The following is a 56,846-nucleotide window of genomic DNA, read 5'->3' on the forward strand; positions in this document are numbered from 1 at the left end:
AGCCGACCGCGAAGGTCACGACCGCCCCCGACACGAGCAGCGCCGGTACGACGAGCAGCGCCGGTACGACGAACGGCGACGGTACGACGAACGGCGACGGTACGACGAACGGCGACGACGAGCCGACGGTCGTCGACGGCCCGCCGGTGGCTCCGGAGCAGCGCAAGCCGACCACGCCGACGTCGCTTATGCCGCCGGTGGGTCCGTCCGGTCGCGCGCCGGTGCCGCCCTCGGATGGCACGAAGCCGAACAACACCCGACGCAACCTGCTGATCGGGGCCGTAGTCGCCCTGCTGCTGATCGGCCTCGTGGTGGTCGTGCCGATGCTCACCAAGGGCGACGACAAGACCTCGCAGGCCGACCCGACCGGTGCTGCCACGACCTCGGCACCGGCGCCGACCTCCGCTGCGGCGGTGCCCCCGCCCACCACGGGCGCCCCGAGTCCGACCCCGTCGGCCACGCCCTCGGTCGACCCGAACGCGCTGCCGGCGGGCTGGAAGCTGCACAAGGACCCGGCCGGCTTCGCCCTGCCGATCCCCGATGGTTGGGTGCGCAGCCAACCCGACGGCAGCACTGTCGTCTTCGACCAGTCCAACGGGCCGGGTGAGTTGCTGGTGCAGTGGACCCCCACGCCGGCGAAGGACGCGGTCAAGGACTGGCAGCAGCAGGAGCCGAACCGTAAGGACTTCGTCAAGAACTATCAGTACCTCAGCATCAAGCCATGTGACTTCTGGAAGACCTGCGGGGACTGGGAGTGGCTGGAAACCCGGGACGGGCAGCGGATCCACGTTCGTAACCGTGGGTTCGTGACGGCCAAGAACCGTGGGTACGCCCTGCGGTGGGAGATCGCCGAGAAGGACTGGCAGGCCAACAAGGCGAACTTCGACCGGATCGCCGCCGGTTTCGTGCCCGACCGCACGGACTGAAACTTCCTCGCATGACCTTCCGTCGTCCTGGGTAATTGACCTCCGACGACGGAAGGAGGCACGACATGGGTTACCGACGGAGGGACACTCGACCCCGGCTGGCACTGTGGATGCTCGTCGCGCTCGGCGACGCGATCCTGCTGCTGGTCAGCGCGGGAGTTTCGGTACTCGTCGCACTGCTCGGCGTCGTGATCGTTGCCGGTCTTGGCGTGGCTGCCTGGCGGCTGCCACGTAGGGGCGCTCTGGCTCGTGAGGGCGCTGTGGTGCCGGGCCTGGGCCGGCGGCGGGCTTGACCCGTACCCGGTGGTGTGGCGGCAGCCGGACCGATTGTCGACCGTGATGGTGACCGTCGATCCCGCTGCCGCCAACGGCCTGGTCAGGTGTTGTTGGCCAGCGCGATCAGGCGACTGCGGTCGCCGTTCCAGTAGTTGCGGTCCACGTTGCCGCTGATCCCGGAGACAGCGCCGGTGCTGGTGTACTGCCAGAAGCTCCACACCGACGCCCCGGCCGGCAGGGCGCCCGGCGTGCTCGACCAGCGGGCCAGCCAGAGCGGGTGGTTCGCCCACGGGCCGGTCCAGCTGCCGGTGCACTGGTTCCACCAGCTCGTGGTGGTGTAGATGACCGCGTACCGGCCGGTGCGGGAGCGGTAGGTGTTCAGGAAGTCCTGCACCCAGTTGCGCATGCCTGTCGTGCTGAGCCCGTAGCAGTATCCGCCGCTGTAGGGGTTGGCCTCGATGTCCAGCGCCGCCGGCAGGGTGCGGCTGTCCGCCGACCAGGCGCCACCGTTGGAGGCCAGGTAGTTGGCCTGGGTGGAGCCGGCGGAGATGTTCGGCCGCGCGAAGTGGTACGCCCCGCGGATCACTCCGGCGTTGTACGCGTTGACGTAGTTCGCGTTGAAGTTCGGGTCCTTGTAGCTGGTGCCCTCGGTCGCCTTGATGAAGGCGAACTGGACGCCGGCGTTGCGGACGCTGGTCCAGTTGATGGTGCCCTGGTAGCGGGAGACGTCGACGCCGGGTGTGGTGGCCGCAGCCGCCGGTCCGGCGGTCGCGACCAGGGCCGCCGCCGCGGTGGCGAGGACGGTGAGGCCGGCCGCGAGCGCGCGGCGCAGCGATGACGGGGTACGGGCCATGAGTGCCTCCAAGGACGTCGCTCTATCGACATTCATCTTTGGAGGTAAGTGCCCTAGATCACAAGGGTGACTGAGAAAAGCTTCATCGACAGGGCGTGAAAGCCTGCTGGTCGGGGCTGGACGGATCAGCGCAGGGCGGCCGGGTCGAGCTGCCAGCGGAAGGGCTCGACGACGGTCAGCGTCTCGCCGGGCTTGGCCACCTGGTCCTCGACGTAGTGCTCGCCGTCCAGCCGGAACAGTCGCAACGAGTGAGCGTCCCCGTCCTGCTCGACCAGGAGATACCACGGGATTCGGGCAATGGCGTAGAGCTGTATCTTGAGCAGGCGATCGGCGGCTGCGTTGCCGGGCGAGACGACCTCGCCGACGAGCACCACCTCGGCGGCCTCCACCGCGGTGCCCTCGTCGTCGGTGTCCGCGACAACCACGTCGGGGATGACGATCCGATCCACCCCGAGCCGAACGTTGACCGCTCCGAAGACCGCGAGGTCGCCTGCCGAGCGCTCGACATGGTCGGCCAGCCGACGCGAGACCAATTGGTGGCGCTTGCTCGGGACCGGGCTCAGAAGCAGGCTCCCGTCGAGCAGTTCGATCCGGTCCGGGGTCTCACCCAGGGCGAAGTAGTCGGCCTCGGTCCAGGGCCCCACGTGGTGTTCCAACGGCAACGACCTCATCTGCAATCACCTCTGCCTTCATGGCCCACCCGATCCGTCTCGGGCACCACGAGCCGGTGCCTCGGGAGCGACACGGAACGCCGCCGGTAGGCTCGCGCCCCATGATGTCGATGGACGGGCTGAGCGACCTGTGGGACACGCTGTTCGGCGCGCAGCCGGACCCGCCCGCGCTGCTGGTGCTGATCACCGCTGCCGTCGCGCTGGTGGTGGTCTCCACCCGGCTGCCGTGGCGGATCGCCCGTAACGCCATCACCATCGCGCACGAGGGTGGGCACGCCCTGGTCGCCCTGCTGACCGGCCGCAAGCTGCACGGCATCCGGCTGCACTCGGACACGTCCGGGCTGACGCTCTCCGCCGGTCGCCCCACCGGGCCGGGAATGATCCTCACCCTGCTCGCCGGCTATGTCGCGCCGCCGCTGGTCGGGCTGGCCGGCGCCTGGCTGCTCGGTGGCAACCGGATCACCCTGCTGCTCTGGGTGGCGGTGGCGCTGCTGCTGGCCATGCTCGTCATGATCCGCAACGCCTTCGGCGTGGTGTCGTTGCTGGTCACCGGGGCGCTGGTGTTCGCCGTCTCGTGGTACGCGACGCCGCAGGTCCAGGCCGCGTTCGCGTACACCGGGGTGTGGTTCCTGCTGCTCGGCGGGGTGCGGCCGGTGGTCGAGCTGCAACGGCTGCGCTCGCGGGGCCGGATGCCCGCCTCCGACGCCGACCAACTCGCCGGGCTTACCCCGTTCCCGGCATTCTTCTGGGTGACGGTCTTCGCCCTGGTCAACCTGGTCGCCCTGATCACGGGCGCCCTGCTGCTGGCGGGCCCCATCCTCACCGACGCGGGCCTGACGCTCTGACCCCACCGGGGCAGAATGAGGCCATGCGATACGTGATCGTTGGGGCGGGTGCGGTCGGCGGGACCATCGGCGTACGGCTGGCTCAGGCTGGCCGGGACGTGACCCTGGTGGCCCGGGGTGCTCATCTGGACGCGATCCGCGCGCGGGGTCTGACCCTGCGGCAGCCCGACGGCGAGATCACCGCCCGGCTCGCCGCGGTGGACGGGCCCGGTGAGCGGCCGCTGCCGGCGGACACCGTGCTGATCCTCACCGTGAAGTCGCAGGACACCGCCGCCGCGTTGGCCGCCTGGGTGGACGCGCCGGTGGTCGGTGGCGGCACGGCGGGCGAACGTCTGCCGCTGGTGACGGCGCAGAACGGGGTGGCCAACGAGCGGGCCGCGCTGCGGCTCTTCGCCGACGTGCACCCGGTCTGCGTCTGGCTACCGGCCACCTACCTGGACCCGGGCGTGGTGGTCGCCAACGGGCACCCGCATCCCGGGATGCTCCACATCGGGCGGTATCCCGGGGGTGCCGACGACACCGACCGGGCGATCGCCGCCGACCTGAACGCCGCTGGCTTCGTCGCCCCGGTCCGCGCGGACGTGCTGCGCTGGAAGTACGGCAAGCTGCTCAGCAACCTCGGTAACGGCCTGCAGGCGCTGTTCGGCCGGGACATCCCGGACGCGCTGGTCGAGCGGGTACGCGCCGAGGGTGTCGCCGCGCTTGCCGCCGCCGGCATCGCGCACACCTCGCTTACGGAGGAGAAGGCCGAACGCGGCGACCTGGTCGGGCAGCGCCCGGTCGACGGCGAGGCCCGTTTCGGGGGCTCCACCTGGCAGAGCCTGGCCCGGGGCACCGGCTCGACCGAGGTCGACCACCTCAACGGGGAGATCGCGCTGCTCGGCCGGCTACACGACGTACCGACGCCGGCCAATGTCGCCGTGCAACAGGCCGTCCGCCGGGCGGTCCGGGAGCGGATCGCGGCCGGCACGTTCCCGCTCACCGAGTTGGAGAAGATGATCGCCTGACCGGGGCAACCGGCGACCCCGCCCGGTGCGTGTTCCCAGCGACCGACACGGGGAGGTAGCGGGTGCCGGACGTTGACGGGTTCGACGAGTTCTACCGGGGGAGTCGGCAACGGCTGCTCGGGTTCGTCTACGCCCTGACCGGCGATCGTGGCGAGGCGCAGGACGCCGTGCAGGAGGCGTACGTCCGGGCGTGGCAGCGCTGGTCGACGATCAGCGGGTACGACGACCCGGAGGCGTGGGTGCGGGTGGTGGCCAGCCGGATCGCGGTCAGCCGGTGGCGCAGCCTGCGTAGCCGGGCCCGCGCGTACCTGCGGCACGGGGCCACCGAGACCGTTCCCGGGCCGGGCACCGACACTGTCGCGGTGGTCGCCGCCCTGCGCCGGCTGCCCGAGGAGCAGCGCGTCGCCATCGCCCTGTACTACCTGGTCGGAATGCCGGTCGCCGACGTGGCGCGGGAGACCGCAGCCCCGGTGGGCACCGTCAAGGCCCGTCTCTCCCGGGGGCGCACTGCGCTTGCCGGCCTGCTCGCCGTCTCTGACCTGGAGGAGGCTACCGATGCGTGACGACCTGACGTTCGTCGAACGGATCCAGCGGGAGCTGCGGGACGTGCGCTGGCTCGACCCGGAGGAGATTCGCTCCCGGGCACGCCGCCGCAGCCAGCGCAGAGTCGTGGTGGCTGCCGTCGTGCTGGCGCTTGCCGGGGTCTCCGCCGTGGCGGTCGCCGCGCCGAGGACGCCCCCGCCACCGGTTCAGCCGGCCGCCTCCGCCGGGCCCACCCGACACGAGATCACCACCGACGCCCTGTTGCAGCCGGCCGACCTGCCGCAGCAGGTCGATGTGCAGCTCAGCCAGTCGGGGCTGGGTGAGCCGGTCCTGCTGGATCACCTGCTCGGCGCTTGTCGGACGAGCCAGGGGCGCCCGGACGGCTGGCAGTACTCGATCCTGTCCCGTTCGCAGACCCTGGTGCCGAAGCGCGCTGGGGCGATCCTCGCCGAGTCGGATGGTCTGGTCACGCAGGGTCTCTTCCGGCTGACTCCGGACGCGGCCATCGAGCTTCTCGCCACCCTGGACGACCTGGTGGCCCCGTGCGCCGAGTGGAACAGCGTCGGAGACTACAAGGTGGGGGCCGCCACGGGCACCGGGGCGGCGCTGCACCGCTGGGCGGTGGTCCAGCGGGGCTTCGCCGGCGACGGGGCTGCGCTGCTGCGGCACACCGGTGCGCAGCCCGTCGACCAGAAGACGGGCGAGCCCGTCGGTGCGGCGCCCCGGCCGAGCAGCACGGCCGTAGTCCGGGTGGGCGATCTGATCACCGTGCTCAGTCTGGGGCAGGCCGGCACCGAGCTGGAACTGCGCAGCCTGGCGCAGGCCGCCGCCCGCCGGATGTGCGCCGCCGCCAACCCGGCCTGCTGACCGCTCAGAGCGGGATGTTGCCGTGCTTCTTGGGCGGCAGGGTTTCCCTCTTGGTGCGCAGGACGCGCAGCGCCCGGACGATCTGGGTGCGCGTCTCGTGCGGCGGGATCACCGAGTCGATGTACCCGCGTTCGGCCGCCACGTACGGGTTGGCCAGGGTGTCCTCGTACTCGGCGATCTTCTCGGCCCGGACCGCCGCCGGGTCCTCGGCGCCGGCCAGCTCGGAGCGGTAGAGGATGTTCACCGCGCCTTGGGCGCCCATCACGGCGATCTGCGCGGTCGGCCACGCGAAGTTCAGGTCCGCGCCGAGGTGCTTGGAGCCCATCACGTCGTACGCCCCGCCGTACGCCTTGCGGGTGATCACGGTGACCTTGGGGACGGTCGCCTCGGCGTACGCGTAGATGAGCTTGGCGCCCCGGCGGATGATCCCGTCCCACTCCTGACCGGTGCCGGGCAGGAAACCGGGAACGTCCACGAAGGTCAGCACCGGGATGTTGAACGCGTCGCAGGTGCGGACGAACCGGGCGGCCTTCTCCGAGGCGGCGATGTCCAGGGTGCCGGCGAAGTGCATCGGCTGGTTGGCCACCACGCCGACCGGGCGTCCCTCGACCCGGCCGTAGCCGACCACGATGTTCTGCGCGTAAAGCGGCTGGACCTCCAGGAACTCCCCGTCGTCGAGGACGTGCTCGATGACCCGGTGGATGTCGTACGGCTGGTTGGCCGAGTCCGGGATCAGGGTGTCCAGTTCCCGGTCCTCGTCGCTGATCGCCAGGTCGGCGGGGGCCTCGAAGACAACCGGCTCGTCGAGGTTGTTCGACGGCAGGTACGACAGCAGCGCCTTGACGTAGTCGACCGCGTCCTCCTCGTCGCTGGCGAGGTAGTGCGCGTTGCCGCTGCGGGAGTTGTGCGTACGCGCGCCGCCCAGCTCCTCCATGCCGACGTCCTCGCCGGTCACCGTCTTGATCACGTCGGGGCCGGTGATGAACATGTGCGAGGTCTGGTCGACCATCACGGTGAAGTCGGTGACCGCCGGGGAGTAGACCGCGCCGCCGGCGCAGGGCCCCATCACCAGCGAGATCTGCGGGATGACGCCGGAGGCCCGCACGTTGCGGAAGAAGATCTCGCCGTAGAGGCCGAGCGAGACGACGCCCTCCTGGATGCGCGCGCCGCCGGAGTCGTTGATGCCGACCACCGGGCAGCCGATCTTCATGGCCAGGTCCATCACCTTGACGATCTTCTCGCCGAAGACCTCGCCGAGCGAGCCACCGAAGACCGTGAAGTCCTGCGCGAAGACACACACCTGTCGGCCGTCGACAGTGCCGTAGCCGGTGACCACGCCGTCGCCGTACGGGCGGTTGCGCTCCAGCCCGAAGGCCGTGGACCGGTGCCGGGCCAGCTCGTCGAGCTCGACGAAGGAGCCCTCGTCGAGCAGCATTTCGATCCGCTCGCGGGCGGTCTTCTTGCCGCGCGCGTGCTGCTTCTCGACCGCGCGGGCCGACCCGGCGTGCACCGCCTCGTCGACCCGGCGCTCCAGGTCCGCCAGCTTGCCCGCAGTGCTGTGGATGTTGGTCCCGGCATCGGTAGTCACCCAGGGAATATAACGATGGTTCAGGTGGGTGCCGCTGTGCAGTACGCCTCAGTGTCGACCGGAGCACCGCCGTAGGCTGGCGGAATGTCGGGCTCCCCGTACACCGATCTGGACCGGCCGCCACTGTCGGCGGCCCGGCTGCGCCGCGCGTTGATCGCGCCGACCGGGCCGTGGGCCCGGCTGGAGCTGCGTGCCGAGACTGGCTCCACCAACGCCGACGTGGCCGAGGCCGCGCGGGCCGGTGAACCCGAGGGCCTGGTCGTGGTCGCCGAGCGGCAAACCGCGGGGCGTGGCCGGCGCGGTCGGATCTGGCAGTCGCCGCCGCGGGCCGGCATCGCGACGAGCGTGCTGCTGCGGCCCGGCGACGCCGTGCCGGACCGCGGCTGGCTGCCGGCGACACCCACGGGGTACGGGTGGCTGCCGTTGCTGGCCGGCGTGGCGCTGGTCGAGGCGGTGGCCCGGCTGGCCGAGCTGGAGGCCACCCTGAAGTGGCCGAACGACCTGCTGATCGGCGACGCGAAATGCGCGGGCGTGCTGGCCGAGGCGGTGCCCGGGCGCTCGCCGGACCAACCGCCGGCCATCGTGCTGGGCATCGGGCTCAACGTGACGTTGCGCGCCGACGAGCTGCCGGTGAATCCGACCGGGCTGCCGGCCACTTCGCTTCAGCTGGCCGGCGCGGTGGCCACCGATCGGGATCCGCTGCTGCGGGCGCTGCTGCGGGCGGTCGCCGACTGGTACGACAGGTGGCGCGACGCGGGCGGCGACGCGGTGGCCAGCGGCCTGCGCGACGCCTACCTGGCGGCCTGCGCGACGGTCGGGCGTGAGGTGCGCGTCCTGCTGCCAAACGGCGAGTCCCTGACCGGCACGGCCACCGGCGTGGACCCGGACGGCCAACTGATTGTCGCTACCCCGACAGGCGATCGGACCTTGGCCGCCGGCGACGTCCTGCACCTGCGCTGACCTGCTCTTTCGCGGTCTTGCCGTTGGCGTGTCGGACGGAACGGGCGAAGGACGGGGCCCGGCCGGCGAGTTGCAAGATCAAGAAGAGTCGGGTGGGGCCGCGTGGCGGATGTTGTGGTGGAGGTTGGGGGGTTTACCGTCTGCGCGTCGAGAAAATGGCGTTGGAGGTTCCTGTGGCGTTTCCTGAAGACGTGCTCACCGAGGACGAGCACGTCGTGCTGCACCTACACCCGCACTGGAAGGCGTTGATCCAGCCGATCGCGGTGCTGGTGCTGGCCGTCGCCGCGGTGGTGGTCGGCGTGCTCCTGCTGCCCGAGAGTGGCGGCGGTTCGATCGCGCTGGCCGTGATCGGGGCGATCGCCCTGGTCGCAGTGTTCTGGCTCGGTCTGTGGCCGTTCCTGGTCTGGCGCACCACGCATTACCTGTTCACCAACGAGCGAGTGCTGCTCCAGCAGGGTGTCTTCTCCCGGGACCGGCGGGATCTCCCGCTCTCCCGGGTCAACGACCACTCGATGAATCAGCACTTCATCGAGCGCATGCTCGGCTGTGGGACGCTCACCATCGAGTCGGCCGGCGAGCGCGGCCAGTCGGTGCTCAAGGACGTGCCGGACGTCGGAAAGGTGCAGACCACCCTGTACGAGCTGGTCGAGGCACAGCACGACAAGCACTCGCTGGGCGATGGGGAGATGCGCGACATGCTCGCCGACATGCAGGACGGCAAGCCGCTGCGCGACACCACTGCCTGATCCGGACCGATCGTGACCCGCCCCTGCCGCTGTGTCGGGGCGGGTCAGTCGTTTTGTTGGGCCCCGGGTGGGCCGCTGATCTCCACCGGGCCGCCGTCGGACGCCTCGGCCGGGCCGCCTTCGGGTTGGTCCGCGTCGGCCGGAGCGGCTTCGGCCGGTCGTACGGCGAACCAGCCCCGGAAGCGGGTCCGCAGCACCTCCTGCTCGGGCCGGTCGTCCGGGCCGAGGCGCAGCATGGTGCCGGTGAGGCTGACGGTGCCGAGCCCGGGGCGGGCGGTCGACGGTCGGGCGCCCATGACGTCGACCCGGACCGCGAGTCGGTCGCCGGCCCGAACCGGGGCGAGCCAGCGCAGCTCCTCCAAGCCAGGGGAGGCGTCCGCGGCAGCCCGGGACAGCAGATGGTCGACGTACGCGCGCATGAACAGGCTGACGGTGTAGAAGCCGCTGGCGATCAAGCCGCCATGCCGGCTCGCCCCGGCCAGGTCGGGGTCGACGTGGTACCACTGCGGGTCGAAGCGGCGGGCGAAGGCGACCATCTCGTCGCCATCCACGGTGACCACGCCGAGGTCAACGGTGAGCCCCGGAACGAGATCCTCGAAGAACAGCTCGGCCGGGCGCCCCGTGCCGGAGCGGGCCTCGGGTGCCGTCACCGGCGGGGTGCGCGACGGGTGCTGAGGTGCAGCTCCGCGGCGAGTTCCGCGTCCAGGTCGGCGGCGGGGCTGACGCTCAGTCGCGGGGGCCGCCCCTGAGTGGGTGTGCCGGGCGGGGAGTCGACGCGTTGTGCGGACTCCGCCTCCTCCAGCTCGGACACGGATTCCGCCAACTCGGCGACCGGGTCCAACTCCGCCACGTTGTCCCACTCGTCGCGGGGAATGCTGTGCCAGGTGGATTCGGTCTTCGCGGCCTCGTCGTCCTCGACCGGTACGACGGGTTGGAAGACGAAGGTTCGGTACGACCAGAACCGGAACAGCGTGGCCAGCATGACGCCGACGGTCTTGGCCAGGTTCAGTGCCAGCAGGCCGTGGACGCCGAGACCGTATTTGGCCGCCGCCACGGCACCCAGCTCAATGATCAGGCCAGCGCCGTTGAACAGGAAAAACAGGATGTATTCCCGGCGGAGTGCCGACTTCGGGCGATCGCGGTACGTCCAGTGCCGGTTCATCAGGTACGACGTGATCGTGGCGACGATGGTCGCGATCACGGTCGCCTTCAACTGACCGTTGACGAAAACGGTCAGTGCAAGGGCATTGAACACCGCGTAATTGATGACGGTGTTGATGCCGCCGACGATGCCGAACTTGAGCGCCTCGTGGATGAACTTCTGCCAGCGCTCAGGCAGCAGGCGGACAAGACGCATGCGAAACACCTTAGGGCAGTGGGTACGGCCGGACATCACCGGCCGAACGAGATGGGCGGCAGGTCACGCCCCCTGATCAGGGTCGCGCCCCGGGGTCAGGGTCAGGCTTCACCTGCGGAAGGGTCGGGTTTCCCGCTTCGACGAAGACGAACCGCCGGTAGGACCAGAATCGGAACAGCGTGCCGAGGCCCGTGCCCACGATGTAGCTGGCGAGGTTGTCCGCCAGGCGGGTCTGGAACACAGCCGGCCAGATGCTGCCAAGCCCGTAGCGGCTGAGCGCGAGGCAGGCCACCGCGATGCCGAGCCCGACCGCGTTGAAGAAGAAGAAGAGCGCGTACTCGCGGGCCGGGTTGCTGCGCTGGCGGTGCCGCCAGGTCCAGAACCGGTTGCCCACGAAGGCGATGGAGGCAGCGATCACGGTGGAGATCGTCTTCGCCGTCAACTCTTCGACGCCGCGACTGCTCGTCAGGTAGTTGAAGAGCGCGAAGTCGATGAGGAAGGCGATCCCGCCCACGGTGGCGAACTTGCTCAACTCGCGGACGAGGTGACCGAATCGGTCCAGCAGTGTGCCGACGAGACCCTGTCGGGTCTGCCGGGGACCCGGTTCCCCGGTCATCGTGGCGGCCACGGGGCGAGCCTACCGGCTGCAAACCAGTCACAGGGGTAGCAACGGCGAGCGGGCGTGGTCTCCCGGAGGAGCCCAGCACCCTGTGCGTCACCACTGCACCCACCGTAGTCAATTGGGAGGACTGAGGCGCTCCGGAACGGGAATCCCCGCATCGGTCGGCGGGGCAGGTCCACGGCCCGACCGCAACAAGCGTCCGCCGGGGTGCACAACAAGATTTGCGTGAAACTGCGCGAGAAAGCGGGTATCAGCTCGTGATGCCGCAGCGAGGCCGTAGCTTGTGCAGTTCTTCACAACCTGTCCCACTGACTCGGAAGGCTGCCCGGTTTACGCTGAGGCCAATCCCAGGTTTCCACGAAGGCGACGCTTCGCGCCGCTGAGTCTCGTGCATCCCATAGATCGGTCAGCGTCGACCACAAGGAGATGTGTCATGGTTGCTCCGGCTGTTGTGCGGGGTATCGATCAGGCCCCGACGTCCCATCCGAAACTGCTCGCCTGGGTCCGTGAGATCGCGGAACTGACCACCCCCGACCGTGTCGTCTGGGTAGACGGGTCCGACGAGGAGTGGCGCCGGCTCACCGATGAGCTGGTCGAGGCCGGCACCCTGGTCCGGCTCAACCCGGAGAGGAAGCCCAACTCGTTCTACGCGCGCACCGACCCGACGGACGTCGCCCGGGTCGAGGAGCGCACCTACATCTGTTCCGTCGACGAGGCGGACGCCGGCCCCACCAACAACTGGATGGCGCCGGCCGAGATGAAGCGGACGATGACGGAGCTGTACCGGGGCTCGATGCGCGGTCGCACCATGTACGTCATCCCGTTCGTCATGGGCCCGGTCGAGGCCGAATCCCCGATGTTCGGTGTCGAGATCACCGACAGCCCGTACGTGGTCGCCTCGATGCGCATCATGACGCGGATGGGCACCCGGGTCCTTGAGGCCATGGGCGACGACGCGGACTTCGTGCACGCCCTGCACTCGATCGGCGCCCCGCTCGCCGCCGGCCAGCAGGATGTCGCCTGGCCCTGCAACGAGACCAAGTACATCTCGCACTTCCCGGAGACCCGGGAGATCTGGTCGTACGGCTCCGGTTACGGCGGTAACTCGCTGCTCGGCAAGAAGTGCTATTCGCTGCGGATCGCCAGCGTGATGGGCCGGGACGAGGGCTGGCTCGCCGAGCACATGTTGATCCTCAAGATCACCTCGCCGGAGGGTCGGGTCTACCACATCGCCGGCGCGTTCCCGTCGGCCTGCGGCAAGACCAACCTCGCCATGGTGGAGCCGACGATTCCCGGCTGGACGGTCGAGACCATCGGCGACGACATCGCGTGGATGCGGTTCGGCCCGGACGGTCGCCTCTACGCGGTCAACCCCGAGTACGGCCTGTTCGGCGTCGCACCCGGCACCGACTGGAAGACCAACGCCAACGCCATGCGCACCCTGGACCGGGGCAACTCCATCTTCACCAACGTCGGTCTCACCGACGACGGCGACGTCTGGTGGGAGGGCATGGGCGAGCCGCCGGCGCACCTGATCGACTGGAAAGGCAACGACTGGACGCCGGAGAGCGACGGCCTCTCCTCCCACGCGAACAGCCGGTTCTGCACCCCGATCACCCAGTGCCCGATCCTCGCCGACGAGTACTTCGACCCGAATGGTGTACCGATCGACGCGATCCTCTTCGGCGGACGCCGCAAGGACACCATCCCGCTGGTGACCGAGGCCCGCGACTGGGTGCACGGCGTCTACATGGGTGCCACGCTCTCCTCGGAGACCACCGCCGCCGCGTCCGGCGCCGTCGGCGTGGTCCGGCGGGACCCGATGGCGATGCTGCCGTTCATCGGCTACCACGCCGGGGACTACTTCCGGCACTGGATCGAGATGGGCAAGGGCGCCGACGGCGACGAGGCGAAGCTGCCGAAGATCTACTACGTCAACTGGTTCCGCAAGGACCCCGACGGCTCGTTCCTGTGGCCGGGCTTCGGGGAGAACTCCCGGGTGCTCAAGTGGGTCGTCGAGCGGATCGAGGGCACGGCCGACGCGGTCGAGACCCCGGTCGGCATGGTGCCCGCGCCGGACGCCCTGGACGTCGAGGGTCTGGACATGACCCCGGAGGACGTCCGGATCGCCCTGAAGGTCGACCCGGACGAGTGGCGCAACGAGCTGCCGCTCGTCACCGAGTGGTTCGAGAAGTTCGGTGACAAGCTGCCCGGCGTGCTCTGGGCCGAGCTGGACGCGCTGCGCGCGCGCCTCGACGCCGCGCAGACGCGCTAGGTGTGAAGACCGCCCCCTGCGGGCACTATCGGATCCCATGAGGACGGCCGCCGAGACCCAGGTCCGGCGGCCGTCCGCCGTCCGGGTGCTCACCTTCCTGCTGGCCACGACGGCGGCGGCCACCATCGTGGTCGAGCTGCTCAATTGGTGGTACGCCCCGGAGCAGGGCTTCGGGCTGGCCGTCCGGACCGGCTGGGCCATGCTGCGCTCGCTCGGCTTCCTGCTGCTGATCGGGCACGTGCGGCGGGGTCGCACGGTGGCCCGCCCGTTCGGGCTGATTCTGGCGGTCACCACGATCTTCGCGGTCGGCCGGCTCATCGTGCCCCGGCAGGGCGTGCCGCCGCTGCCCGGCCTGCTCGGCTTCGCGATCCTCACGGCGCTCTGTGCCGCGGTGGTCTGGCTGCTCTACCGCTCGTCGGCGTTGGCCGGGCACCTGGTCCTGCACCGTCCGCGTCTCGTCATCGACCGGGCCGGCATCTCCTGGCGGGAGACCCCGCCGAGCCGACCAGAGGCCAGCGCCTGGTTGTTGACCAGCCGGGTGGCGGCCTTCACCTACAGCCCGCTGATGCTGGTGCCGGCCCTGGTGGCCGGGGGATCCATCCTGGATGGTCGACTGGCCGCAGTGCCGGCCGTGCTGTTCTGGTTCGGTGCGGGCATCACGGCCAGTTACGCGGTGCTGTTCTGCACGGCGTTCCTGATGCGGGGCAAGGACTGGGCTCGTGGCCTGCTGGTCGTCGTCACGGTGGCCGTACTCGCCGTGGACCTGCCGCTGTGCTGGTGGCTGCTGGGCGTGGACGGCCTGGTCCGCGACGGCGCCCCCTTGCTGGCGGCCGCCGGGCTGGCTCTCTATGGCCTACGCCGCGCCACCCGCACCCCCGACGCCGCCTAACTTGAGCCCCAACCCTGACCACGGCGGGACCCCGCACCGACGCTGCTAGGTGCCGACCCGGCGGTCGACCACGGCCCAGCCAATGCCCATCCCTTTCTTTGCTCTGTGCCCGCCTTTGCTCTGCACCCCAATAGGCGACAGTCGCGGACGGTAACCGTCGCATCCGCGGGTGCAGAGCAAAGGAGGGTGGGTGAGATCGGCCGGCCCAGTGCGGGAGCGGTCTTCGCGGGCGGGCAGGGGGCAGGATGGCGGGTGGCGTCGGTCACAGCGGTCGGCGTCGGGGCGGCTGCGGAGATCGTCGGGGCGGCCGGCCGCAAGGCCGACCGGGTCGCCCGGCGGGAGCGGCCGCGCCGCGTCGGACTGGAGGGAGGCGCGCGGTGGGCGACGAGTTCGACGTGGTGGTGGTGGGGGCGGGGCCGGCTGGGGCGGCAGCCGCGCTGACGGCGCGCCGGGCGGGTGCCAGCGTGCTACTGCTGGACCGGGCCGACTTCCCCCGGGACAAGGCGTGCGGCGACGGCATCGCCGCACACTCGGTGGACGTGCTGGCCGAGCTGGGGGTGGCCGAGGCGGTGGCGGGTTACGCGCCGTTGCCGGCGTTACGCATGATCGCGCCGGGTGGCGGCGCGGTGGCTCGGGCGCTGCCCCGACCCGCGTACACCGTGCCCCGGGAGGTCTTCGACGCCCGGCTGGTGGCCGCCGCCGTGGCCGCCGGCGCGCAGTTGCGCCGGCACACCGTGCGTCAGGTCGAGCCGCGCGCCGACCGGGTGGTGCTCGACGGTCAGGTGTCCGGACGAGTGGTGATCGGCGCGGACGGCGCCGGCTCCGTGGTGCGTCGGGCGCTCGGTCACCCGCAGAATCCCGACCGGCACCTCGCGCTGGCCATCCGGGGGTACGCCCCGGCGCTGCCCGGCCCGCCCGAGCAACTCATCGTCACCTCGAAGGCGCGCTGGCCCGCGTACGCCTGGTCGTTTCCGATCGGGGACGGTCGGGCGAACGTCGGGTACGGGGAGGTGCTGCGCGGTGAGCCGTTGAGCCGCGCGTACCTGCTGGACCGGCTTGCCGCGCTGTTGCCCGGCACCGACCTGGCGAGCGTGACCGCCCTGCGTGCCCATCACCTGCCGCTCTCCACCCACCGGCCGTCGCCGGGGCGGGGGCGCACCCTGCTGGCCGGGGACGCGCTGTCGCTGATCAATCCGTTCACCGGGGAGGGGATCTTCTACGCGCTGCTCTCCGGCGCGCTCGCCGGGTCGGCGGCGGCCCGGTCGCCCGAGGGCGCGGCCGCGCGCTACGCCCACGGGTTGCGTCGCCGCCTCGGCACCCACCTGCGGCACAGTTCGGCCGCGGCCTGGCTGGCGCGACGACGCCGGGTGGTGGACGCGGCGGTCCGGGCGGCCCGGCGGGACGACCGGGTGTTCTACGACGTGGTCGAGCTGGGGTTGGGTGACGGACGCCTTACCGCTCGCACGCTCGCAATGATCGGCATCGGTCTGGGCGGCGGGGATGGGGCTCCGAGGCAATGAACTGGCCGAAGGGTCGCTACGCTGCTAGGTGATGACGCTGCGGGACCTTATCTACTCCGTGTACGAGCGCCGGCTCACGGCGAAGCTCGCCGGTAAGCCGGTGCCCCGGCATGTCGGGGTGATGTGCGACGGCAACCGCCGATGGGCGAGGGAGATGGGCTTCGTCGACCCGAACGACGGGCACCGAGTCGGTGCGGCGAAGATCAAACATGTCCTCGGCTGGTGTGACCAGGCCGGTGTCGGGCACGTCACCCTCTACCTGCTGGCCACCGACAATCTGCGCCGTCCGGCCAGTGAGCTGGACCCTCTCCTCAAGATCATTGAGGATCTGGTGGTCGAGTTGGCCGAGGAGGGCAATCCCTGGCGGCTGCGCATCGTCGGGGCGCTCGACCTGCTGCCGGCGCAGACCGCGGCGGCGCTCAAGGGGGCCGAAGAGCGCACCCGCGAGCGCACCGGCGGCGCGGAGGTCAACATCGCGGTGGGCTACGGCGGTCGCCGGGAGATCACCGACGCGGTCCGCTCGCTGCTGCTGGAGCACGCCGCCTCCGGCGGCACGATCGAGGAGTTGGCCGAGGTGCTGGACGTCGAGCACATCGCCGAGCACCTCTACACCCGAGGCCAGCCCGACCCGGACCTGGTGATCCGCACCAGCGGTGAGCAGCGGCTGTCCGGTTTCATGCTCTGGCAGTCCGCGCACTCGGAGTTCTACTTCTGCGAGCTCAACTGGCCGGATTTCCGGCACATCGACTTCCTGCGCGCACTGCGGTCGTACGCCACCAGACAACGCCGCTACGGCGCCTGACCCGGGCGGTGGCGACGCTGTCGTCGCCCCGCTCGGTCTCGGTCAGGGTAGGTGGGTCAGTGCCCGGGTGAGGAAGTCGCCCAGGGCGGCCGGTGACTCGATCGTCAGGTCGGCGGCGTTGGCCACCTCGTGGCCGGTCTCCGGGTTGGCCACCGCCACGCAGACGCCGAGGAAGTCCGGGTCGGTGGCGGCGCGAGCGCGTAGCGCGGCGAAGGCCTTGATGTCGGAGACATCGTCGCCGAAGTACCAGGCGCCGGTGGCGCCCTTGATCGCCTCGCCGATCACCATGCCCTTGTCCCGGTCGACTGGTGGCTTGAGCTCCAGCACCATCCGCCCGGCCTGCACGCGCAGCCCCAGACGGTCCGCCTGCGCCTGCCCCCACTGCTGCACGGTCGCGCCGAGATGCGGGGCCGTACGCCAGTGCAGCGCCACGGAGAGCCGCTTGTACTCCACGAGCGTGCCGGGCGGCAGCTCCGCCCGCGCCAGGTCGGCCAGCTCCACCATGGTCGGCACCCACGGCAGCGCGGCCGGTTCGGTGACGGTCTCCCCGCCAGAGTGGCTGTGCTCCAGCCCGTAGAGGCCGTAGAGGTCCACGCCGCCGAGCCCGCCGAGCTGATCCCGGAGGAACTCGACGGGTCGGGCGGAGACGATCGCGACCCGCTGCACGACCGGGGCGAGCGCCTCGATCGCGGCCAGCGCCTTGGGTGCCGGGCGTACCGCGCTCGGATCGTCGTCGACCGGCGCGAGCGTGCCGTCGAAGTCGAAGAAGAGCACGGTCCCGGCCGCCCGGCTGGCGGTGATCCGCCAGGCCTGGTCGGCGTTCAACGGGGTTCTCGGCTGCTGATTGCCCAGATTCAACGGCGGCACGCGCGTCAGCGTACCCCGGCGATCCAGGGTCATTCCTGGTCGAGCGGACCCGGTGTGCGGTAGGCGATCAGCGTTCGGCGGCTCCTCGTCCGCGCCGGCCGAACGGCACCACCGCCGCCTCCTGGCCATGGCTCAACAGGTAGCCCTCCACGAACCCGGTGTTGCGATCGCCGGTGTGGTTCTCGATCTCGTTGAGCCGTGCCACCAGGAACTCGGTGAGCGCGCTGATTCGATTGTTCAAGCGCTCGTGCAGCTCGGCGACGACGGCCAGGACGACCGCGGTGCCGGCGGTGATGAGCGCAAAGAGGTTGACGAACAGCGGAAGCTGCCCGCCGTCGACCGCGAGGGTCACTGTGTTGCCGGTCGCCCACAGTGTCACCGACACCGTCGCGACCACGACTGCCAACCACTTCAGGGTCATGGACAGACCCCTCCTTCTGTCCCGCAGGGCTAGGTTCGGCCTTGTCCCGTCCCCCCGCCGATGACGAGCCCAAGCAGTACGAATAGGGACGCTAGCGTGCCCGTTCCTGCCCCGGAGGCAAACGAATGAACCTGACCAGGCGTTCTTTCGCTATCTGAGGAACTAGCCTGCCTGATTGCCCCTTTTTCGGACATCGACCGGCAACGTTGGGCGGTATGCGAGGTATCTAATGGTTTCGCGGATGTGGAACTTCTCCGCGTCCGACACCTGCGGATCGACCAGTCGGCGCAGCAGCGCCTCCACGTCAGGGTCCATCGGAGGGGCCGCCTGGCCGGTGCGCGGGCCGGCCGCGGTGCGGTCCCACCCGAGCGCGGCGAAGGCGGCAGCCGGGTTCAGCCCGAGGCCCTCGCAGAAGGCGACCACCCGTTCGGCCTCCGGGTCGCTGGCCCAGTCGCCCCGGACCCAGCGATTGATGGTCTGCCGGGAGACGCCGGTGCGTCGGGACACCTCGGTGCCGCTCCAGGCTCGGGTCGCCCGTGCCTCGTCCAGGGCCCGCCGGACGAAGGTGGCGAAGGCGATCTTCCGCGCATTGGCCGTCTCGGTCACCCCGTGACGGTACGGCCAGCCAGCTGTCGGTGCGCGCCCCGGCTCGCCACTGTCACGCAGACGTGACGAATGCTTCGGATTTCCGGTAAACGAGTCAGTGCCATTGTTGAGGGGTGTCACGCGGGCAGAATAGATGAACGTAGTGGCAAACGTAAGCGGACGAAAAGCTGATACTGTCACGCCCATGGGACAATCTACGGTGTGTCACGTGCATGAGACGATTGGTGCTCACATGCGTCACGCCCCCGGTGCCAGGGGGTCGTGGTGACCGAGCTCGCCACCCGCGCCCAGGCCTTCGGGCTGATCGCCGAGGGGGTCGCCGCGGGGCTGACCGCCCCCTGGCGCCTCTACCTCGCCCGAGGCTGCCGCTACCTGTCGCTGAGCGTCGGCGATCGTGCCGAGTGGAACGCCTGGCGTACCCATCTCGGCTGTCCCGAGCTGAGCGTCCGGGTCTACGACGCCGGCGGCGAGATTCGCCGGTCTTCGGTGGCCGAGGTCGTGCTGGACGGCTGCCGGATCAGCGTCGAGCTGGTCGAGGAGGTCAGCACCGACGACCTGGACCGGCTGCTCGTCGCCGACCCCACCACGATCGAGCCGGAGGAGCGATGACCTGGCGTCCCGGCTGGGCCGGAGCTGCCCGATGAGCCCCTTTCTCGCGGTGTTCCTCGTCCTGGTGCTCGGTGCCACGAGCTATGCGGCCGGTCGCTTGCACGGGCAGCTGAGCTACCGCATCGGCTACCGCTTCGGCTACCGGCAGGGCTACTTCGACGGCGACCGGGGCGCGTGGAACCGGCGTCGCCGCGACGCTCAGGCGGCGATCGCCTCGGCCCTGTCGGTCTCACCGGCGGGCGTGGTCCGCACCGCCGGTGCCGTCGCCCGCCCCGGCACCACCTACACCGGCTCGTCGTTCAGCGCGCCGGCCGCCCCGATCACCGGGCGGCATCCGACCGGCACGCTCGTTCGACGTACCGGTTGAGGTCGGTCGGCGGGTCACTCCCGTCGACCGGCGCCACGAACGCGGTGCGTCGTCCGCGGCGGACACGCACCGTCGGGGCCACGTCAGACCGGTGACGGTGGCCCCACCGGCCGGGATGCGCGCAGGGGGCATGCATCCCGGCCGGTTCCGCCGTGCCCGCGCTGGCCAGCGGCCGGTGCCGGCCCCCGCGCGGCGCTGTTCACGAGCGCGTCTTAGGAGATCCACGTTCGGCCCCTAGCCGGGAAGGTCCGGCGGGGCTAGCGTCTAGGCATGGCACGGGGTTCTCCCGAGCCAGCCGGTCCGCCCGGATCTGCGACCTCGCGCATGGGGTTCCGCATCCGACCCCGTGTCCCCGGGCACCGGAGGAGGCGGAACACGGGTGGCGGGTGCCCATCCGTCGGAGCAGGCCTGTGACGACTCGCCGTACCATCGCCGGTGCCGACCAGACCCCGGCCGCGACTGCCACGACCCGCCGCGCCACCAGGAGCCGCCGTACGGCGGCCGCCGAGCCGGCCGACCCCAAGGAGCCACGACCAGCCGGCCAGGCCTTTGTCCTGGACACATCGGTGCTGCTCTCCGATCCGGCGGCGTTCCACCGGTTCGCGGAGCATGAGGTGGTGCTGCCTCTGGTGGTCATCACCGAGCTGGAAGGCAAGCGGCATCATCCGGAGCTGGGATGGTTCGCCCGGCAGTCGCTGCGGATGCTCGACGACCTGCGGGTCCGGCATGGCCGGCTCGACCGCCCGGTGCCTGCCAACGACGTCGGCGGCACGCTGCGGGTGGAGCTCAACCACACCGACGACGGCGTCCTGCCGCCCGGCTTCCGTACCGAGAGCAACGACGCCCGGATTCTCTCCGTCGCGCTCAACCTCGCTGGTGAGGGGCGGGAGGTGACCCTGGTCAGCAAGGACATGCCGCTGCGGGTCAAGGCTGCCTCGGTGGGTCTGCGCGCCGACGAGTACCGCCACGGCCAGGCCAGTGACCCGACCTGGACCGGTATGTCGGAGATGGAGTTGAGCGAGGAGCAGATCGGCCAGCTGTACGCCGGCGAGACGCTCGACCTCGACGAGGCTGCCGGGCTGCCCTGCCACACGGGTCTGGTGCTGCACTCGGCGCGTGGCTCCGCGCTCGGTCGGGTGCTGCCGGACAAGTCGGTGCGCCTGGTCCGGGGCGACCGGGAGGCGTTCGGGCTGCACGGCCGCTCGGCCGAGCAGCGGATCGCTCTCGACCTGCTGCTGGACGAGGCGATCGGGATCGTCTCGCTGGGTGGTCGGGCCGGCACCGGTAAGTCGGCGCTGGCGCTCTGCGCCGGGTTGGAGGCGGTGATGGAGCGCCGCCGGCACAAGAAGGTGATCGTGTTCCGCCCGCTGTACGCCGTCGGTGGCCAGGAGTTGGGCTACCTGCCGGGGTCGGAGTCGGAGAAGATGTCGCCGTGGGCCCAGGCGGTCTTCGACACGCTCGGCGCGGTGGTGCACGAGAACGTGCTGGAGGAGGTCACCTCGCGGGGCATCCTGGAGGTGCTGCCGCTGACCCACATCCGGGGGCGCAGCCTGCACGACGCCTACGTGATCGTGGATGAGGCGCAGTCGCTGGAGCGCGGGGTGCTGCTGACCGTGCTGTCCCGGATCGGGCAGGGCTCCCGGGTGGTGCTCACGCACGACGTGGCCCAGCGGGACAATCTGCGGGTCGGCCGGCACGACGGAGTGACGGCGGTCATCGAAGCGCTCAAGGGCCATCCGCTCTTCGCGCACGTCACCCTCAGCCGTTCGGAGCGGTCGCCGATCGCCGCGATGGTCACGGACCTTCTGGAGGACATCCCGATCTAGTGGTGCTATAGGGGCTTTTGTCCCTATTTTTGATGTGGCGCAGATCACAAACAGTGTGGTTGGTTTCCCATCGGCCTCACTGTGCGCAATCGTGTCCCACGAGCGCCCACGCACCACAGGAATCGTTGGTGATCGAACGTCGCGAGACGGGCGGCATCGGCGAGGGTCGGTGCGTCGGCGCGACCGGCAACCGGTCGGGGCGCTCGTGGCACGGCTGACGGCCCACTGTGGCCTGCGCCGCGCCGCGTCCTTGCTCCCGACGAAGGGACCACTTCGTGAGTCGGCTGTGGAGCCGGTTGGGCGCCCGTACGGCTGCTGTAGCGCTGCTTTCCGTGGGCGTTGCCGGTGGCTTCTACCTGGGCGAAGACCGGGAAACCCAGCAACAGGGCCGGACCGATCAGGTCAGCCGCGAGGTCGACCGAGCCGACCTCGCGTACCAGCGCGAGCGGCAGGCCGCCCACCAGGTGCCGTTCTCCAAGCAGCGAGCCGCCGAGTACCAGGCCAAGCTGCGTGCGGTGCAGGCCGCCAAGGAGGCCGCCGAGCGAGCCCGCCGGGCCGAGGCCGCCGCGGCATCGCGCAAGCGCGAGCGCGACGCCGCCAACGCGCCAGCCAAGCCGTACGACGGGCCCATCCCGGCGTCCTGCGCGGAGTTCAGCGGCAACCGCAAGACCGGCTGCGCCCTGATGATCGAGGCGGGCTTCGGCATCGCCGAGTTCCCCTGCCTGGAGAAACTCTGGACCAAGGAGAGCGGCTGGAACCACAAGGCCAACAACTCCTCCTCCGGCGCGTACGGCATCCCGCAGGCGTTGCCGGGCAGCAAGATGAGCTCGGTCGCGGACGACTGGCGGACGAACCCAGCGACCCAGATCAAGTGGGGGCTGAACTACGTCAAGGGCAGGTACGACACGCCCTGCGGCGCGTGGCGCTTCTTCCAGAACAACAACCACTACTGACGGTGTCGAAGGCGGGGCGGGTGGTCTTCCACCCGCCCCGCCTTCGCGCGTAACCCGGCGGTGCACGGACGGGACGTGAGTGGCGGTCGGCCGCTTTTGCTGATAGCAGTTGTGGAGTGACCCTGCACCCGTCAAGCGGCGACCCCTACCGGTTCGGCACCGAGGCGTTCTACGCCGCGCTCGGCCGGGCGTTCGTCGCCATGTGCGCGGTGGTCCCGTTCCTCTTCCTCATCGAGGCCGCCGACCAAGGGCTCGCGTTCGGCCTGGACGCCACCGCTGGCATCATCCCGCAACGCATCGAAGGGCTGGACGGGGTCTTCTTCTCCCCGTTCCTGCACCACGGCTTCGACCACCTCTACAGCAACAGCATCCCGCTGATCCTGCTGGGCACCTTCGTCCTCGCCGCCGGGGCCCGCCGGTTCCTCTGGTCGACCTTGGTCATCATCCTGGTCAGCGGGCTCGGCGTGTGGTTCACCGGCTCACCCAATTCGGTGGTGGTCGGCGCCAGCGGCGTCATCTTCGGCTACCTGGGCATCCTGCTCACCCGGGGCATCGTCGAACGCAGCTGGTGGAACTTCGCGGTCTTCCTCCTCGTCGGTCTGCTCTACGGCTGGCAACTGGTCGGCATCCTCCCCACCGACGAGCGGATCTCCTGGCAGGGCCACCTGTTCGGCCTGCTCGGAGGGGTGGTGGCGGCGATCCTGTTCCGTCGTCGGCGACCGGCCATGGACGGCCCGGACTACTCGGGCTCCACTCTCAGCCTGCCCTGAGGCGATCCTCCGGCGCGCCCTGGGACATGCTTGCCCGACCGTCGCCGCCCGCTTACGGTCGAGATCAGCAAGCGTTGATCCGTAAGCGGAAAGCGACGGTACGCCATGCGCGAGGTCGATGTCGCCGTGATCGGGGCCGGTCCGGCCGGTCTCTTCGCCGCGTACTACGCCGGGTTCCGGGGGCTGTCGGTGGCGGTGATCGACGCGTTGCCCGAGCCGGGCGGCCAGGTCTCCGCCATGTACCCGGAGAAGCTGATCCTCGACGTCGCTGGCTTCCCTGCCGTCAAGGGCCGCGACCTGGTGGCCAACCTGGTGGCCCAGGCCGCCCCGTTCAATCCGCAGTACCTGCTCAACACCCGTGCCGAGAAGCTCTCGTACGCCGACGGCCGCCCGGTGCTCGGCCTGGCCGGTGGGGAGCAGCTCGGGTGCGGGGCGATCGTGGTCACCGGCGGGCTCGGCAGCTTCAGCCCTCGGCCGCTGCCGTGCGCCGACGGCGCCCCCGGCTCGGGGATCGTCTACTTCGTGACCGCGCCGACCGAGTTGGTCGATCGGGACGTGCTGATCGTCGGTGGCGGCGACTCGGCCTTTGACTGGGCGCTGGCGCTGCAACCGCTGGCCCGTTCGGTGACCCTGGTGCATCGCCGGGAGAAGTTCCGGGCCCACGCGTCGACGGTCGCCCGGGTGCTCTCCCTGCCGGTGCGGGTCGTGGTCAACGCCGAGGTCAGCCGGCTGATCGGCGACGGCGCGGTGACCGCCGCCGAGGTGACCGTACGTGGCGGCGCGACCGAGACGCTGCCGGTGGACATCGTGGTGGCCGCCCTCGGCTTCACCGCCGACCTGGGCCCCCTCGCCGAGTGGGGGCTGCGGCTGGACCGCCGGCACATCCTGGTGGACAGCGCCATGGCCACCAACCTGCCCCGGGTCTTCGCGGCGGGTGACATCACCGAATACCCGGGCAAGGTCCGGCTGATCGCCACCGGCTTCGGTGAGGCGGCGACGGCGGTCAACAACGCCGCCGTAGCCATCGACCCGAGCGCCCACCTCTTCCCCGGGCATTCCTCCGACGCTGGCTGACGATCAAGCTGCCGCCGCCCTGATTGTTCGGCGGGTGAGCGGTCAGCGGCGGGCGGTTGGCGCGAGTGCGGCAACAAGCACGGCCACCATGGTCAGCGCCGCCCCGAGCAGGGTGTTCACGCCGGGGTGCGAGGCCGCCGTGGGCAGGACCAGGTCCAGCAGGACGGCGCCCACGATCTGCCCGGCGATGGTGGCCAAACCGAGCAGCAGCACACCGGTGAAGCGCACGACCGCGGCGGCGATCGCGATGAACACGATGCCGATCGGGCCGCCCAGGTAGAGCCACGGCTGGGTCGGCAGGTGACCGCTGGGCAGGCCGCGTATGGCGATGTCGATCGCGAACGCGACGAGCAGGGTGACCGTGCCGACGAAGAAGTTGACCAACGTGGCGGTCAACGCGCTGTCCGCCGCCGCCCGGACCCTGCCGTTGACGGCCTGCTGCCAGGCGATGCCCACCCCGGCGAGCAGCGGCAGCAGGGCCAGCGCCAGCGTGCCCGGGTCTTCGAGTCGGTCCCCGACCGCCAGGCCGACCGCCAGCACGGTGAGCACCGCGCCGGCCAGTCGCTGTCGGGTGACCGGCTGCCGGCCGGTGGGCCCGATCCCGGCCCGGTCCACGGCGAGGCTGCTGCCGGTCTGGCCGGCGACCACCGCCACGGTGAAGACCGCCACGCCCAACGTGCCGATCGTCAGCCCCTGGGTGGCTACCAGGAACGCCCCGCACATCCCGCCCAGGCACTGCCACGGCCGCAGCGTGCCGGTGGCCACCGCACGCCGCGTCGCGACCAGGCCGCGCCGCCCGCCGGGGGTCGCGGGCACCAGCACCAGCAGCACCAGCAGGCCGATGCCGAACGAGACCACCGCGGCGGCGAAACCGTCGCCCAGGCGTACGCCCAACTCGCCGTTGATGCGCGACTGCACCGCCACCGCGACCCCGGAGACCGACGCCAGCGCGACGCCGGTGATCCGGCGGGCGGCCGACAGGGGCTGCGGGGTCGCCGTGTCGGCGGCGGTCACTCCTGCTCGGCCAGCGGACGACCATCGAAGTCGACCGCGGAGTAGAGCGCCAGCTTCTCCAGCCGGTGGTACGAGTCGATCACCCGGATGGTGCCGCTCTTCGAGCGCATCACGATCGACTGGGTGTACGCGCCGCCAGCCCGGTAACGCACCCCGCGCAGCAGATCACCGGAGGTGACCCCGGTCGCCACGAAGAAGCAGTTGTCGCCAGTAACAAGATCATCGGTGCTCAGCACCCGGTCGAGGTCGTGCCCGGCGGCGAGCGCCTTCTCCCGCTCCTGCTCGTCACGGGGCCAGAGTTTGGCCTGCATCGCACCGCCCATGCACTTCAGCGCGCACGCGGAGATGATGCCCTCCGGGGTGCCGCCGATGCCCATCAGCACGTCGACGTCCGACTCGCCCCGGGCGGCCGCGATGGTGCCCGCGATGTCGCCGTCGGAGATGAATCGGATGCCCGCCCCGGTCCGGCGGATCTGCGCGACCAGATCGTCGTGGCGGCTCCGGTCCAGCACGCAGACCGTCACCTCGGAGACGTCGGTGCCCTTGACCTTCGCGATCCGGCGCAGGTTCTCCGCCACGCCGGCGTTGATGTCGATCACGTCGGCGTACGCCGGCCCGACGGCGAGCTTCTCCATGTAGAACACGGCGCTGGGGTCGAACATCGCACCCCGCTCGGAGACGGCGAGCACCGCCACGGCGTTCGGCATGCCCTTGCTCATCAGGGTGGTGCCGTCGACCGGGTCGACAGCGACGTCCACCTCCGGGCCGGTGCCGTCGCCGACGTGTTCGCCGTTGAAGAGCATCGGGGCGTTGTCCTTCTCGCCCTCGCCGATCACCACCACACCGCGCATCTGGATCGAGTTGATCAGCTTGCGCATCGCGTCGACCGCGGCCCCGTCGCCGCCCTCCTTGTCGCCCCGACCGACCCACCGGCCGGCGGCCATCGCCGCGGCCTCGGTGACCCGGACCAGGTCGAGGGCGAGGTTTCGGTCGAGATCCTGCGGGATCCGCGTCCTGGTGTTCGTCATGACGGCTACTCCTCCTCGCGACGGTGCGGGGACGACCGGCGGTGGAGAGGCCCCACTGCCGGCTTGTCGCTGATCCTCACACGATGGCTGACCCGGCGTCGGCGCGGGGCGGTGATGGCCCGGATACCGCCGGTCGGGCGGCTGCGAAGATGGACGGGTGGAACCCGCACAGCCAGCCGACCGCGTACCCGCCGACCGCACGCCGCCCGACGGTCAGCCGCCGGCCGACGTCTCCGGTGGTGAGCCTGCCGTGACCGACCCGACGGCACCGCCGCCGGTGGTGTCCGCCAAGTCCGAGCGGTCGCCGAAGGACATGGCGATCTCGCTGCTGGTGCTGCTCGTCCCGATCGCGCTGCTGCTGGCGTTCTACCGAGGCTTCCTCGGCGGCGACCAGGCCGCGACCGTCGATCCGGCTCCCGCGATCGAGCAGGCCCGGTCGGCGAACGTCTTTCCGGTCAGCCAGCCGCAAGGGCTCGGCTCCGACTGGTCGACGGTCAGCGCCCGCTACCAGACCGTCGAGGGCGGTGCGAACCTGCGACTCGGCTACCTCACGCCTGAGGGGCGGGGCGTCCAACTCCTGCAGAGCAGCGTCCCGGCCGAGCGGCTGCTCCCCGCGGAGCTGACCAGCGAGAGCCAGCCGCAGGGCCCCACCGAGCTGGCCGGGCGCACCTGGCAGCTCTACACGGCTCGGGGGAACCAGCAGGCGCTGGTCCTGCTGGAGCCGACCCGAACGGTGATCGTCGTCGGTGATGCCCGGGACAACGAGCTGCGCGAACTGGCCGGCTCGCTGCGCTGACCGGGGTCCGCCGACGCCGAATCTGGGCAACCAGGCCGAAGGGTGATTGTTCCGCCCGTCGACAGGGAACAGAGAGGGGGTGATCCGGGCGCGCTGCTCGGCCCGGATCGCGCGACGCAGCCGACGGTGCTGCTGCGTCGCCGGAGTTTCCGGCGCCGTCCAGGTCGTCGGATGACCCCCTTGGGAGACACGTATGACTGTTCGACGACTCGGCGCCGGCCTGGTAGCCGCCGCTCTGATCACGCCCGCACTGGCCGCCTGCGCCAACGGAACCGGCACCGCCGGATCGACGCCGTCCCCGTCGGTGACCGCGTCCGGCACGGCGAGCCCGTCCGGCGCCCCGGCGGCGGGCGACGCCAAGCAGGCACTGCTCGACTCCACCAAGGAGATCAGCAACGGGAACTTCAAGTTCACCCTGGCCGGAGCCGGCTCGACGGCCGAAGGCCAGGTGCACCAGCCGAGCCAGAGCGCGGCGATGAAGATCGCGATCGGTGGGCCCTCGTCCGACCTGGCGATGAAGCTCGACGTGATCCACTTCAAGCCGGACAGCTGGGTCAAGCTGGAGCTGACCGGCCCCACCGCCGACAGCCTGCCCGCCATCAAGCAGCTCAACCTCGGCAAGTACCAGCACCTGGACCAGGCCCGGATCAAAGGCAACCGCAACCTCGGCTTCGACTTCGAGAAGGTCGACCCGGCCGGCAGCGCGGTGCTCACCCAGGGCATCACCGAGGTCCGCAGCACCGGCACCGGCGCGTACGCCGGCACCCTCGACATCACCAAGGCCGCCGAGGCGGGCTCGCTGAACGCCGCCACGATCGCCGCGCTGGGCACCCAGGCGAAGACCGTTCCGTTCACCGCGAAGGTGGACCCGCAGGGTCGGCTCAGCGAGCTGGTGCTGCAACTGCCGGCCGCCGGGCAGACCGCCGCCCAGGAGATCCGGATGACGTACTCCGACTACGGTGCCGCCACCGCCGCGCAGAAGCCGCCGGCGGCTCAGGTCGTCGAGGCGCCGGCCGAGCTGTACAGCCTGTTCAACTGACGTACGCGGGGTGGGGCGGCTCCGGCCGCCCCACCGGCGTTTCCAGTCTCAGGACGTTGGCTCCTGCCGGGCGGCGTCGATCCGGGCCCGCGCGCCATCCAGCCAGCGTTGGCAGATCACCGCCAGCGCCTCGCCGCGCTCCCAGAGCGCCAGCGACTCCTCAAGCGACGTGCCGCCGGCTTCCAGCCGCTCCACCACCGAGGCCAGCTCGGCGCGGGCCTGCTCATAGCTGAGCCGCTCGTCCGGCCCGGCCTTCGTGTCGTCAGTCATCGCGTTCATCTCAGCACACCGCTTCCCCAGGTCACCGCGTCGCCACTCAGCTTGTCCACCGCGTCGCCACTCAGCCGTCCACCGTTGCGGCCAGCTCGCCGTCGGCCAGTCGTACCCGCAAGGGGTCGCCCTTGCCGACCTCCGCCGCGGCACGGACGACGTGGCCGTCCGCGCGCTGCACGATCGCGTACCCCCGGTCGAGGGTCGCGGCGGGGGAGAGCGCGCGCAGCCGCGCGAGGGTGTGCCGCAGGTCGCCCTCGGCGGCGGTGAGCCGATGCTCCAGGCAACGACCAGCCCGCTGACGCAACGCGGTCAGCTCGGTCGCCCGATGCTCCACCATCACCTGTGGCCGAGCCAGCACCGGCCGGGAACGTAGCCCGTCGAGCCGGTGCGTCTCCCGATCGACCAGGTTGCGTACCGCCCGTTCGAGGCGGTGCCGGGCCTGACCGATGAGGCGTACCTCCTCGGTGAGGTCGGGGACGACCCGCTTGGCCGCGTCGGTCGGCGTGGAGGCGCGGACGTCGGCGACGTAGTCGATCAGTGGCGCGTCCGTCTCGTGGCCGATCGCGCTGACCACCGGCGTACGACAGCCGAACACCGCGCGGCAGAGCGCCTCGTCGGAGAAGGGCAGCAGGTCCTCGATGCCGCCACCACCCCGGGCGATGATGATCACGTCGATGCTCGGGTCAGCGTCCAGCACCTTGAGCGCGTCGACGATCTGCGGCACTGCGGACGGGCCCTGCACGGCCACGTTGACCGTCCGGAACTCCACCGCTGGCCAGCGCCGTCGAGCATTTGTCAGTACGTCCCGCTCCGCCGCCGACGCGCGACCGGTGATGAGCCCGATCCGGCCGGGCAGGAACGGCAGTCGACGCTTGCGGGCACGGTCGAAGAGCCCTTCGGCGGCGAGCAGCTTCTTGAGCTTCTCCAGCCGGGCTAGCAACTCCCCGAGCCCCACTTGGCGGATCTCGTCGGCGCGCAGGCTCAACGTGCCCCGGGCGGCGTAGAACTCCGGCTTGGCGTGCAGCACCACCCGGGCACCCTCACGCAGCTCCGGTGCGCCGGCGTCCAGAACGTCCCGGTTAGTGGTGACGGTCAGGCTCAGGTCGGCCGACGGGTCACGCAGAGTGAGGAAGACCGTGCTGGCCCCGGGGCGGCGGCTGATCTGCGCCACCTGCCCGTCCACCCACACCCAGCCCAGCTTGGCGATCCAGGCCCCGACCTTTTGGCTGACCACTCGCACCGGCCAAGGCTCCTCAGCGCTGCTGGCCCCGCCGCCGCTCACCCGCCCACCCTCGGTCACCCGCCCACCCTACGGCCCACCCCTCCTGACCCGCTGATCATGAAGTTATTGCCCTCTGTGCCGGCGTGTCGCAGCAATAACCTCATGATCACCGGCGGGGTGAGGGTGGGGTGGGGGCGGTCTCGGGCGGTGCCGGGTCGTGGGGTGGCACGTACGATGGGGGGGTGACTGAGGCTCAGGCGACTCACCGGACCGGCAAGCGCGTGCTCCTGGCCAAGCCCCGCGGCTACTGCGCGGGTGTCGACCGCGCGGTGCAGACCGTGGAGGAGGCGCTGAAGCTCTACGGCGCTCCGATCTACGTGCGCAAGCAGATCGTGCACAACAAGCACGTGGTGCAGACCCTGGAGTCCCAGGGTGCGATCTTCGTAGAGGAGAACGAGGAGGTGCCGGAGGGCGCCACCGTCATCTTCTCCGCGCACGGCGTGGCGCCGGAGGTCTACGAGCAGGCCAAGGCGCGCTCACTGAAGGCGATCGACGCGACCTGCCCGCTGGTCACCAAGGTGCACCACGAGGCCCGGCGTTTCGCCGCCGAGGACTACGACATCCTGCTCATCGGTCACGAGGGGCACGAGGAGGTCATCGGCACCGCCGGTGAGGCCCCCGCGCACATTCAGCTGGTGGACGGCCCGGACGGTGCCGACAAGATCACCGTCCGCGATCCGGAGAAGGTGGTGTGGCTCTCCCAGACCACGCTCTCGGTCGATGAGACGCTGGAGACGGTGGCCCGGCTCAAGCAGCGGCTGCCGCTGTTGCAGTCCCCGCCCAGTGACGACATCTGCTACGCCACCTCCAACCGGCAGCACGTGGTCAAGGAGATCGCCGCCGACTGTGACGTGGTGATCGTTGTCGGCTCGACGAACTCCTCCAACTCGGTCCGGCTGGTCGAGGTCGCCCTGGACGCCGGCGCCCGCGCCGGTCACCTGGTCGACTTCGCGCACGAGATCGACGACTCCTGGCTGGAAGGGGCCACCACGGTCGGCCTGACCTCCGGCGCGAGCGTCCCGGACGACCTGGTCCAGGAGGTGCTGGTCCACCTCGCCGCGCGGGGCTTCGCCGACGTCGAGGAGATCACCACCGCCACCGAGCGGCTCACGTTCTCGCTTCCGCAGGAGCTGAAGCGGGACATGAAGGCCGCCGCTGCGGCGCGCGGCTGAGCACGGGAACGAACTCGGGCCGACGTACGTCAGATTCGGCATGAGGACTCTTCGGCTCGCCGTCCCCGCGCTGGCTGTCTGCGTGGCGCTGAGCGCCTGCGGCAGCCAGGGCGTCGGAGGCGGCACACCCACCCCGACCCCGACGGGAGCGCAGCCGGTGACCAGCCAGCCCACGCCCGATCCGACCGCTCCGCCATCTGTCGTCGCCCCCACCACGCCGTTCGGCCCGAAGACCCCGAAGCCGGGCGGCCCGAGCACGCCCCCGGGCGTCGGGGCCACCACCCTGAGCGGCACCGTGCAGAGCGGCGTGGAGCCCGGCTGCGTGCTGCTCGACGGCTACCTCCTCCTCGGTGGCTCGCCCGAGGTGCTGACGCCCGGCGCGCGGGTCGAGGTCACCGGTCGGGTGGAGCCCGGCATGATGACCACCTGCCAGCAGGGCACCCCGTTCGTCGTGACGGCCGCCCGCCGGTCCTGACCACGAGCCCCTGACGCGCGGGAGCCCGCCCCCGGACGTGGGGGCGGGCTCCTGCTGGTCTTACGAGCAGATCAGTGCACGTCCTCGATGGTCACGCTGCCGCGACCCACGACCGCACCCTCGCTGCTGACGATCGGCAGCTCACCGGAGAGCTGACGCCCATCGGCCGGAACGGCCACCGGGATCACCGTGCCGGTGACGGTGGTCGACTCGCCGTGCGTCAGCGGCACCGAGAGCGCCGATGCGGTGATCGTGCCCAGCGCCGCGGACGAGAACGCGTCGTAGTAGTCGTAGGCGGTGCTGGTCCCCGGACCATCGATCGCGAACGGCTCCACCACGACGTGGTAGGTGCCGGCGGCTGGGTTGTTCAACGTCACCGCCTCCTCCGAGTCGCCATCGGCGGCCTGGCCAACCAGGGTGTTACCCAGGTAGACGTAGAGGTCCAGGTCGGTGCCCGCGTTGGCGGGGTTACCGATCCGGGCGGTGAACGTCGACGTACCCGTCGGGATGGCGACGGTCCACTCCTGGCTGGGGCCGCCCTCGGTGATGGTCGGACGCTCGCTACGCGCACCGGTCAGTGCGCTGGTGCGGCCGGTGACCGAGACCGGGCCGAAGGCGTTCTTGACCTTCCAGGTCACCTTGGTCGGCTCGCCGGCCTTGAGGCTGGGCAGCTCGACCAGCGACGGCTCGACCGTGAGGCCCTGCACCCGCGCCTGGAGCTTGAACGGGTTGTTCAGCGTCGGGGACGTCCGCCGCGACTCCACCTCGATCTCCCAGACCCCGGGAAGCGGGTTCTGGTAGTCACGCTCCTGCGGCTTGCAGACGTTGACGTCGGAGAAGTTGGTGTAGCAGAGGGTGGTCGTGGTGGCCTCCGCCGGCACACCCAGCGGGTCGATCGCGATGAACCGGGTCTGCGAACCGGTGGCGATCCCGGAGAGGTTCACCTGGAGGGCCTTGGCGCCCACCGGCACCGTCACGAAGTACGACGTGAATCCGTTCCGGTCGACCGAGCCCTCGTTGGTGTACGAGAAGTCCGGCTTCTTGACGTCGTTGGAGGCCACCACCACGGTGGACACCTCGAAGTCGATCACGTTCGTGGCCGGGTCGTCGATCAGCATGATCGCGCTGTGCACGCCCTCGCTGGTCGGCTTGGCGGTGACGCTGATGGTGACGGTCTCGTTGAGCGGCAACGCGACCTTCTTCGGCGCCGTGAAGGTGCCGTCCTCGTTGCCCTGCAGCGTGATGTCGTGCTTGATGGTGCCGGCCGGGCCGCTGGTACGGGTGAGCTTGACCTGGTAGGTCTTGCTCTGGCCGATCTTGTGACCGCCCTCGGACGCGGCGCACCGGTTGTAGATGCCGACGCCCCGACCCGGGTTCGGCACGAACTCGATACCGTTCCAGATGGTCAGCTGATCCGACAACGGGGTGCAGACCGGCGCGTCGGAGACGTACGACCGGGTCTCGACGCCCTGACGCAGCAGCTGCCAGGCGCCCGGCACGTTGACCATGCCGTAGCCCTGCGCGAACGTCGGGACGTTGGCGATCGGCTTGGCCGAGGTGTACAGCGCCCGCCGCAGCGCGGCCGGGCTGACGCCCCGAGCGGTGGCCTTGGCGGCCGAGAGCAGCAGCGCGCCGGCACCGGCGGTCTGCGGAGAGGCCATCGAGGTGCCGTTCAGCATCGCGTAGCCCGGGGGCAGCGCGTATCCGGCCTCGGGGACCGGGGCGCCGAGCAGCCAGGTCGGTGCCGTGGAGATGGCCGAGCCGGGCGCGGTGATGCTCGGCTTGAGGCCGCCGTCCTCGCGCGGGCCACGGGAGGAGAAGTTGAACAGGGCGTTCTTCGTCCGCACCACCGAGCCGTAGTTGGAGAGCCAGGTGTCCTTGCTGATGCTGGCGGCGACGCTGATCACGTTGTTGGCGACGGACGGGTCACCGACGGTGTTCAGACCCGGACCGGAGTTGCCGGCCGAGATGACCATCTGCACGCCGTACGTCTCGATCAGCTCGTTGTAGAGGTAGGCCCGCGCGTCGTTGCCGTCGTTCAGGCCCGGGAGGCCGCCGATCGACATGTTGATGATGTCGACCCCGCGGTTGGTCACCAGGTCGATCATGCCGGTGATGAGGGCCACCGCCGAGCAGGTGCCGCCCCAGGAGCAGGCGCGGGCGGAGACCAGCTTGGCGCCGGGCGCCGCACCGTCGAAGGCGCCGTTGCCGAGCATGTCGTTGGCCGCGGTGATGCCGGCGACGTGGGTGCCGTGGGTGCTCTCGACGATGCCGATGTTGACGTAGTCGAAGCGACCCGGAAGCCCGATCGGCGTGGTGTCCACGTTCTTCCGGAACTCGACGACGAACGGCTGCCGCTCGGCGACCGCGGTCGCCGGGTTGTCGGTGCCGAAGTACCCGATGTCGTACTTTTCCTTGTACGGCCGCATGATCGGGTCGTCGACGAAGCTGAGGTTCTGGTTCGTGTCCACCCGGATGTTGTTGGTGGCCGGGTCGTAGAGGACACCCCAGGTGTCGGTCGTGTCACCGTCGCGGTTGACGTCACCCCGGGCTTCGCCCGTGGCCGTGACGGACTCGCTGAACAGGTTGAACCGGTACGTGCCGGCCGGCGCCGTCCAGGTGCCGCCGGCGATGCTGAACGCCGGACCGGTGACCTCGGCCTGCATCCGCCGCCACGTGCCGTCGGCCAGCGGATCGGTCGCGGTGACCCAGTCGACGATCTTGCGCTCGCCGGTCGTGGTCTTCTGCAACGCCGGGTTGGACAGGTCCACACCGGAGTCCATGATTCCGATCGTGACGCCCCGGCCGTCCCACGTCGGGTGGGCCGCGGTGAACGCCACCGCGCCGGTCTCGTTGGTCGGCATGTAGGGGTTGTCGGCCGGGGTGGCCGCCCCCGGCGCCGCGACGGCGGCGGCCTGCCGCGCGCCGACGGTGCCGGTGATGGTGTGCTCCGGGGTCGGGTCCGGCAGTTTGAAGACCTCGTCCAGGTCGACGGCCGAGACACCGGGCAGCCGTGCCGCCTTGAGGACCTGGTCGGTCGGGACGCTGGCCAGCACGAAGCCGACCCGGTCCTGCCGCTGGCTGACCGTGCCGCCGAGCTTGGCGAGGCCGTCGGCGACGTCGCCTGCCTCGCCCTTCTCGGTGGCGACGATCAGGCTGACCCTCGGGGCCTTCTTGGCGCGGGCCTCGCTGAGTAGTTTGGCGTCGTGCTCGCCAAGCGTCTCAGCGGCGGTGGCCGTGGAAGCATCAGGTGTGGTCGTGGGAGCGGCGGCCGCGGCGGTAGCACCACCCACGGCGGTCACGGCGCTCGCCGCCAGGACCGATGCGAAGAGCGCGGTTGACGTACGCCGGCTCCGGTTTGGGAGTCTGCTCACGTTCTCTTTTTCCTCCAGAGAACAGGGCCCTCAGTGAGGGCACTCGGGTGAGCAAGATCTTTCGCGGTGCTGATGATCACTGTCACTACTGGACAATTGCTTGTGACCACTTCGTGACATGTGGTCGCACCCACTGTCACAAGGATGAATGGCTGCTCGGGTCGTCGGCCAGCTCGGGCGCCTGCGGCTGCCTCGGCGTCAACTCGACCTGCGCGGGCACCGCCAACTCGTCGTCCGAGACGCCCAGCTCGGCGAGCTTTCGGGCGCTGACCAGCACCCGGGCCTCCAACGAGCCGACCGCCCGGTTGTAGGCGGTCACCGCGCCGGCCAGCGACGAGCCGAGCTTGCCCACGTGGTCGCCGAGGGTGGAGAGCCGGCCGTACAGCTCGCGGGCGAGGGTGTGCACCGCGAGCGCGTTGCGGGCCAGCGCCTCCTGCCGCCAGGAGTAGGCGACCGTCCGGAGCAGGGCGACAAGCGTGGCCGGCGTGGCGAGCACCACGTTGCGGGTGAAGGCGTGCTCCAGCAGTGTCGGGTCGCGCTGGAGTGCGACGTCGAGGAACGGGTCGGCGGGGACGAAGAGCACCACGAACTCGGGTGAGTTGTCGAACGCCGACCAGTAGGACTTGGCGGCCAGGGCGTCGACGTGCCCGCGCAGGTGCCGCGCGTGCGCGTCGAGGTGGGTGTCCCGGCCGCGCTCGTCGCGGGCCTCCATGGCGGTCAGGTACGCGTCGAACGGCGCCTTGGCGTCCACCACCACCGACCGGCCGCCGTGCAGGCGAACCACCAGATCCGGTCGGACGACCTGGCTGTCGGTGGCGGCGGTGACCTGCTCGGAGAAGTCGCAGTGCTCCAGCATCCCGGCGGCCTCGACGATCCGGCGCAACTGGTGCTCGCCCCAGCGGCCCCGCACCTGCGGCGCGCGCAGCGCCGCCACCAGCTGCTTGGTCTCGGTGCGCAGCTCACCGGAGACCGCGTTCATCGAGCGGACCTGCTCACGCAGCTCGGCGTACGCGTCGACGCGGTCGTGCTCCAGCTCGGCCACCCGCTGCTCGTAGCGGCGCAGGGTGTCGTGCAGCGGCGCGACCGCCCGGGCCACCGCCTCCTGGGACTGCGCGGTGGCCTCGTAGCTCAAGGCCCGCATGGACTGCTCCAGCCGGCCCTCGCCCTCCCGGGTGGCGGCCAGGGTGGCATCCAGGCGGGCGATGTCGGCCGCCGACCGGGACCGGGCCGCGAGCCAGCCCACCGCCCCGCCGGCACCGAGGCACACGATCACCAGGAGCAGCGTCGAGACGTCCATCACCGGAGCTTGCCAGACAGGTACGACGTGACAACCGGGGGTACGTTCGACGACATGGAACTTGTGCTCTGCCTCGCCGTCGTACTGGTCGGCGCACTGGGCGCCGCAGCGCTCATTCGCGCGCAGGCTGGTGCCCGTCGGCGCACCGAGCTCGGCGACGCCCGCGCGGAGGCGCAGCGGTGGTACGAGCGCCTCGGCGGCCAGTTGATGAACCTGCAGGGCGACGAGCCGGCGGTCCGCCAGGCGCTGGCCGACGCCGGTGAGCGGTACAACGCGGCGGGCTCCCAGCTGGAGCAGGCGTCGACCCCGCACCAGTTCGGGCTGGCTCGGGAGACCGCGCTGGAGGGGTTGGCGTACATCCGGGCGGCGCGGACGGCGCTCGGCATCGATCCGGGCCCCGAGCTGCCGACCCTGGCCGCCGCCCGGGGTGTGGGGCAGCTCACCAAGGAGCGCGAGGTCGATGTGCAGGGGCAGACCTTCCGGGCCGGGCCGCAGCCCGGTCGGGAAACGCCCTACTACTACCCGGGTGGGCGCTATCAGGGCCGCCCGGTGCCCGCCGGCTGGTATTCGACGCCGTGGTGGAAGACGGCGCTCGGTGCCGGGGCCGGTGTGCTCGGCGGCATCCTGATCGCCGACGCGCTCTTCTCGCCCGCGTTCGCCGACCCCGGGTACGGCTACGACGCCGGCTACCAGGAGGGCTTCGGTGACGGTGTCGACCAGGGTGGCGACTTCGGCGACCAGGGTGGCGACTTCGGCGGCGGCGACCAGGGTGGGGACTTCGGCGGCGGGGACTACGCCGGTGGCGATTTCGGTGGCGGCGATTTCGGTGGCGGCGGATTCGGTGGCGGCGATTTTGGTGGCGGCGATTTTGGTGGCGGGGATTTCTGAACGCTGTCGATTTAGCTACGGAACGGGCCCCGGTCGTTACGACCGGGGCCCGTTCTCCGTACTGGTCGATCAGCCGGTGTTGCGCATTCCGGCGGCGATGCCGTTCACGGTGGTGAGCAGCGCGCGTTCCAGGGCGGTGCCGTCACTCGGCGCGCGTCGGCCACCCGGGGCGGTGGCGATGGCCCGTCCGGCGGCACCCGACTCCCGGTACTGCCGCAGCAGCGCCACCTGAAGGTGGTGCAGCGGCTCCAGGTAGGTGTCGCGCACGGCCAGGGTGCGCTGGAGCACCGGCGAGTTCTCCAGCAGGGCCGGTGAGGCGGTCACCGCCAGCACCTCCCGCTTGGTCAGCTCGTACTCCTGCTCGATCTGCTCGAAGATCGGGTGCAGCTTCTTCGGCACCAGTGTCTCGACGTAGCGACGGGCGATGCTCAGGTCGGTCTTGGTCAGCATCATCTCGACGTTCGACAGGAACGTGCGGAAGAAGTGCCAGTTGCGGTGCATCTCGGCCAGCACGTCCGCCAGCCCGGCCTCGCGGGCGGCGGCCAGCCCGGAGCCGACGCCGAACCAGCCCGGCACGATCTGTCGGGTCTGCGTCCAGCCGAACACCCACGGAATGGCCCGCAGCCCGGAAAGCCCGGCACCGGTGTTCGGGCGCTTCGCCGGCCGGGAGCCGATGTTCAGCGCGCCGAGCAGCTCGGTGGGGGTGGACGCCCAGAAGTACGCCGGCAGGTCCGGGTCCTCGACGAGCGACCGGTAGGACCGGAACGCCGACTCGGAGACCACGTCCATCGTCGCGTCCCAGCGCTCCAACATCTCGGCCGGCTGCCGGGGTGCGGTGTGCAGCAGGGTCGCCTGGAGCACCGCGGCGAGGGTGAGCTCGAGGTTCTCCCGGGCCAGGGAGGGCAGGGTGTACTTGTCGGAGATCACTTCGCCCTGCTCGGTCACCTTGATCGCGCCGTCCATCGTGCCGTACGGCTGGGCCAGGATCGCCTCGTGCGTCGGCCCGCCGCCGCGCCCGACCGTGCCGCCCCGGCCGTGGAACAGCCGCAGGTGCACCCCGTGCCGGGCGGCCACGTCGCGCAGCGCGCGCTGCGCCCGGTGGATCGACCACTGGCTGGTGGTGATCCCGGCCTCCTTGTTCGAGTCGGAGTAGCCGAGCATGACCTCCTGTACGTCGCCTCGGGCGGTCACCAGCGCCCGGTACGCGGGCAGCGACAGCAGCTCGTCGAGGAGTTCGCCGCCGGCGTTCAGCTCGGCCGGGGTCTCCAGCAGCGGCACGAACCCGATCCGGGCCCGCCCGCTGTGCACGTCCACCAGGCCGGCCTCGCGGGCCAGCACCACGGCGGCCAGCACGTCGTCGACGCCCATGGTCATCGAGATGATGTACGACTCGATCACCTCGGTGCCGAACCGGTCCTGGGCCTCCCGGATCGTGCTGAACACGTCGAACGTCTTGCGGGTCGGCTCGGTGAGCGGAGTGTCGAGGGTGGACAGCGGTCGACGGCCGGTCAGCTCGTCGGCCAGCAGCTTGGTGCGTTCCAGCCGGGTGAGCGCCGGATAGTCGGAGACCTCACCGACGGCCTCGTAGAGCTGGGCGAGCACCGCGTGGTGCGCCTCGGCGTGCTCCCGGACGTCCATGGTGGCCAGGTGCAGGCCGAACGCGGAGACCGTACGGATGGTGGAGGCCAGCCGGCCGACGGCGGTGAGCTGCCCGGAGTTGCGGGCGAGCGAGGCGCGCAGCAGGTCCAGGTCGGCGATCAGCTCGGCGGAACCCCGGTAGTCCCGGCCGGGCACGTGCGCGGTGCCCTGGCGCAACCGCAGCCGGGTGTTGGCGAGCTTCGCCTTCACGCAACGTGCCTTGAGCCGGTACGGCTCTTCGGCATTGACCCGGCGGAAGCGCTGTGCCACCTCGGGCAGCGCGTCCAGGTCGGCGGCGAGGCTGGCGGAGAGGTCCAGGGAGACCCCGCGCAGCCGGCGGGACACCGAGACCTCGTTGATCAGGTGGTCCATCGCCTTCTCGGTGGCCGCGATGCCGTGCTCGTGCTGGATGGTCAGCACCTCACGGGTGACCGCCGGGGTGACGAACGGGTTGCCGTCGCGGTCACCGCCGATCCAGGTGCCGAAGCTCAGCGGCCGGGCCGTCGGCGAGGTCTCCACGCCGAGCGTGCGCAGCGTGTCGGCCAGGTCGTCGAGCACCTGCGGGGCGGCCTCGGCGTAGAGGTCGCGCAGGTAGTAGATCGCGTTGCGGGCCTCGTCGGTCGGGTCTGGCCGGTCCAGTCGCAGCTCGTCGGTCTGCCACATCAGGTCCAGCAACTCGGCCAGCCGGCGGTTGGCGGGGCCCTCGTCGCTGGCGCCGTAGAGGATCGCGTTGGCGGTCTCGTTGTCCAACTCGTCGGCGATCGCCCGCAGCTTGGACAGGATCGAGCGGCGGGCCGCCTCGGTCGGGTGCGCGGTGAAGACCGGTCGCACCGCCAGCCGGCGAGCCGCGTTGGCGATCTCCTCGGCCGGCACCCCGCGCTCGGCGATCATTTTGGCGGCCTGGTCCAGCCAGCCGCCCTGCACCGCGCGGCGGCGGCGCAAGTCCCGTGCGCGGTGCACCTGCTCGGTGATGTTGGCCAGGTGGAAGTAGGTGGAGAAGGCGCGGGCGAGCTTGGTGCCGGTGGTCACGTCGAGCCCGCCGAGGCGCTGGGCGGCCGCCGGGACGTCGGTACGGACCTGGGCGCGGATCTCCTCGACGAGGTCGAGCAGCGGGCGACCCTCCTGGCGGGCCAGGGTCTGGCCGAGCAGGGTGCCGAGTCGGCGAATGTCGGCGCGCAGTGCGGCGTCCGGGCCGTCGTGGTCGTGCTGGTCGGTCACGATGCGCTCCCTTACGTGGATACGAAGGACAGCGCTGTCCGACTTACTGGATGGTATCCGCGCGCACCGGATGTCTGGAGGGCCCCCGGGTGATCCGCTGCCTCCGGAAGGGTCTTTTCGGGCGTGATCTCAACCACCGTGACGGCCCGGCGCGGGGCCGGAGCGTGTCGTCGCGGGGCCGGAGGCGGCAGCCCGGCGACCGCGGACCAGGCTCGCGCTGACCAACCCGAGCCCCCCGAGCACCGCCCAGATCGCGAGGGCGAAAGCCGGCCAGCCGGCCGATCGCCAGTCGAAGTACACCGCGGCCTTGGTCAGGTCGTTGGCGAGCCCGGGGACGTTCCACCGGTGCATGCCGCGCAGCAACCAGGGCAGGAACTCGGGCGCGTAGATGCCGCCGGAACCCGGGTTGCCGAGCACCACCAGCAGCAGGATGACAAGCGCGGTGCCCGCGATGCCGAGCCAGCCCTGGATGGCGCTGGCGGTCAGCGCGGCGGCGAAGACGGCCAGCGCGCCGATGGCGGCGATCGTCGGCACGTCGTGGTGCCAGATGTCCAGGACCGGTCCGACCACGACCGCGCCGGAGATGCCGAGCAACACGCTGTAGACCGCCAGGGCGGCGATGCGCAGTCCGGCCCGTCGCACCGTACGCGGGGTGGTGCCGGCGGATATCCCGAGCACGGTCGAGGCGAGGTAGCCGCCGAGCACGTACCCGACGTTCAGGTAGAAGGGCACCACCCCGCGTGGGTCGGTCGAGGTGACCGGCACCTCGTCGACGATCTGTAGCGGGGTGCCGGTGCGGGTGGCGGCGGTGCCGAGGACCTCCTTGATCGCGCTGGTGGCGGAGGGGCCGGACGCGCTCGCCACGGTGAGGAGCAGGCCGTTGTCGGGGCCGGTGCTGAGCACCGCGTACACCGCGCGGCTGAGCAGGCCGTGCTCGGCGGCGCTCGGGTCGTCGTACTCGATCGGTTTGAGGATGTTGGTCTGGCCGCGCACGGCGTCGAGCGTCGCCCGGGCGCGTTGGTCGCCGGAGGCGACGCCGATCGGCAGGTCGCGGGGGGTGGGGTGGTGCAGCGCGCCGACGTAGGCCGCGATGAACGCCGTGGCCAGCGCGAAGGTGCCGAGAAGCAGTCCGATGCTGCGCGGCGCCCAGTCGCGAGCCGAGCGTTGCGTTCCGTTGTCCATGTTATTAGCTTATGGTCCGTTTTGAGAACCGCAGGAAGGACCTCGGCGGAAGGGGGTGGCTGTCGGTCAACGGGGATAGGCTGGTTGTCGTGCACCCCCCGTCCGGCTGGACGAGGGGCCGCCGTCGTGTGCGTCTACTCCCCTGGAAGTGATCACGTGCTCACCGGTCTGTTCACCGCCGCCCTGGCCGACCCCGGGCTGGCCCGGGCGCGTGACCTGGCGCGCTCCGGTGCCGCCCAGGTCGACGGTCTCGACATCACCGCCCCGGCGGCGCTGCGTCCGTTCGCCGTCGCGGCGGTCGCCGCGGACACCGACGGGGCCGGGCGCCCGGTGCTGGCGGTGACCGCCACCACCCGGGAGGCCGACGACCTGGCCGCCGCCCTGGGCGGGTTGCTGCCGGCCGGGCAGGTCGTGGTCTTCCCCTCGTGGGAGACGCTGCCGCACGAGCGGCTCTCCCCACGCTCGGACACGGTGGGTCGGCGGCTGGCCGTGCTGCGCCGGCTGGCGCACCCGGAGGCGACCGACGCGCACGGCGGCACCGGGCCGCTGCGAGTGGTGGTGGCCCCGGTCCGTTCGTTGCTCCAGCCGCAGCTCAAGGGGCTCGGTGATCTGGAGCCGGTGCAGCTCGCCGCCGGGGAGGAGGCCGACCTTGAGGAGGTCGCCCGCCGCCTGATCGACATGGCGTACGCGCGGGTCGACCTGGTCACCAAGCGCGGCGAGTTCGCGGTTCGCGGGGGCATCCTGGACGTCTTTCCGCCCACCGACGAGCACCCGTCCCGGGTCGAGTTCTGGGGCGACGAGGTGGAGGAGATCCGCACCTTCGCCGTCGCCGACCAGCGGACCATCGAAAAGGTGCCGCTGCTCTGGGCACCGCCCTGTCGGGAGCTGCTGCTCACCCCGTCGGTCCGCGACCGGGCCGCGGCGCTCGCCGAGCAGCACCCCGAGCTGGCCGAGATCCTCGACAAGCTGGCCGAGGGCATCCCGGTGGAGGGCATGGAGTCGCTGGCTCCGGTGCTGGTCGGCCCCGACTCGCTGGAGCTGCTGCTGGACGCCATGCCGGCCGGCACCCACGTCCTGCTCTGCGACCCGGAGCGGATCCGCACGCGGGCGCACGACCTGGTGCGTACCTCGGAGGAGTTCTTGCAGGCCAGCTGGGCCGCCGCCGCGGTCGGCGGCCAGGCCCCGGTGGACGTCGGCGCCGCCGCCTTCCGCACCCTCGGGGAGGTACGCGCGGCGGCGGGCAAGCTCGGCCAGCCGTGGTGGACGCTGTCCCCGTTCGGCCTGGTCGAGGGGGAGACCGCCGAGGCGCGGCAGCCCTGGGAGGACGCGCCGGAGCAGACCGCCGTCACCCCGGACGACGCCATCGCGGTGACCCTCTCCGCCCAGCCGGCGCCGCTCTATCACGGCGAGACCTCGCGGGTGGTCGAGGACCTCAAGCGTTGGGCCGGCGAGGGTTGGTCGATCGCGCTGGTCTTCGAGGGGCACGGCCCCGCCCAGCGGGCGGTGGAGGTGCTGCGCGACGCCGGCCTGGGTGCCCGGTTGACCGAGGAGGTGCCGACCGCACCCGTCCCCGGTGAGCTGGTGGTCACCTGTGGCGCGCTGAGCAGCGGGTTCGTCGACGAGGCGTCCCGCTTCGTCCTGCTCACCGGCAATGACGTGACAGGTGGTCGGGGCACCTCGACGCGGGACATGCGCAAGATGCCGAGTCGGCGGCGCAACACCATCGACCCGCTTGAGTTGAAGACCGGCGACCACGTGGTGCACGAGCAGCACGGCATCGGCCGCTACGTCGAGCTGGTGCAGCGCACCGTCAACGGGGCCAGCCGGGAATACCTCGTCATCGAGTACGCGGCCAGCAAGCGGGGCCAGCCCGGCGACCGACTCTTCGTCCCGACCGACCAGCTCGACCAGCTCTCCCGCTACGTGGGTGGCGAGCAGCCGACCCTGCACAAGATGGGCGGCTCGGACTGGCAGAAGTCCAAGGCCCGGGCCCGCAAGGCGGTTCGGGAGATCGCCGCGCAGCTCATCCAGCTCTACGCCGCCCGCAAGGCGTCGAAGGGTCACTCGTTCGGCCCGGACACGCCGTGGCAGCGGGAGCTGGAGGACGCCTTCCCCTGGCAGGAGACGCCGGACCAGCTCGCCGCGATCGACGAGGTCAAGCGGGACATGGAGCAGACCGTTCCGATGGACCGGCTGATCTGCGGTGATGTCGGCTACGGCAAGACCGAGATCGCGGTCCGGGCGGCGTTCAAGGCGGTGCAGGACGGCAAGCAGGTGGCGGTGCTGGTGCCGACCACACTGCTGGTGCAGCAGCACTACAACACCTTCGCCGAGCGGATGAGCCAGTTCCCGGTCGAGATCCGCCAGCTGTCGCGGTTCCAGACCGCGAAGGAGACCGAGCGGACGATGGAGATGGTCGCCGACGGCACCGTCGACATCGTCATCGGCACGCACCGGCTCTTGCAGACCGCGACCCGCTTCAAGCAGTTGGGTCTGGTGATCGTCGACGAGGAGCAGCGCTTCGGCGTCGAGCACAAGGAGCACCTGAAGACGCTGCGCGCCTCGGTCGACGTGCTCAGCATGTCGGCCACCCCGATCCCGCGCACCCTGGAGATGGCGATCACCGGCATCCGGGAGATGTCCACCATCGCCACCCCGCCAGAGGAGCGGCACCCGGTGCTCACCTTCGTCGGCGCGCAGGACGACCGGCAGGTGGCCGCGTCCATCCACCGTGAGCTGCTCCGCGACGGGCAGGTCTTCTACCTGCACAACCGGGTCGAGTCGATCGACCGGGCAGCGCGGCGGCTGAAGGAGCTGGTGCCCGAGGCGCGGGTCGCGGTGGCACACGGTCAGATGGGCGAGGAAGCCCTGGAGAAGGTCATGGTCGGCTTCTGGGAGAAGGAGTTCGACGTCCTGGTCTGCACCACGATCGTCGAGTCGGGCATCGACATCCCGAACGCCAACACGTTGATCGTGGAGCGGGCCGACCTGCTCGGCCTGGCTCAGCTGCACCAGATCCGGGGCCGGGTCGGCCGGGGCCGGGAGCGGGCGTACGCCTACTTCCTCTACCCGCCGGAGAAGCCGCTCACCGAGCACGCCCACGAGCGGTTGGCGACCATCGCCCAGCACACCGAGTTGGGCGCCGGCATGTACGTGGCGATGAAGGACCTGGAGATCCGGGGCGCTGGCAACCTGCTCGGCGGCGAGCAGTCCGGGCACATCGAGGGCGTCGGCTTCGACCTGTACGTGCGGATGGTCGGCGAGGCGGTCTCCGCGTTCAAGGGTGAGCGGCCGGAGGAAGAGACCGACGTCAAGATCGACCTGCCGATCGACGCGCACCTGCCGCACGACTACGTGAGCGTGGAACGGCTGCGCCTGGAGATGTATCGCAAGCTCGCCGAGGCACGCGACGAGGAGCGGCTGCGCGAGGTGATCGCCGAGATGACCGACCGGTACGGCGAGCCGCCGGCCCCGGTGCAGAACCTGGTCGAGGTGGCCCGGTTCCGCTTGCTGGCCCGCCGGTACGGCCTGACCGACGTCTCCATGCAGGGCAAGCACGTACGGTTCGGCCCGCTGCCGCTGCCGGACTCGAAGCAGCTGCGGCTCAAGCGCTACCACCCGGATGCCGTCTACAAGCAGGCCACCGACCAGGTAAGCGTGCCCCGACCGGCCACCCGTCGGATCGGCGGTGAGCCGCTGCGTGACCAGGCGCTGCTCCAGTGGTGCGCGCAGTTGCTCTCCGATGTGCTCGGTGCCCCCGCCCCGCTCGCCGTCGCGGCCAGCTGAGGCGTCGGCCGGTGAGGTGGGGGCCGTCACAGCACGGGAGAGGGCATGAGAGAGTGACAGACATGCGTGCTCGCCGTGTGATCGCCGCCGCCAGCGTCGCGGCCCTGGGTGTCCTCTCCCTCGCTGCCTGCGGCAAGTCCGCACCGAACATCGCCGCGTACGTCGGGGACGCCACCTACTCGGTGGACCGGGTCGACGGAATCTACGACGAGGTGCAGGCGAAGTCCGGCGACGCGCGGCAGCAGGCTGTCCAGCCGGGCGGTCCGCCGTCGTCGGAGCAGTTGCGCCCCAAGGTCACCCGCCAGGACGTGGTCGACCTGCTGGTCAGCCTGGATCTCGGCAAGCGGGTCGTGGCGGCGAAGAACATCCAGGTGCCCGACGAGATCACCCCGCAGCATCTTGAGCAGAGCCTGCAGGTGCCGGCGACCACCGAGTACGCGAAGCTCTGGGCCGAGTGGGCCGACCTGTCCGGGGTGCTCAACCAGCAGCTTCCGCCGGCCGAGCTGAGCGACGCATCGCTGATGGCCGTCTACGACGCCCTGGTCAAGGTGGAGGCGATCCCGGTCGGAATGTCGGTGGCCGACGTCCGTCAGGCGTTCGGTGACGGCGGTTTCGTCCGCAGCGCCACCGCGCTGAGCGCCGCGCTCGAGGAGGAAGCGGGCCGGGTCGACGTCACGATCAACCCGCGCTTCCGGAACGTCGGGGTGCCGTCGATGGTGAACAAGGGTCAGACGCCGGTCTTCTACTCGCTGCCGTACATCAACGAGGAAGGCCCGGTCACGGACATCTCCACCCTGGAGCCGTTGCCGTCGAGCGACGCCCCGAGCGCCGAGGGCCCGGCGCCAGACGAGGCCGCGGCCAACTGAGCATGACGGCACGGATCGTCCTCCTGGTCACCTCGCCCCGGCTGCCCGCCGGCCTGTTGACCTCCGCGGCCTGGGACGTCGTACGCCAGCACCCGGTGCTGACCGGCGCGGAGAGCGAGTTGGTCACGGCCGTGCGCCAGGCCGGCGCCGAGGTCACTGTGGTGGACGGCCCGGCGACGCAGCCGTTGCTGGACGCGGTGGCCGCGCACGGGACTGTGGTGTGGCTGGCCGGCCCGGCCGGCGATGAGGCGCTGGCCCGGGAGTTGGGTCTGCGGCTGGCCCGGCAGCCGGGGTTGGCCGAGATGGAGTTGATGTACGGCTCGTGGGATCCGCCGGGTGCCCGGCTGCTCGACGCGGTGGCCGTGCTGGATCGACTGGCCTCCCCGGGTGGCGACCCGTGGAAGCGGGCGCAGACGCACCGCAGCCTCGCCGGTTACCTGCTGGAGGAGAGCTACGAGGCGTACGACGCGATCAGCGCCGACGACACCGACGCGCTGCGCGAAGAGTTGGGCGACGTGTTGTTGCAGGTGGTGCTGCATGCGCGGCTCGCCGAGGAGTTGCCCGAGGATGAGCGGTGGACCATCGACGACGTGGCTGGCGGCCTGGTCGACAAGATGATCCGGCGCAATCCGCACGTCTTCGCTGGTGCCGAGGTGGGCACCCTGGACGAGATCACCGAGAACTGGGAGCGGATCAAGCGCGCGGAGAAGGCACGGCACTCGGTGCTGGACGGCGTGGCCCTGAGCCAGCCCGCGCTGGCCCTGGCCGCGCAGATCCTGGACCGCGCCGCCCGAGCCGGCGTCAAGGTCCCACTCCCAATAGCAGAAATCCAGCTAGACCCCGAAGCGAAACTAGGCGCCAGCCTGCTGGCAATGGTGGCCGAAGCCCGCGAGGCCGGCCTAGACCCCGAGCAAGCCCTCCGCCGCACCACCCTGTCCCAAGCGAATACCATCCGCGAAACCGAACCCCCACCCCCACCCGCCGAACCCCCACCTCCGCGGTGATCATGAAGTCATTGCCATGACACGCCGAGGTGGACGGCAATAACTTCATGATCGACGCAGTGGACGGAACCGGCCGATGGGGGTGGGCGGGTCGGTAGGGTGGGCGGGTGGAAGCGTTTGGGGTGTTGGCTGAGCGGGTTGTCGAGGCTCTGCTGGAGGCGCGGCCCGGGGTTGCTACCTCGGCCGGTGACCACCGGTTCGACGACCGGCTGCCCGACCTGTCCGCCGACGGGTTGGCCGCCGATCGGGCGATGCTCTCCGACGCGGCCAACGCGCTGTCCGAACTCGACCCCGACTCGCTCGACGTCGACGAGCAGGTCGACCACGCGCTGCTCACCTCCTTCGTGGATCGGGAGCTGTTCGAGCTGACCGAGATCCGGTCGCACGAGTGGGATCCGCTGCGGCACAACCCTGGCCCGCTGCTGCACCCGCTGCTGGCCCGCCCGTACGCCCCTGCGGAGGTGCGGCTGACCCAACTGGCTGGCCGGCTCGCCGCCGTACCGGATGCTCTCGCCACCGCCCGCGCGACGCTGCGGGACATGCCGCGGATCCACGCGGAGACGGCGGTCGGGCAGTTCACCGGCACGGCCGCCCTGATCCGCGACGAGCTGCCGGCGCTGCTCGCCCAGGCCCCGAGCGCCCTCGACCGGGTCGAGCCGGCGGCCACGGCGGCGATCGCCGCGCTGGAAGAGTTCGTCGCCTGGCTGCGCGCCGGCCTGGCCGCCGATGCCGGGCCCGGCCGTGACCCGCGACTGGGTCGCCGCCGCTGGGAGGCCCGGCTCTGGCACACTCTCGACACCGAGTTGGGCGCCGCCGAGATCCAGCGTCGCGCCTGGGCCAACCTGGACCGGGTTACCACGGAGATCCGCGAGGCGGCCGTCGAGCTGGTCGGTGGCCCGGCCGACGACGCGACCGTACGCCGGGCGCTGGACCTGCTCGCCGCCGAGCACCCGAACGACGCGACGATCGTCGAGCTGGCCGGGGTGACCCTGGACGAGGCGACCGACTTCGTCCGGGCACACGACCTGGTCACCCTGGTCGACGACCGCTGCGTGATCCAGGAGATGCCGGAGTTCGCCCGGGGCGTCGCGGTGGCGTACTGCGACGCGCCCGGCCCGCTGGAGACCGCCGTCCTGCCGACCTTCTACTGCATCGCGCCGACCCCGTCGGACTGGTCGGCGCAGAGGACGGAGTCCTTTTACCGCGAGTACAACGACCACATGATCCGCAATTTGACGGTGCACGAGGCGATGCCGGGGCATTTCCTCCAGCTCGCCCACGCCCGCCGCTACGTCGGTGGCACGCGGGTCCGTGCGCTGGCCGAGTCCGGCCCGTTCATCGAGGGCTGGGCGGTCTACGCGGAGGAGTTGATGACGGGGCTGGGCTTCGGCGGTCTGCCGGTGCGGTTGCAGCAGCTCAAGATGCAGCTACGGATGACCATCAACGCGCTGCTCGACCAGTTGGTGCACGCCGAGGAGCTGCCCGAGGCCGAGGGGATGGCGTTGATGACCGGGCGCGGCTTCCAGGAGGAGGGCGAGGCGGCCGGCAAGTGCCGGCGCGCGCAGCTCACCTCCACCCAGCTCTCCACCTACTTCGTCGGGTACAGCGAGGTGGCCGAGATCGCCGCCGCCCGCCCGGACGGGGTGTCGGTCCGCGACTGGCACGACGCGATGCTCGCCCACGACTGCCCGCCCCCGCGCCACCTGCGCACTCTGCTCGGCCTCTGAGGGCACGCCGGGCCGCGCGGCGGTCACCGTCACGTCGAGCAGCCAGCGCGAGATGGAGTACGCGCACAGCGGTTGCGCCGGTGGGCCGGGTCAGGAGCCGCCGGGGCGGCGGTCGACGACGCCGGCGCCGACGGGCGGCTCGAACGCGCTCTCGTCGACCGTCGTGGAGTAGCTGCTCAGCGCCAGCTCCATCGGCTTGCCGTCGACCGGCCCGGTGAAGCTGCCGAGCACGCCCTCGGTGGTCACGCAGGCGGTGAAGTCACCGGAGGCGCCCTCCACCTCGACGCAGGCGGCGTGGTGCCCGGCGACTGTGGTGTCACTCTGCTTGATGACCGCCTGCGGGTCGAGCGCGGCGGCGGTGAGCAGCCCGACCACCACCGGCGGTGTGACGAGCCCCTGCCGGTTGGCCTCGCTGAAGAGCGTCACGGTGGGCTTGCTGCCCGGGGTGGGTGGGGCCACCAGGGTGCATTCCGGGCGGGCGCCGGTCGTCGTGCACCGGGTGATCGCCTCCGGAGTGACGGTGAGTCGCCCGCCGGGGTACGTGTACGCGGAGCGGACCGGGTCCTGTGCCTGCACGATCGCGGCGCTCTGGCCGCCGGGGAGCTGGTAGTCGGCCGAGTAGGTCAACTCCAGTGCTCGATCGAGCCGGGCGGCGAGGTCGTTGACGAGTTCCGAGCGACCCATGGCGACTCCGGCGTCCTCGACTGTCTGACAGCCGGTGACCGTGAGCGACGCGATGACCGACACGGCGAGCATGCGGAGGGTGGTCGAGGCGGCGGGCATGGCGACCAGCCTGGTGGATCTGGTCCGCGCAGCGCAAACCCGTTGCCGGTTGACGCCCGGAAATCCGGGAATGTCCGTCAGCGCGGGGCGACTCGGGTGCGCGGGCGACGCCGTGCCCGTTCGCGCCGCCCGATACGCTGCGTTCAACACCTGCCTCAGCCGCACCGTCGCGGCCCACCCACGGACCGGATCACAACAACGAGGAGCGACTTAGTGGCAACCATCGAGGGAATCGTCGCCCGAGAGATTCTCGACTCGCGGGGCAACCCGACGGTCGAGGTCGAGGTCGGCCTGGACGACGGCACGGTAGCCCGCGCCGCCGTGCCCTCCGGCGCCTCCACCGGCGCCTTCGAGGCGGTCGAGCTGCGCGACGGTGACGCCGACCGCTACCTGGGCAAGGGCGTGGAGAAGGCGGTCTCCAACGTCGAAGACAAGATCGTCGACCAGATCATCGGGTACGAGGCCAGCGAGCAGCGGCTGATCGACCAGAAGATGATCGACATCGACGGCACCGACAGTAAGTCGGAGCTGGGCGCGAACGCCATCCTCGGGGTCTCCCTGGCGGTGGCGAAGGCCGCTGCCGGCAGCGCCGAGCTGAGCCTCTTCCGCTACCTGGGCGGCCCGAACGCGCACCTCCTGCCGGTGCCGATGATGAACATCCTCAACGGTGGCGCGCACGCGGACTCGAACGTCGACATCCAGGAGTTCATGGTCGCGCCGATCGGTGCGCCCACCTTCCGTGACGCGCTGCGTTCGGGTGCTGAGGTCTACCACGCGCTGAAGTCGGTGCTGAAGAAGAAGGGCCTGTCCACCGGGCTCGGCGACGAGGGCGGCTTCGCGCCGAACCTGCCGACGAACGCGGCGGCTCTGGACCTGATCGCCGAGGCGGTCGAGAAGGCCGGTTACCGGCTCGGCACCGACATCGTGTTCGCGCTCGACGTGGCGGCCACGGAGTTCTTCGACAACGGCACCTACACGTTCGAGGGTGCCGCGAAGTCCGCCGAGGAGATGAGCACCTACTACACGAAGCTGGCCGACGAGTACCCGATCGTGTCGATCGAGGACCCGCTGGCCGAGGACGACTGGAGCGGCTGGCAGACGCTGACCGCCTCGATCGGCGACCGGGTGCAGATCGTCGGTGACGACCTGTTCGTGACCAACCCGCAGCGCATCGCCCGTGGCATCGCGGAGAAGGCGGCGAACGCGGTCCTCGTCAAGGTCAACCAGATCGGCTCGCTGACCGAGACCCTGGACGCGGTGGACCTGGCCCACCGGGCCGGCTTCAAGTGCATGATGAGCCACCGCTCCGGCGAGACCGAGGACACCACGATCGCCGACCTGGCGGTGGCCACCGGCTGCGGCCAGATCAAGACCGGTGCGCCGGCCCGCTCGGACCGCGTCGCGAAGTACAACCAGCTGCTCCGGATCGAGGAGGAGCTGGGCGACGCGGCGCGCTACGCCGGCGCTGGCGCGTTCCCGCGCTACCGTTCGGCCTGAGACGCTGTCGGGGGGCCCCGCTGCGGGGCTCCCCGACGACCTCGTAACGCACGAAGCCTCGGGGGAGGGGTGTGACGATGCAGCAGCGCCGCACACCGGGTGGTCAGCGTCCCGCCCGCCGACCGGGTCAGTCCGGTCGGCCGGGCGGCGGCCGCGCCACACGGGGATCGGTCCGGGAGGCCGGCGTACGCGCCGAACCGCGCGCCGCTGGTCGGGCACCGGGTGCTGCCCGGGGCGCCGACGGCGTGCGCTCCGCGAATCGTCCGGCCGCCGCTCGGCGTACCGCTGCTGGTGGTGCCGTGAAGCGGCTCTCCGCACCCCATCCCCGTCGCTTCACCGGTCGGGCCACCGTGTTGTTCGCGGTCCTGATCGCGCTCGCGCTGGCCTACACCTACCCGGTCCGGGTCTACCTGGACCAGCAGGCCGACATCGAGCGGATGGAGGCCGCCCAGGCGGTGCAGGAGGCGGAGATCGCCAAGCTCACCGCCGAGGCCGCCAACTGGCAAGACGACGAGTACATCAAGACGCAGGCTCGGGAGCGGTTCTTCATGGGCCCGCCGGGCGAGAAGATGATGGTGGTGCTGCACGACCCGGAGGGCGCCGCCCGCGACGCTGGGAAGTCGGCCGGTTCGACCGCCCCAGCCGGGCCGGTGACCTGGTACGACACGCTCTGGTCGAGCGTGCAGGCGGCGGACAGCCAGCAGCCGGGCAAGTGAGTCACCCACCAGCACACCAGGAGAGATGGGCACCGTGACTGTCGTACCACCGTCGGAGCCGGCGGCGGATTCCGTTCCCCTGCCGCAGCGGGAGCCGGCCACCGAGGCCGACCTGGCGGCGGTGGCCGCGCAGCTCGGCCGCACGCCCCGAGGCACCCGGGCGGTGGCCCACCGTTGCCCGTGTGGCCTTCCCGACGTGGTGGAGACGACTCCCCGCCTCGCCGACGGCACCCCGTTTCCGACCCTCTACTACCTGACCTGCCCCCGGGCCACCGCCGTGTGCAGCCGGTTGGAGTCGGCGGGGCTGATGAAGGAGATGGCGGACCGGCTGGCGACGGATCCCGAGCTGGCGGCCCACTACCGTGCCGCGCACGAGGACTACCTCGCCCGTCGGGAGGCGATCGGCGAGGTGCCGGAGATCGCCGGCATCTCGGCCGGCGGGATGCCAGGCCGGGTCAAGTGCCTGCACGTGCACCTGGGGCATGCGCTGGGCGCCGGCCCCGGGGTGAACCCGTTCGGCGACGAGACGTTGGAGCTGGTCGAGCCCTGGTGGTCGGCTGGGCCGTGCGTGGACGTGCCGGCGGCCGAATGAGCGCGCAGGCAGAGCCGTCGGCATCCGAGAGTCAGATCCCCATCCGGCGGGCCCGCACCGAAGACGTGCGGGGCATCCGGCGGCTGATCGACACCTACACCGACGACCGGCGCCTGCTGAGCAAGGCCACCGTCACCCTCTTCGAGCACGTGCAGGAGTTCCGGGTCGCGGTCCGGGCCGAGGACGACGTCGTGGTGGGCTGTGGGGCGCTGCACGTCATGTGGGAAGACCTGGCCGAGATCCGCACGGTGGCTGTGGACCCGTCCTGCCGGGGCCAGCGGATCGGTCACCGGCTGGTCGGCGAGCTGATCGATGCGGCCCGGGAGCTGGGTGTGGCGCGGATCTTCGTGCTCACCTTCGAGACCCGGTTCTTCGGCTCGTTCGGCTTCCGGGAGATCGACGGCGCTCCGGTGCCACAACCGGTGTACGAGCAGTTGCTGCGCTCGTACGACGAGGGTGTCGCGGAGTTCCTGAACCTGGAGCGGGTCAAACCGAACACGTTGGGCAACACCCGGATGCTGCTGCGCCTGTAGATCAGGCCTTGCGCGGGTGCGCGGCGAAGAACTCCCACATCAGGTCGGTGGCGGACAGACCCGCGGCGGGTGCGGCGAGCTGACCGGATTTCGCCCCCGGCCAGCTGTGGCCCATGTCGGCGATGGTGTAGACGCTTACCTCGCTGCCGTCCGCGCAGCCCGCCACCGTGTGCGTCACACCCGGCACCCCGGACGCCTTCGGGCTCGGTCGGCAACTGAGCCGCTGCTGCCAGGTCCGCATCCCCGTCTGGAAGGTCGAGGCGTACCGGTCCTGGCCGCCGATGAAGGTGATCACGGAGACCGGGCTCTTCGGCACGTAGCTCTCGGCGGTGGTCAGTTTCCCGCTGTAACCGCCACTGACGACCCCGATCGCGGCGAACTTGCCGGTGCCCTCGACCGCTGCCCGGAAGCTCATGTCGCCGCCGTTCGAGATGCCGGTGAGGAAGACCCGGTTGGGGTCCGCATTCCAGGTCTGCACCAGGTGGTCGGTGAGGGTACTGAGGAAGCCGACGTCGTCCTGACTGCCGCAGCAGATCAGCGCGTTGAAGCCGCCGCCCACCCCGTCGGGGTAGGCGACCAGCACGTTGTCCGTGTCGGCCTTGGCGTCCAAGCCCGCCAGCTCGCGCATTGAGGGTCCGGCGCCGGGGTAGAAGTGCAGTGCGACGACCAGGGCGGACGGCCGGTTCGGGTCGTACCCGGGCGGCGCGTACAACAGGTAGGTGCGGTCGGTCCCGTTGTGCTTGAGAGTGAGCAGGTGGTCGCCGGCCGCCGGGCGTTCAGCCGACGCGGACGGCGCGACTGGCGGGGTCGACGAGGGCTGCCCCCGCTCACCACAAGCTACCGCCGCGACGACGAGGCAGAGCCCCGTCAACACTGCCACCGTTCGCCGCATGCCGGCCACCCCCCGTCGACCCCGCGTCCACACTGGAGATCGTCCGGCTGCGGATCAACCCTTTCGGTCCTGGGCGAAGGCAGGCAGGCTGTTGGCATGCTTCGCCTCCAGCTCGGGTCGGCCGACCTGTGCCGGGTGCGGTTCGCCGATCGGCTGCATCCGGTCGGGATCGCGCTGCTGGCCGGGCAGTGGCTGCGCGATCCCACGGTCGCGGCGATGGCGCCGACACTGGCCGGGCGGGCGGCGGCGGCCGAGGGCACGGCTGCCGCGCAGGCGGCCACCGCGATCCTGCGACACCTGCTGCCCGACCGGGGGCGCCTACCGGATTTCGTGACTCCCTTCGACGGTCTGGAGTCGGTCGAGGCCGGCCTGGAGGCGATTCGGGCCACCCCGGCGCGGCGGGTCCGCGCCGAGGTCACCACGGCGTACGCGGAGACGACCGTCAGCCCGCTGCGGCGGCGGTTCGCGGCGGCCGATCCGGAGGTGCTGGACCTGTTCGGCGGAGCCGTTCGGACCTGGTTCGACGTGGTGCTCGAACCGCACTGGGCCGAGCTGACGTCGGCGTACCGTCAGCAGGTGACCTCCGCCAGCCTGCGGCTGGCGCAGCACGGCCTGGCCGGCCTCTTCGCGGGTCTGCACCCGGCGATCCGCTGGCGCGAGCCGGTGCTGGAGGTACGGACGTGGTGGGACGGGGATCTTCCCGGCACCGGCCACGGCCTCATCCTGCTGCCGTCCCCGTTGGCCGGGCCACGCCCCCGGGTGCTCGTCGAGCCGGGTCAACCGATCCTGCTCGTCTACCCGGTGATAGTGCCCGCACGCGGGGCCACCGCTGACGACGATGCCCTCGGCCGGCTGCTCGGCGTCACCCGGGCGCTTGTGCTGCGCCGGCTGGCGGCCGACGGTGGGTTGACCACCACCCTGTTGTCCCGGGCCGCCGGGATCAGTCTCTCCTCGGCCTCGGAGCACGCCACCGCCCTGCGGGCCGCTGGTCTGGTGGCCAGCGAGCGGGAGGGCGGGGCCGTCCGGCATCACCTGACCGCGCTCGGCGCGGAGCTGTTGGGTGCCGGTCGCCCTGTTGAGCGTGATGCCCCTGAGTCATTTTGATGACTGGTAGTCATCGGCCTCAGTAGGGCGACCGGCCGCCAGGCCGGCTGCCGTCTGCTCGGCCCACCAGGCAGGCGCCGCCGGTGGGCTGTCGTAGGGTTGCGGGGTGACGACGCGTGTGGCGGCCATCGACTGCGGGACCAACTCGATCCGACTGCTGGTCGCCGACCTGCCCGAGGCCTCGGCCGGGCCGCAGGCGCCGCTTGTCGACCTGACCCGGCGGATGGAGATCGTCCGGCTGGGGCAGGGCGTGGACCGCACCGGCCGGCTCGCCCCGGAGGCGATCGAGCGGACCCGGGTGGCGTTGGCGTCGTACGCCGCCGACATCGAGAAGCTGGGTGCGCAGCGGGTGCGGATGTGCGCCACCTCGGCTTCCCGGGACGCCGCCAACGCCGCCGAATTCACCGACATGGTGCAGCGCACCCTCGGGGTGGCGCCCGAGGTGGTCAGCGGCGACGAGGAGGCCCGGCTGTCGTTCACCGGCGCGGTGCGCGGGCTGCCCGCCGACGCGCAGGAGCCGTTCCTGGTCGTCGACATCGGTGGCGGTTCCACCGAGTTCGTGGTCGGTGACCGGGCCGCCGGGGTGCGGTCGGCGATCTCGGTCGACATCGGCTGCGTCCGGATGACCGAGCGGCACCTGCCCAGTGACCCGCCGACGCCCGAGCAGGTCGCGGCCGCGGAGGCCGACATCGCTGCCGTGGTGGACCGGGCGCTCGCTGCGGTCCCCGGCCGCGAGGCGGCCACCCTGGTCGGCCTCGCCGGGTCGGTCACCACAGTGGTCGCCCTCGCTCAGGGCCTGCGAGAGTACGACCCGGAGCGCATCCACCACGCCCGGGTGTCGTACGAGGAGGTCGCCCAGGTGACCGCTGACCTGCTGGGTCAGACCCGTACGCAGCGGTTGGTGAGCCCGGTGATGCACCCGGGCCGGGCTGACGTGATCGGCGCGGGCGCGCTGGTGCTTCGCGTGATCATGGAGCGGGCCGGGATGCCGTCGGTGGTCGCCTCGGAGCACGACATCCTCGACGGCATCGCCTGGAGCCTCCAGCCAGCCACCGCGGGCTAGCACGCTTGATCAACTCTCCTTCATTGAAACTGCGGTGTCCGAGTGCCTCGGATGCCCCGACTTTCTGAAAACCGAGTCGATCACCGCCCCGCCCCGCCCCGCCGCTCGGCGTGTGGGGCCTGATCGTTGACGCTACTTCGCATTGCGCAGTAGTGTGCAATGCGTGGACACCACACAGTTGCTGAAGGGCGTGCTCGATCTGGCCGTCCTGGCCGTCCTCCGAGAGGAGGACGGTTACGGTTACGACATCCTGCGCCGCCTTCGCGAGGCCGGCCTGGAAGAGGTCGGCGACGCCTCGGTCTACGGGACGCTGCGCCGCCTCTTCGCCGCCGGCCTGCTCACCACCTACGTGGTGCCGAGCGAATCCGGGCCGCACCGCAAGTACTACTCACTCAACGCCGCAGGGCGCGACCAGTTGACTCGCTCCGGCAAGCTCTGGCGCTCATTCGCCACCACCATGGACGCTCTGCTCGACGATCGGGGGCTGGCGGCATGACCGTCACGGAGCAGGAGATCACCGACTACGTGGCGCGGGTTCGGGCCGCTCTGGCCGACCTGCCGCCCACCCAACGCGACGAGCTGACCGAGGACCTCGCCGACCACCTCACCGAGGTCGCGGCCGAGTCCGAGGGCACCCTGGTCGAGCGGCTGGGCGAGCCCGAGACGTACGCGGCCGAGCTGCGCGCCGCGGCCGGCGCCGCGCCGGGCAGCGGGCGCAATCTCGACCAGCGGGTGGCGAGCGCGATGGCCCGGGCCCGCGGCCGGCTGCGCGCGCTCGACACCCGGCTGGGCCCACCCCTGGGGTACGCGACGGCCAGCGACTTCCTCCGACTGTTGCGCCCGGCCTGGTGGGTGCTGCGCGGTTATCTGGCGGCGATGCTGGTCACGGTGATCACCACCGGTGGCGAATTCGGTTTGCTGCCCCGGTTCGGCGGTGAGCTGCTCGCCGGCCTGATCATGCTGATCGGCTTCGTGCTCGGCTCCATCTGGATCGGTCGCCGTTCGGCCCAGCTGACCCGCTGGCCGCGCTCGGCCGTGCAGGTCGCCAGCGTGGTGCTGGTGGTCTTCGCGTTCGCCGCCCTGATGCAGGCCGAGGACCGGATGCGCTACGGCGACTACGGCTACGACCAGACCTCGGTCGACAGCCAGTACGACCGGGTCCGGGACGTCTTCGTCTACGACAGCGAGGGCCGCCTGGTGGAGAACGCCCGGCTCTTCGACCAGAACGGCAACCCGATCCGGCTCGGCTACCCGGACTGCTTGTCAGGCGCCTATGTAAAGCAGACCCTGCGGGCATACCCGTACTGCCCGGAGCAGGCGCCCTTCGTGCCCCGCGCGCCGGGCGCACCCCTCCCGCCGACGTCACC

At 71.0% G+C, this 56,846-nt stretch carries 54 protein-coding genes and 1 pseudogene (2 of these 55 only partly in view); 35 read left to right on the forward strand and 20 right to left on the reverse strand.

The window, feature by feature from the left end:
• Together IF46_RS0102955 and IF46_RS0102960 are read left to right on the forward strand one after the other, a co-directional pair.
• Positions 1–926: the 3' end of a serine/threonine-protein kinase gene (locus IF46_RS0102955; RefSeq protein WP_030486691.1), read on the forward strand. It extends 1,102 nt beyond the left edge of the window; only the last 926 of its 2,028 coding nucleotides appear in the window; its start codon lies off the left edge, out of view; it ends in the stop codon at positions 924–926.
• Positions 927–991: 65 nt separating this feature from the next.
• Positions 992–1,219 (forward strand): hypothetical protein, encoded by a 228-nt coding sequence (locus IF46_RS0102960; protein ID WP_030486692.1) that lies wholly within the window; start codon positions 992–994, stop codon positions 1,217–1,219.
• 83 nt (positions 1,220–1,302) lie between these two features.
• On the opposite strand, the gene IF46_RS0102965 is transcribed toward IF46_RS0102960, so the two are convergent.
• Together IF46_RS0102965 and IF46_RS0102970 are read right to left on the reverse strand one after the other, a co-directional pair.
• Entirely contained in the window at positions 1,303–2,055 is a 753-nt protein-coding gene (locus IF46_RS0102965) for a GH25 family lysozyme (RefSeq protein WP_030486693.1), read from the reverse strand.
• Between the two features lie 125 nt (positions 2,056–2,180).
• Entirely contained in the window at positions 2,181–2,726 is a 546-nt protein-coding gene (locus IF46_RS0102970; RefSeq protein WP_030486694.1) for a Uma2 family endonuclease, read from the reverse strand.
• A 101-nt stretch (positions 2,727–2,827) separates the two neighbouring features.
• Here IF46_RS0102970 and IF46_RS0102975 point away from each other — a divergent pair, with 101 nt between their 5' ends.
• From IF46_RS0102975 to IF46_RS33035, 4 genes are all read left to right on the forward strand, one after another.
• Entirely contained in the window at positions 2,828–3,571 is a 744-nt protein-coding gene (locus IF46_RS0102975; protein WP_030486695.1) for a M50 family metallopeptidase, read from the forward strand.
• Between the two features lie 23 nt (positions 3,572–3,594).
• Entirely contained in the window at positions 3,595–4,578 is a 984-nt protein-coding gene (locus IF46_RS0102980; protein ID WP_030486696.1) for a ketopantoate reductase family protein, read from the forward strand.
• A 62-nt stretch (positions 4,579–4,640) separates the two neighbouring features.
• Positions 4,641–5,141 carry a SigE family RNA polymerase sigma factor gene (locus IF46_RS0102985; protein WP_030486697.1) on the forward strand — a complete coding sequence of 167 codons (501 nt, stop codon included), beginning with the start codon at positions 4,641–4,643 and terminating at the stop codon, positions 5,139–5,141.
• Positions 5,134–5,988, forward strand: a complete 855-nt coding sequence (locus IF46_RS33035) for a hypothetical protein (RefSeq protein ID WP_030486698.1) — start codon at positions 5,134–5,136, stop codon at positions 5,986–5,988. Before IF46_RS0102985 ends, IF46_RS33035 begins: the two co-directional genes overlap by 8 nt.
• A gap of 4 nt (positions 5,989–5,992) precedes the next feature.
• Here the strand turns inward: IF46_RS33035 and IF46_RS0102995 are convergent, their stop codons facing one another.
• The gene (locus IF46_RS0102995) at positions 5,993–7,576 is read right to left on the reverse strand and encodes an acyl-CoA carboxylase subunit beta (protein ID WP_030486699.1); all 1,584 of its coding nucleotides are present in this window, start codon (positions 7,574–7,576) and stop codon (positions 5,993–5,995) included.
• Positions 7,577–7,660: 84 nt separating this feature from the next.
• Here IF46_RS0102995 and IF46_RS0103000 point away from each other — a divergent pair, with 84 nt between their 5' ends.
• A complete protein-coding gene (locus IF46_RS0103000; protein WP_030486700.1) occupies positions 7,661–8,536 on the forward strand; it encodes a biotin--[acetyl-CoA-carboxylase] ligase in 876 nt (291 codons plus the stop codon).
• A 173-nt stretch (positions 8,537–8,709) separates the two neighbouring features.
• Positions 8,710–9,282 (forward strand): PH domain-containing protein, encoded by a 573-nt coding sequence (locus tag IF46_RS0103005; RefSeq protein ID WP_030486701.1) that lies wholly within the window; start codon positions 8,710–8,712, stop codon positions 9,280–9,282.
• 44 nt (positions 9,283–9,326) lie between these two features.
• On the opposite strand, the gene IF46_RS32140 is transcribed toward IF46_RS0103005, so the two are convergent.
• The 4 genes and pseudogenes from IF46_RS32140 to IF46_RS35715 form a co-directional block, all read right to left on the reverse strand.
• Positions 9,327–9,932, reverse strand: a complete 606-nt coding sequence (locus IF46_RS32140; RefSeq protein WP_198041333.1) for a MaoC/PaaZ C-terminal domain-containing protein — start codon at positions 9,930–9,932, stop codon at positions 9,327–9,329.
• Positions 9,929–10,639 (reverse strand): GtrA family protein, encoded by a 711-nt coding sequence (locus tag IF46_RS0103015; RefSeq protein WP_030486703.1) that lies wholly within the window; start codon positions 10,637–10,639, stop codon positions 9,929–9,931. The genes IF46_RS32140 and IF46_RS0103015 overlap by 4 nt, the downstream gene beginning before the upstream one ends.
• A gap of 76 nt (positions 10,640–10,715) precedes the next feature.
• The gene (locus IF46_RS35710; protein ID WP_030486704.1) at positions 10,716–11,255 is read right to left on the reverse strand and encodes a GtrA family protein; all 540 of its coding nucleotides are present in this window, start codon (positions 11,253–11,255) and stop codon (positions 10,716–10,718) included.
• A gap of 213 nt (positions 11,256–11,468) precedes the next feature.
• Positions 11,469–11,558: pseudogene (locus IF46_RS35715) on the reverse strand (GtrA family protein); the annotation flags it as partial.
• 136 nt (positions 11,559–11,694) lie between these two features.
• Between IF46_RS35715 and IF46_RS0103025 the strand changes: the two are divergent.
• The 4 genes from IF46_RS0103025 to IF46_RS0103040 all read left to right on the forward strand — a co-directional run bounded on the left by IF46_RS0103025 (position 11,695) and on the right by IF46_RS0103040 (position 16,747).
• A complete protein-coding gene (locus IF46_RS0103025; protein ID WP_030486705.1) occupies positions 11,695–13,536 on the forward strand; it encodes a phosphoenolpyruvate carboxykinase (GTP) in 1,842 nt (613 codons plus the stop codon).
• 37 nt (positions 13,537–13,573) lie between these two features.
• Complete coding sequence (locus IF46_RS0103030; RefSeq protein WP_030486706.1) at positions 13,574–14,425, forward strand: hypothetical protein; 852 nt, start codon at positions 13,574–13,576, stop codon at positions 14,423–14,425.
• 377 nt (positions 14,426–14,802) lie between these two features.
• A complete protein-coding gene (locus tag IF46_RS0103035) occupies positions 14,803–15,945 on the forward strand; it encodes a geranylgeranyl reductase family protein (RefSeq protein ID WP_030486707.1) in 1,143 nt (380 codons plus the stop codon).
• Positions 15,946–15,976: 31 nt separating this feature from the next.
• The gene (locus IF46_RS0103040) at positions 15,977–16,747 is read left to right on the forward strand and encodes an isoprenyl transferase (RefSeq protein ID WP_030486708.1); all 771 of its coding nucleotides are present in this window, start codon (positions 15,977–15,979) and stop codon (positions 16,745–16,747) included.
• Positions 16,748–16,789: 42 nt separating this feature from the next.
• On the opposite strand, the gene otsB is transcribed toward IF46_RS0103040, so the two are convergent.
• From otsB to IF46_RS0103055, 3 genes are all read right to left on the reverse strand, one after another.
• On the reverse strand, positions 16,790–17,614 hold the full coding sequence (otsB, locus tag IF46_RS0103045; protein ID WP_030486709.1) for a trehalose-phosphatase: 825 nt from the start codon (positions 17,612–17,614) through the stop codon (positions 16,790–16,792).
• 67 nt (positions 17,615–17,681) lie between these two features.
• Positions 17,682–18,035, reverse strand: a complete 354-nt coding sequence (locus IF46_RS0103050; RefSeq protein WP_030486710.1) for a hypothetical protein — start codon at positions 18,033–18,035, stop codon at positions 17,682–17,684.
• Between the two features lie 162 nt (positions 18,036–18,197).
• Positions 18,198–18,641 (reverse strand): XRE family transcriptional regulator, encoded by a 444-nt coding sequence (locus tag IF46_RS0103055; protein ID WP_030486711.1) that lies wholly within the window; start codon positions 18,639–18,641, stop codon positions 18,198–18,200.
• Between the two features lie 264 nt (positions 18,642–18,905).
• Between IF46_RS0103055 and IF46_RS0103060 the strand changes: the two genes are divergently transcribed.
• The 6 genes from IF46_RS0103060 (at position 18,906) to IF46_RS0103085 (ending at position 24,240) form a co-directional block, all read left to right on the forward strand.
• Positions 18,906–19,250 (forward strand): hypothetical protein, encoded by a 345-nt coding sequence (locus IF46_RS0103060; protein WP_030328857.1) that lies wholly within the window; start codon positions 18,906–18,908, stop codon positions 19,248–19,250.
• A gap of 31 nt (positions 19,251–19,281) precedes the next feature.
• Complete coding sequence (locus IF46_RS0103065) at positions 19,282–19,617, forward strand: hypothetical protein (protein ID WP_030486712.1); 336 nt, start codon at positions 19,282–19,284, stop codon at positions 19,615–19,617.
• 410 nt (positions 19,618–20,027) lie between these two features.
• Complete coding sequence (locus IF46_RS0103070) at positions 20,028–21,443, forward strand: PhoH family protein (protein ID WP_030486713.1); 1,416 nt, start codon at positions 20,028–20,030, stop codon at positions 21,441–21,443.
• Positions 21,444–21,718: 275 nt separating this feature from the next.
• Entirely contained in the window at positions 21,719–22,396 is a 678-nt protein-coding gene (locus IF46_RS0103075; RefSeq protein WP_030486714.1) for a transglycosylase SLT domain-containing protein, read from the forward strand.
• Between the two features lie 116 nt (positions 22,397–22,512).
• Positions 22,513–23,166 (forward strand): rhomboid family intramembrane serine protease, encoded by a 654-nt coding sequence (locus tag IF46_RS0103080; RefSeq protein ID WP_030486715.1) that lies wholly within the window; start codon positions 22,513–22,515, stop codon positions 23,164–23,166.
• Between the two features lie 105 nt (positions 23,167–23,271).
• Positions 23,272–24,240: an NAD(P)/FAD-dependent oxidoreductase gene (locus IF46_RS0103085; RefSeq protein ID WP_030486716.1), complete on the forward strand. Its 969-nt coding sequence runs from the start codon at positions 23,272–23,274 to the stop codon at positions 24,238–24,240.
• A 42-nt stretch (positions 24,241–24,282) separates the two neighbouring features.
• On the opposite strand, the gene IF46_RS0103090 is transcribed toward IF46_RS0103085, so the two are convergent.
• Positions 24,283–25,254: a DMT family transporter gene (locus IF46_RS0103090; RefSeq protein ID WP_084597730.1), complete on the reverse strand. Its 972-nt coding sequence runs from the start codon at positions 25,252–25,254 to the stop codon at positions 24,283–24,285.
• Entirely contained in the window at positions 25,251–26,282 is a 1,032-nt protein-coding gene (glpX, locus tag IF46_RS0103095) for a class II fructose-bisphosphatase (RefSeq protein WP_030486718.1), read from the reverse strand. Before glpX ends, IF46_RS0103090 begins: the two co-directional genes overlap by 4 nt.
• A gap of 157 nt (positions 26,283–26,439) precedes the next feature.
• Here glpX and IF46_RS0103100 point away from each other — a divergent pair, with 157 nt between their 5' ends.
• A complete protein-coding gene (locus tag IF46_RS0103100; protein ID WP_030486719.1) occupies positions 26,440–27,078 on the forward strand; it encodes a DUF4245 domain-containing protein in 639 nt (212 codons plus the stop codon).
• Between the two features lie 193 nt (positions 27,079–27,271).
• Positions 27,272–28,117, forward strand: a complete 846-nt coding sequence (locus IF46_RS0103105; protein ID WP_030486720.1) for a hypothetical protein — start codon at positions 27,272–27,274, stop codon at positions 28,115–28,117.
• A 48-nt stretch (positions 28,118–28,165) separates the two neighbouring features.
• Here the strand turns inward: IF46_RS0103105 and IF46_RS0103110 are convergent, their stop codons facing one another.
• Positions 28,166–28,387, reverse strand: a complete 222-nt coding sequence (locus IF46_RS0103110) for an exodeoxyribonuclease VII small subunit (protein WP_030486721.1) — start codon at positions 28,385–28,387, stop codon at positions 28,166–28,168.
• Between the two features lie 70 nt (positions 28,388–28,457).
• A complete protein-coding gene (xseA, locus tag IF46_RS0103115) occupies positions 28,458–29,690 on the reverse strand; it encodes an exodeoxyribonuclease VII large subunit (RefSeq protein ID WP_232233908.1) in 1,233 nt (410 codons plus the stop codon).
• A 164-nt stretch (positions 29,691–29,854) separates the two neighbouring features.
• Between xseA and IF46_RS0103120 the strand changes: the two genes are divergently transcribed.
• Positions 29,855–30,844 (forward strand): 4-hydroxy-3-methylbut-2-enyl diphosphate reductase, encoded by a 990-nt coding sequence (locus tag IF46_RS0103120; protein WP_030486723.1) that lies wholly within the window; start codon positions 29,855–29,857, stop codon positions 30,842–30,844.
• 40 nt (positions 30,845–30,884) lie between these two features.
• Complete coding sequence (locus IF46_RS0103125) at positions 30,885–31,319, forward strand: hypothetical protein (RefSeq protein WP_030486724.1); 435 nt, start codon at positions 30,885–30,887, stop codon at positions 31,317–31,319.
• Between the two features lie 71 nt (positions 31,320–31,390).
• Here the strand turns inward: IF46_RS0103125 and IF46_RS0103130 are convergent, their stop codons facing one another.
• Both IF46_RS0103130 and IF46_RS0103135 read right to left on the reverse strand, forming a co-directional pair.
• Positions 31,391–34,693 (reverse strand): S8 family serine peptidase, encoded by a 3,303-nt coding sequence (locus IF46_RS0103130; protein WP_030486725.1) that lies wholly within the window; start codon positions 34,691–34,693, stop codon positions 31,391–31,393.
• A gap of 136 nt (positions 34,694–34,829) precedes the next feature.
• A complete protein-coding gene (locus tag IF46_RS0103135) occupies positions 34,830–35,990 on the reverse strand; it encodes a DNA recombination protein RmuC (protein ID WP_030486726.1) in 1,161 nt (386 codons plus the stop codon).
• A 54-nt stretch (positions 35,991–36,044) separates the two neighbouring features.
• Between IF46_RS0103135 and IF46_RS0103140 the strand changes: the two genes are divergently transcribed.
• Positions 36,045–36,878, forward strand: coding sequence for a hypothetical protein (locus tag IF46_RS0103140; RefSeq protein WP_030486727.1), 834 nt, complete (start codon positions 36,045–36,047; stop codon positions 36,876–36,878).
• Positions 36,879–36,947: 69 nt separating this feature from the next.
• Here the strand turns inward: IF46_RS0103140 and ppc are convergent, their stop codons facing one another.
• Complete coding sequence (ppc, locus tag IF46_RS0103145; protein ID WP_030486728.1) at positions 36,948–39,734, reverse strand: phosphoenolpyruvate carboxylase; 2,787 nt, start codon at positions 39,732–39,734, stop codon at positions 36,948–36,950.
• A gap of 129 nt (positions 39,735–39,863) precedes the next feature.
• Entirely contained in the window at positions 39,864–40,916 is a 1,053-nt protein-coding gene (locus IF46_RS0103150) for a hypothetical protein (protein ID WP_051723587.1), read from the reverse strand.
• Positions 40,917–41,072: 156 nt separating this feature from the next.
• Between IF46_RS0103150 and mfd the strand changes: the two genes are divergently transcribed.
• The 4 genes from mfd (at position 41,073) to IF46_RS0103170 (ending at position 48,299) form a co-directional block, all read left to right on the forward strand.
• A complete protein-coding gene (gene mfd / locus IF46_RS0103155) occupies positions 41,073–44,702 on the forward strand; it encodes a transcription-repair coupling factor (RefSeq protein WP_030486730.1) in 3,630 nt (1,209 codons plus the stop codon).
• A gap of 62 nt (positions 44,703–44,764) precedes the next feature.
• Complete coding sequence (locus IF46_RS0103160; protein WP_030486731.1) at positions 44,765–45,568, forward strand: hypothetical protein; 804 nt, start codon at positions 44,765–44,767, stop codon at positions 45,566–45,568.
• Between the two features lie 2 nt (positions 45,569–45,570).
• On the forward strand, positions 45,571–46,572 hold the full coding sequence (locus tag IF46_RS0103165; protein ID WP_030486732.1) for a nucleoside triphosphate pyrophosphohydrolase: 1,002 nt from the start codon (positions 45,571–45,573) through the stop codon (positions 46,570–46,572).
• Positions 46,573–46,679: 107 nt separating this feature from the next.
• A complete protein-coding gene (locus IF46_RS0103170; RefSeq protein ID WP_030486733.1) occupies positions 46,680–48,299 on the forward strand; it encodes a DUF885 domain-containing protein in 1,620 nt (539 codons plus the stop codon).
• Positions 48,300–48,389: 90 nt separating this feature from the next.
• Here the strand turns inward: IF46_RS0103170 and IF46_RS0103175 are convergent, their stop codons facing one another.
• The gene (locus IF46_RS0103175; RefSeq protein WP_030486734.1) at positions 48,390–49,082 is read right to left on the reverse strand and encodes a hypothetical protein; all 693 of its coding nucleotides are present in this window, start codon (positions 49,080–49,082) and stop codon (positions 48,390–48,392) included.
• Positions 49,083–49,295: 213 nt separating this feature from the next.
• On the opposite strand from IF46_RS0103175, the gene eno reads away from it, so the two are divergent.
• The 4 genes from eno (at position 49,296) to IF46_RS0103195 (ending at position 52,420) form a co-directional block, all read left to right on the forward strand.
• The gene (eno, locus tag IF46_RS0103180; protein WP_030486735.1) at positions 49,296–50,579 is read left to right on the forward strand and encodes a phosphopyruvate hydratase; all 1,284 of its coding nucleotides are present in this window, start codon (positions 49,296–49,298) and stop codon (positions 50,577–50,579) included.
• A 77-nt stretch (positions 50,580–50,656) separates the two neighbouring features.
• On the forward strand, positions 50,657–51,295 hold the full coding sequence (locus tag IF46_RS0103185) for an FtsB family cell division protein (protein WP_030486736.1): 639 nt from the start codon (positions 50,657–50,659) through the stop codon (positions 51,293–51,295).
• 34 nt (positions 51,296–51,329) lie between these two features.
• Positions 51,330–51,887 (forward strand): DUF501 domain-containing protein, encoded by a 558-nt coding sequence (locus IF46_RS0103190; protein ID WP_030486737.1) that lies wholly within the window; start codon positions 51,330–51,332, stop codon positions 51,885–51,887.
• A complete protein-coding gene (locus IF46_RS0103195; protein WP_051723605.1) occupies positions 51,884–52,420 on the forward strand; it encodes an amino-acid N-acetyltransferase in 537 nt (178 codons plus the stop codon). The genes IF46_RS0103190 and IF46_RS0103195 overlap by 4 nt, the downstream gene beginning before the upstream one ends.
• Position 52,421: 1 nt before the next feature.
• Here the strand turns inward: IF46_RS0103195 and IF46_RS0103200 are convergent, their stop codons facing one another.
• A complete protein-coding gene (locus IF46_RS0103200) occupies positions 52,422–53,312 on the reverse strand; it encodes an alpha/beta hydrolase family esterase (RefSeq protein ID WP_157562529.1) in 891 nt (296 codons plus the stop codon).
• Between the two features lie 96 nt (positions 53,313–53,408).
• On the opposite strand from IF46_RS0103200, the gene IF46_RS32145 reads away from it, so the two are divergent.
• The 4 genes from IF46_RS32145 to IF46_RS0103220 form a co-directional block, all read left to right on the forward strand.
• The gene (locus IF46_RS32145; protein WP_051723588.1) at positions 53,409–54,416 is read left to right on the forward strand and encodes an ArsR/SmtB family transcription factor; all 1,008 of its coding nucleotides are present in this window, start codon (positions 53,409–53,411) and stop codon (positions 54,414–54,416) included.
• A gap of 118 nt (positions 54,417–54,534) precedes the next feature.
• A complete protein-coding gene (locus IF46_RS0103210) occupies positions 54,535–55,479 on the forward strand; it encodes a Ppx/GppA phosphatase family protein (RefSeq protein WP_036390823.1) in 945 nt (314 codons plus the stop codon).
• A gap of 163 nt (positions 55,480–55,642) precedes the next feature.
• Complete coding sequence (locus IF46_RS0103215; protein ID WP_030486742.1) at positions 55,643–55,975, forward strand: PadR family transcriptional regulator; 333 nt, start codon at positions 55,643–55,645, stop codon at positions 55,973–55,975.
• On the forward strand, positions 55,972–56,846 hold the 5' portion of the coding sequence (locus tag IF46_RS0103220; protein ID WP_030486743.1) for an HAAS signaling domain-containing protein. The gene runs 151 nt beyond the window's last position; 875 of the gene's 1,026 nt are visible here — the first part of the coding sequence; the start codon lies at positions 55,972–55,974; the stop codon falls past the right edge of the window. The genes IF46_RS0103215 and IF46_RS0103220 overlap by 4 nt, the downstream gene beginning before the upstream one ends.

The organism is Micromonospora chokoriensis, from assembly GCF_000718555.1.
GTDB classification, from domain to species: Bacteria; Actinomycetota; Actinomycetes; order Mycobacteriales; family Micromonosporaceae; genus Micromonospora; species Micromonospora chokoriensis_B.

Bases quoted from the DNA above. Each gene is read 5' to 3' on its own strand.
- IF46_RS0102960 (WP_030486692.1), top strand. From the start codon at position 992: ATGGGTTACCGACGGAGGGACACTCGACCCCGGCTGGCACTGTGGATG.
- IF46_RS0102965 (WP_030486693.1), bottom strand. From the start codon at position 2,055: ATGGCCCGTACCCCGTCATCGCTGCGCCGCGCGCTCGCGGCCGGCCTC.
- IF46_RS0102970 (WP_030486694.1), bottom strand. From the start codon at position 2,726: ATGAGGTCGTTGCCGTTGGAACACCACGTGGGGCCCTGGACCGAGGCC.
- IF46_RS0102975 (WP_030486695.1), top strand. From the start codon at position 2,828: ATGATGTCGATGGACGGGCTGAGCGACCTGTGGGACACGCTGTTCGGC.
- IF46_RS0102980 (WP_030486696.1), top strand. From the start codon at position 3,595: ATGCGATACGTGATCGTTGGGGCGGGTGCGGTCGGCGGGACCATCGGC.
- IF46_RS33035 (WP_030486698.1), top strand. From the start codon at position 5,134: ATGCGTGACGACCTGACGTTCGTCGAACGGATCCAGCGGGAGCTGCGG.
- IF46_RS0103000 (WP_030486700.1), top strand. From the start codon at position 7,661: ATGTCGGGCTCCCCGTACACCGATCTGGACCGGCCGCCACTGTCGGCG.
- IF46_RS0103015 (WP_030486703.1), bottom strand. From the start codon at position 10,639: ATGCGTCTTGTCCGCCTGCTGCCTGAGCGCTGGCAGAAGTTCATCCAC.
- IF46_RS35710 (WP_030486704.1), bottom strand. From the start codon at position 11,255: ATGACCGGGGAACCGGGTCCCCGGCAGACCCGACAGGGTCTCGTCGGC.
- IF46_RS0103025 (WP_030486705.1), top strand. From the start codon at position 11,695: ATGGTTGCTCCGGCTGTTGTGCGGGGTATCGATCAGGCCCCGACGTCC.
- IF46_RS0103030 (WP_030486706.1), top strand. From the start codon at position 13,574: ATGAGGACGGCCGCCGAGACCCAGGTCCGGCGGCCGTCCGCCGTCCGG.
- IF46_RS0103040 (WP_030486708.1), top strand. From the start codon at position 15,977: ATGACGCTGCGGGACCTTATCTACTCCGTGTACGAGCGCCGGCTCACG.
- IF46_RS0103050 (WP_030486710.1), bottom strand. From the start codon at position 18,035: ATGACCCTGAAGTGGTTGGCAGTCGTGGTCGCGACGGTGTCGGTGACA.
- IF46_RS0103065 (WP_030486712.1), top strand. From the start codon at position 19,282: ATGAGCCCCTTTCTCGCGGTGTTCCTCGTCCTGGTGCTCGGTGCCACG.
- IF46_RS0103085 (WP_030486716.1), top strand. From the start codon at position 23,272: ATGCGCGAGGTCGATGTCGCCGTGATCGGGGCCGGTCCGGCCGGTCTC.
- glpX (WP_030486718.1), bottom strand. From the start codon at position 26,282: ATGACGAACACCAGGACGCGGATCCCGCAGGATCTCGACCGAAACCTC.
- IF46_RS0103105 (WP_030486720.1), top strand. From the start codon at position 27,272: ATGACTGTTCGACGACTCGGCGCCGGCCTGGTAGCCGCCGCTCTGATC.
- IF46_RS0103110 (WP_030486721.1), bottom strand. From the start codon at position 28,387: ATGACTGACGACACGAAGGCCGGGCCGGACGAGCGGCTCAGCTATGAG.
- IF46_RS0103125 (WP_030486724.1), top strand. From the start codon at position 30,885: ATGAGGACTCTTCGGCTCGCCGTCCCCGCGCTGGCTGTCTGCGTGGCG.
- IF46_RS0103135 (WP_030486726.1), bottom strand. From the start codon at position 35,990: ATGGACGTCTCGACGCTGCTCCTGGTGATCGTGTGCCTCGGTGCCGGC.
- IF46_RS0103140 (WP_030486727.1), top strand. From the start codon at position 36,045: ATGGAACTTGTGCTCTGCCTCGCCGTCGTACTGGTCGGCGCACTGGGC.
- IF46_RS0103150 (WP_051723587.1), bottom strand. From the start codon at position 40,916: ATGGACAACGGAACGCAACGCTCGGCTCGCGACTGGGCGCCGCGCAGC.
- IF46_RS0103160 (WP_030486731.1), top strand. From the start codon at position 44,765: ATGCGTGCTCGCCGTGTGATCGCCGCCGCCAGCGTCGCGGCCCTGGGT.
- IF46_RS0103165 (WP_030486732.1), top strand. From the start codon at position 45,571: ATGACGGCACGGATCGTCCTCCTGGTCACCTCGCCCCGGCTGCCCGCC.
- IF46_RS0103175 (WP_030486734.1), bottom strand. From the start codon at position 49,082: ATGCCCGCCGCCTCGACCACCCTCCGCATGCTCGCCGTGTCGGTCATC.
- IF46_RS0103185 (WP_030486736.1), top strand. From the start codon at position 50,657: ATGCAGCAGCGCCGCACACCGGGTGGTCAGCGTCCCGCCCGCCGACCG.
- IF46_RS0103195 (WP_051723605.1), top strand. From the start codon at position 51,884: ATGAGCGCGCAGGCAGAGCCGTCGGCATCCGAGAGTCAGATCCCCATC.
- IF46_RS0103200 (WP_157562529.1), bottom strand. From the start codon at position 53,312: ATGCGGCGAACGGTGGCAGTGTTGACGGGGCTCTGCCTCGTCGTCGCG.
- IF46_RS32145 (WP_051723588.1), top strand. From the start codon at position 53,409: ATGCTTCGCCTCCAGCTCGGGTCGGCCGACCTGTGCCGGGTGCGGTTC.